Below are 57513 nucleotides of genomic sequence, written 5' to 3'. Positions count from 1 at the left end.
AGGCCTTTGGCTATCTGACGCTGGATCGATTCATTGATGGTCGTGATCTCTGGCTGTTATCCACAGGCACGGGTGTGGCGCCCTTTCTTTCGATCCTGCAGGACTTCGAGGTCTGGGAGAAGTTTGAGCGAATCATCCTGGTCTACAGCGTGCGAGAGTCTCGGGAGCTGGCTTATCAACAGCTGATCGCGGAACTGACACAGCGCGACTACCTCGCGGAATACGCCCACAAGTTCCAGTTTATTCCGGTGGTCACGCGTGAGCCGTATGCCGGCGCCCTCAACGGACGCATCACTACGCTGATCGAAAATGGCGAACTGGAAAAGATGGCCGGTGTGGAGCTGACGCCGGCGCATTCCCGGGTGATGCTCTGCGGCAATCCGCAGATGATCGATGACACCCGGGCCTTGCTCAAGCAACGCGGTATGGCCTTGAGCCTGACCCGGCGACCGGGGCAGGTGGCAGTGGAAAACTACTGGTAAGGAAACGGCGCCCTAAGGCGCCGTTTCAGTCTTCAAGGCTGGTTGTTCCGGGCCTTGAGCAGATCGCGAATCTCGCCCAGCAGTTCTTCTTCCTTGGTCGGCACCGGTGGCAAGGAAGGAGCCACGGCTTCTTCACGCTTCAGGCGATTGATGGCTTTGACACCCATGAAGATCGCAAAGGCGACGATCACGAAGTCCAGAACACTCTGGATGAACTTGCCATACGCCAGCATCACGGCGGGGGCATCGCCCTGGGCAGCCTTGAGGGTGATCGCCAGGTCACTGAAATCCACCCCACCGATCAGCAGGCCGATTGGCGGCATGATCACGTCGCCGACAAATGACGAAACAATCTTGCCGAAGGCCGCGCCGATGATGATACCGACGGCCATGTCGACCACATTGCCTTTGACCGCGAAGGCCTTGAACTCGCTGAGCACGCCCATAGTTATTTCCTTGTTACAGATGAGTTTGGTGTACGCAGTGTAAATCAGCATAACGCGTCCTGCGCGAAACACCTTCTTACAAAGCCCGCTTTTATCGACACACCATTTCGCAATTAGTTTGCAAAGTGCCACTAATCGCGCGCGAAATACGCTGCAACGTGCTGATCTTCAAGAAAAAATGCTCAATCGTCGCGTTACGAACTTTCTATTTATGTTTGGCAAGCTGAGCTTCTAGCCTCTGGCAGGCGCACCTGGATGCGCCTCAAAATAACAGAGGAGTCTGAAATGAATTCCATGCATGGCCTGAGGGCCTTTTCCCTTCGTCATACCTTCGGTTTATTGACTGCCGGCCTACTGACCCTTTCCGCGAGTGCGGCGCCGTTGACCCGGGATAACGGTGCGGCGGTCGGCGACAACCAGAACTCACAAACTGCCGGCGCAACCGGCCCGGTACTGTTGCAGGACGTGCAACTGATCCAGAAGCTGCAACGCTTCGACCGCGAACGCATTCCCGAACGCGTCGTGCATGCTCGTGGCACCGGGGCTCATGGCACGTTCACCGCGACCAATGACCTGAGTGATCTGAGCAAGGCCAAGGTGTTCGCTGTCGGCCAGGTCACGCCGGTGTTCGTGCGTTTCTCCGCGGTGGTGCATGGCAACCATTCACCGGAAACCCTGCGGGACCCACGGGGCTTCGCCACCAAGTTCTACACCGCTGACGGCAACTGGGATCTGGTGGGCAACAACTTCCCGACGTTTTTCATCCGCGATGCGATCAAGTTCCCGGACATGGTGCATGCCTTCAAGCCCGATCCACGTAACAACCTTGACGATGATTCACGCCGCTTCGACTTCTTCTCCCATGTACCGGAAGCCACCCGCACATTGACCGAGTTGTATTCCAACTCGGGAACTCCGGCCAGTTATCGGGAGATGGACGGTAACAGTGTGCACGCTTACAAGTTGGTCAATGCCAAGGGCGATGTGCACTATGTGAAGTTCCATTGGAGAAGTTTGCAGGGCATCAAGAATCTCGATCCGCAACAAGTTGTGCAAGTTCAGGGCCGTGATTACAGTCACATGACTCACGATTTAGTAACAAATATTAACAGCGGCAACTTTCCTAAGTGGGACTTGTACATCCAGGTCTTGAATCCGCAAGATTTGTCCAAGTTTGATTTCGATCCTCTTGATGCAACCAAGATCTGGCCAGGTATTCCAGAGCGAAAAGTTGGACAAATGGTCTTGAACCGCAATCCTTCTAATGTCTTCCAGGAAACCGAACAAGTGGCCATGGCGCCATCGAATGTGGTGCCGGGCATCGAGCCCTCGGAAGACCGTTTACTTCAGGGTCGGATATTTGCCTATGCCGATACGCAAATGTATCGCCTCGGCGCCAATGCCCTGCAATTGCCGATCAATGCTGCCAAAACTGCAGTCAACAATGGCAATCAGGATGGCGCGATGAATGCCGGTGCGAGCACCTCGGGCGTCAACTATCAGCCAAGCCGTCTGCAACCACGTGAAGAGACGCCAGGTGCGCGCTACAGCCAGACCGCGCTGCAGGGCAGCACGCAACAGGTGAAGATCCAGCGTGAGCAGAACTTCAAGCAGGCTGGCGATCTGTATCGCTCGTTCAGCAAGAAGGAACGTCAGGACCTGATCGAGAGCTTCGGCGGTTCGCTGGCGGGTACCGACGACGAGAGCAAGCACATCATGCTGTCCTTCCTTTATAAGGCGGATCCGGAATACGGCGCCGGTGTGACCAAAGTGGCCAAGGGTGACCTGGAGCGGGTCAAGGCCCTGGCCGCCAAACTGGTCGACTGACAGCGACCCTTTCAAGCCCCGGCAATTGTCGGGGATTGACCGACAGCAGCGCCGCGCGTCTGGCCAGCGGAGAAATCCATCCCGCTGCGCCGCGCTGATCGACGATGGCTGCGTTATCATCGCGGTTTTTGTCGGGGGTTCAGATGGCCAAGGCCAAGCGCATGTACGGCTGCACCGAGTGCGGCGCAACCTTTCCCAAATGGGCCGGGCAATGCGGCGAATGCGGCGCCTGGAACACCCTGACCGAAACCATGGTCGAGAGCGGCGCTGCCGCCGCCCCGAGCGGGCGCACCGGCTGGGCCGGGCAGCAAGCCCAGATCAAGACCCTGGCCGAAGTCAGCATCGAAGAGATTCCACGTTTTTCCACAGCCTCCGGCGAGCTCGACCGCGTGCTCGGCGGTGGTCTGGTGGACGGTTCGGTGGTGCTGATCGGCGGCGACCCGGGCATTGGCAAGTCGACGATTCTGCTGCAGACCCTGTGCAACCTCGCCAAGACCATGCCGGCGCTTTACGTTACCGGTGAGGAATCCCAGCAACAGGTCGCCATGCGTGCACGTCGTCTGGGTCTGCCGCAGGATCAACTGCGGGTCATGACCGAAACCTGTATCGAAACCATCATCGCCACCGCCCGCCAGGAAAAACCCAAGGTGATGGTGATCGACTCGATCCAGACGATTTTCACCGAACAATTGCAATCGGCGCCGGGCGGCGTATCCCAGGTGCGCGAAAGTGCGGCGTTGCTGGTGCGTTACGCCAAGCAAAGCGGCACGGCGATTTTCCTGGTCGGCCACGTGACCAAGGAAGGCGCGCTCGCAGGGCCGCGGGTTCTGGAGCACATGGTCGATACCGTGCTGTATTTCGAAGGTGAGTCCGACGGTCGGTTGCGTTTGCTGCGAGCGGTGAAAAACCGTTTCGGCGCGGTCAACGAGCTGGGCGTGTTCGGCATGACTGACAAGGGCCTGAAAGAAGTCTCCAACCCTTCGGCGATTTTTCTCACCCGTGCTCAGGAAGAAGTTCCGGGCAGTGTGGTGATGGCGACGTGGGAAGGTACTCGGCCGATGCTGGTGGAAGTCCAGGCGCTGGTGGATGACAGTCATCTGGCCAACCCGCGTCGGGTCACGCTGGGTCTGGACCAGAATCGTCTGGCGATGCTGTTGGCGGTGTTGCACCGGCATGGCGGCATTCCGACTCACGATCAGGACGTGTTCCTCAACGTGGTCGGCGGGGTGAAGGTGCTGGAAACCGCGTCTGACCTGGCCTTGATGGCCGCCGTCATGTCGAGCCTGCGCAACCGTCCTTTGCCCCATGACTTGCTGGTGTTCGGCGAAGTCGGCCTGTCCGGCGAAGTGCGCCCGGTGCCAAGCGGCCAGGAGCGTTTGAAGGAAGCCGCCAAGCACGGCTTCAAGCGCGCGATTGTGCCCAAGGGCAATGCGCCGAAGGAAGCGCCGCCAGGCTTGCAGATCATTGCGGTGACGCGCCTGGAGCAGGCGCTGGACTCGTTGTTCGAGTGATCAGACGTCTATCAGCGCCCCGAGCTCGCGTTCCAGTTCGGTTTCGTCGGCCAGATTGAGTTCGATCAGGCGACGCAGGCGCTGAATCGACTCCAGACTGATATGCCGACACACGAAACCGAGCTGGCCGTGATCTTCATGCGCCAGTTGCACATCCATCTCGATGTGTACGTCCTCGCTCAAATGAATGTCGACGAAAAAATCCTGCTCGGGATTGCCCAGCCAGGGCTCGGGCCGCTCGATCAACAGCCCCTTGAGCGACAGATCGATCAGCTTCACCGGCCAGATGTACTCGCCCTGGCTCAATTCGGTTCGGGCATCGAAAGCGATACGTTTGAAGCGGCGACGCTCGGACGGGTGCTCGCTCATGGCGCAATCCTCAGGAAGGTCAGCTGACTATAGACCCGACCGGCGGGGTGTTGCCAACGAATGGACTGTCTAGACCAATGTCGGGGTATGGCCTTTGCCGCCAACAGCGCTAAACTCGGGGTGGCTGTCTTTCTTGTCCACCCTGGCTGGAATAATAAAATGAAAAATAATAATAGCCTGCTACGCCACTTACCCTGGCTGCTGCTGGCAATCGTAGGAGCGTGCGCCCTGGGCGTAGTGGCATTGCGCCGAGGCGAGGCGATCAACGCCTTGTGGATTGTGGTCGCCGCCGTGGCCATTTATCTGGTTGCGTACCGTTACTACAGTCTGTTCATCGCTAACAATGTGATGCAACTCGATCCGCGTCGGGCCACCCCCGCCGTGCTCAACAACGACGGTCTGGACTACGTTCCAACCAACAAACACATTCTTTTCGGTCACCACTTCGCAGCCATCGCCGGCGCGGGGCCGCTGGTCGGCCCGGTACTGGCGGCGCAGATGGGCTATCTGCCCGGCACGCTGTGGCTGATCGCCGGCGTGGTGCTGGCGGGCGCGGTGCAGGACTTCATGGTTCTGTTCATGTCGACCCGTCGCAACGGCCGTTCCCTGGGCGACATGGTGCGTGAAGAAATGGGCCGCATCCCCGGCACCATTGCCCTGTTCGGCTGCTTCCTGATCATGATCATCATCCTCGCGGTGCTGGCGCTGATCGTGGTCAAAGCCCTGGCTGAAAGCCCGTGGGGCATCTTCACCGTGATGGCGACCATCCCGATCGCGATGTTCATGGGCATCTACATGCGCTACATCCGTCCGGGCCGCATCGGCGAGATCTCGGTAGTCGGCGTGTTGCTGCTGCTGGGTTCGATCTGGCTCGGTGGGCAGATTGCCGCCGATCCGGTCTGGGCCAAAGCCTTCAGCTTCACCGGTGTGCAAATTACCTGGATGTTGATCGGTTATGGCTTTGTCGCCGCCGTGCTCCCGGTGTGGTTGATCCTTGCACCGCGTGACTACCTCTCCACCTTCCTCAAGATCGGTACCATCGTCGCTCTGGCGATCGGCATCCTGGTGACCATGCCCGAGCTGAAAATGCCGGCGCTGACCCAGTTCGTCGACGGCACCGGTCCGGTGTGGAAGGGCGGTCTGTTCCCGTTCCTGTTCATCACCATTGCCTGCGGTGCGGTATCGGGCTTCCACGCGCTGATCTCTTCCGGGACCACGCCGAAGCTGTTGGATAACGAAACCAACGCCCGCTACATCGGTTACGGCGGCATGCTGATGGAATCGTTCGTGGCCATCATGGCCATGGTCGCTGCCTCGGTAATTGAGCCGGGCGTGTACTTCGCCATGAACAGTCCGGCCGCCGTGGTCGGCGGTGACGTGGTGTCCGTGGCAACCGCAGTCAGCAACTGGGGCTTTGCAATTACCCCGGAAGCCTTGCAAGCCGTGGCGCATGACATCGGCGAAACCACCATCCTGGCCCGTGCCGGTGGTGCGCCGACCCTGGCGGTCGGTATCGCGCAGATCCTGCACAGTGTCCTGCCGGGTGAAAACACCATGGCGTTCTGGTACCACTTCGCGATCCTGTTCGAAGCGCTGTTCATCCTGACCGCTGTGGACGCCGGCACCCGTGCCGGGCGCTTCATGCTGCAGGACCTGCTCGGCTCCTTCGTACCGGCACTGAAACGTACCGAATCCTGGACCGCCAACCTGATCGCCACCGCCGGTTGTGTGGCGATGTGGGGCTGGTTGCTGTATCAGGGCGTGATCGATCCGCTGGGTGGTATCAACACCCTGTGGCCGCTGTTCGGCATCTCCAACCAGATGCTCGCCGGTATCGCGCTGATGCTCGGCACCGTGGTCCTGATCAAGATGAAGCGCCAGCGCTACATCTGGGTCACCCTGTTGCCGGCCACCTGGCTGCTGATCTGCACCACGACTGCTGGCTTCATCAAGCTGTTCGACGCCAACCCGGCGATCGGCTTCCTGTCGCTGGCCAAGAAATACAACGACGCACTGGCCGCGGGTCAGGTGCTCGCTCCGGCCAAGAACGTCGAGCAGATGCAGCACGTGATCTTCAACGCCTACACCAACGCCACATTGACCGCGCTGTTCCTGTTCGTGGTATTCAGCATCCTGTTCTATGCGCTCAAGGTCGGCATCGCCGCCTGGGGCAAAAAAGAGCGTACGGACAAAGAATCGCCATTCCAGGCCCTGCCGGACGCGTAACCAGAGGATTGCAGCATGTTCAATGACCTGAGTCGCCTCGGTAAATACCTCGGTCAGGCCGCGCGCCTGATGGTCGGCATGCCCGACTACGACACCTACGTCGAGCATATGCAGACCAAACACCCGGACAAACCGGTGATGAGCTACGAGATGTTCTTTCGTGAACGTCAGGAAGCCCGTTACGGTGGCAAGGGTGGGCCGAAGTGCTGTTGATCTGACAGCCTTCGGTTGATGCAATCCCCCTGTGGGAGCGGGCTTGCTCGCGAAAGTGGTGTGTCATTGAGCAATGATGTCGACTGACACGACCCCCTCGCGAGCAAGCCCGCTCCCACATTTGTTTTGTGTTGCTCATCAATTTCGTGAAGGGGATCGATGTTGTCTTCTCCAATACCTGTAACGGTACTCAGCGGTTTCCTCGGCGCCGGCAAGACCACTTTGCTGCGCCATCTGTTGAAAGCCGAGCACGGCCTGAAAATCGCCGTGATCGAAAACGAATTCAGCGACGCCGGCATCGACACCCAATTGCTGGGCGACGAGCCGGTGCAAGTCATGACCCTGGCCAACGGCTGCGTCTGCTGCACCATCCACACCGACCTGACCAAGGCTCTGTACCTGCTGCTCGAACGGCTGGACAGCGGCGAAATCGCCTTTGATCGGCTGGTCATCGAATGCACCGGCCTGGCCGACCCGGCCCCGGTGGCGCAGACCTTTTTCATCGACGAAGAGCTGCGCGAACGCTATTTGCTCGACGGCATCATCACCCTTGTGGATGCGGCCCATGCCGAGCTGCACCTGACCCAGACCATCGCCCAGGCGCAGATCGGTTTTGCCGACCGCTTGCTGGTGAGCAAGACCGATCTGGTGGACGAGGCCGCGTTCACGGCGCTCAGCGAGCGCCTGACCCGCATCAACCGCCGTGCGCCGATCCGCGTGGTAGAGCACGGCAACATCGATCTGGCCGAGCTGCTCGATGTGCGCGGTTTCAACCTGAACGCCGATCTCGGCGGCGGGGTGAGTCTGCGACCGGTCAGCAAGGCGCCGTCCATCGACCGGATTTCCAGTCTGGTGCTGCGTACCGACCAGCCGCTGGATATCGATCAGCTCAGCGAATTCATGAATGAACTGCTGGATGCGCACGGCAAGCAGTTGCTGCGTTACAAGGGCGTGTTGAACATTGCCGGTGAAGATCGGCGGCTGGTGTTCCAGGGTGTGCTGAAACTCTACGGCTTCGACTGGGACACCGAGTGGGCCGAGGGCGAGGCTCGGGAAAGCGTGATCGTGTTTATCGCCGACGATTTGCCGGAAGAGAAAATTCGGGCGGGGTTTGCCAGGGTGGCTGCACAGCAAAACTGAATTTGTGGAGGCTCGAAGGGCCTCTTCGCGAGCAAGCCCGCTCCCACAGTAGATCGCATTCTGTCAGGAAGAATGCAGTTCATTGTGGGAGCGGGCTTGCTCGCGAAGGCGTTCTAACCAGCAACACAATATTCAGATTCTGAACCCAGCAACGTCTGCTCAAGATGATCCAGATGCCGATTCATCAGCATGCCGGCTTTTGAAATATCTCCCCGCTCCACCGCCTCGACAATTGCCAAGTGTTCCTCCCACGCGCAACAGCTGTGCGTCTGCTTACTGCATCGCGCAATCGCCAGTGAGGTCAGCGGCACCAGCGTGCCGAGAAAATGCGTCAACGGTGCATTCCGCGCCATTTTCGCCAGCTGCACATGAAACTCCCCGGACAGGCGAATCGCCGCCCCGCGTCGATCTTTATCCACAGCCTGGCGCTCACCTTCGATCAAGGCGCGCAGGCGCTTCAGATCTTCAGCCTGCGCATGCTGACAAGCCAACCGCACCAGCGTGTTCTCGGCCAGTCGCCGGGCGTGCAGTGCCTGACGTGTCTGCTCGGCGTCCGGCGCAGCAACACGCGGCCGATGGTTGGTCCGCAGCACGATGATCTGTTCGTGGGACAGCTGGGTCAGCGCCCGGCGCACGTCGGCGCGGCTGACGCCAAACATCTGCTTGAGACTTTCTTCGGTGAAACGGCTGGCAGCATCGATGCGCTGTTCGAGGATTGCGTCGAACAGGCGCGGATACAGACCGTCCACCGGCGCGTGCAGGCGGGAGAAGGGCAGGGCCGCCGAGGTCGGGCGAGGGTGCGACGGCGTGGCAAGACTGTTCATGGCCGGTCTCCTGTGTAAGGCGTTTCAGTGGCTCAGGTTGTCATCCGGAATATTCAGCTCGATGCCCATCCGCTGGCCTTCACGCAAAATGTGCCGGCGCATTTCAGCACTGGCCTGGGCGCTGTTCTTGCTGCGGATCGCGCGCACCACGGCTTCGTTTTCTTCAAGGCGTTCGGCCAGGTGCTCCGGCGAATTGCGCAGCACTTCGGCGCTTTGCTTGAGAGCGTTGCTGGTCTGTTGCACCACGCTCTGGAAAATCGGGTTCGAGGTCAGGGTGAACAGTTCTTCGTGAAACGCGATATAAGCGCTGACGCCGGCTTCGCTGTCGCCGGCTTCGAGGGCTTCGCGCATGTCCATCAGGGTCAGGCGCAGTTGCCCGACTTCCTTGCTGCTGATTGACTGCGCCACCAGCCCGACGATGAACGGCTCGAGGGTGTAGCGCAGTTGCAGCACGTCTTCGAGACTGGCGCCGGCTACCGCGTTGTCGTGGCTTTGGCTGTCACTGGCCTGTGCGTCGAGCACCACCACGCCTTTGCCTGGCATCGAGCGCACCAGACCGAGGGTTTCCAGCACGATCACCGCTTCACGCAGGCTCGGGCGGCTGATGCCCAGTTGTTCGGCCAGTTCGCGCTGGCCCGGCAGCATCTCGCCGGAGCGCCACTGACCACGGGCCAGCGCCGCCCGAAGTTTTTCTACCACTGAGTTGACGACGGTTGATGAAGTAATCACGGGTTCGCTCCATGTGCCGTGCCTGCATTGGCGCAGGCACGGCGGTCATTCAGAATTCTTTGGCTGCCGCTTGAGCGACGGTTTTTCTCGGCTGAAAGTTATAGCCCTGCTCGCCGTTGAGCACCTTGTTCGCCCGTTGCACATCGATGTCCTTTTCCCAACGGGCGATGGCCACGGTGGCAACGCAGTTGCCGATCAGGTTGGTCAGCGCCCGGCCGATGCCCATGAACCAGTCCACCGCAAGCACCAACACCAGACCGACCACCGGGATCGCCGGGATGGCCGTCAGCGTGGCCGCGAGAATCACCAGCGCCGAACCTGGAATGCCGTGGGCACCTTTGGAGGTAATCAGCGATACCAGCAAAATCGTCAGCAGATCGGTCATGGCCAGCGGTGTACCGGTGGCGTTGGCAATGAACACAATGGCCAGCGTCAGGTAGATCGAAAAACCGTCGAGGTTGAACGAGTAACCGGTGGGAATCACCAGCCCGACGGTCGAGCTGCCGATGCCCAGATGTTCCAGCTTGCGCATGATCTGCGGCAGCACGGCATCGGAGGACGCAGTGCCCATGACGATCAGCAGTTCTTCACGCAGGTACCTGAGCAGCGGCCACATGCGCAGGCCCGAGAGGCGCATCACCAGACCGAGAATCAGCGCGACGAAGGCGATGCAGGTCAGGTAGAACAAGCCGACGAGGCTGCCCAGGTGTTGCAGGGAATCAAGGCCATATTTGCTGGTGGTGAAGGCGATGGCGCCGAACACGCCGATCGGTGCCAGACGCACGATCATGCCCATGATGCGGAAGATCACATGGCTCAGTTCGTTGATCAGCCGCGAGATTCCGGAAGCTGCTTCGCCCACCAGATTCAACGCGCTGCCGAACAGCACCGAGAACAACAGCACTTGCAGGATGTTGTTGTCGGCAAAGGCGCCGAGTACCGAAGTCGGAATCAGGTCCATCAGGAACTGAGTGGTGGTGTGCATGTGCTGGCCGCGTTCGGCGATGTCGCCCATGTCGGCGGCGGACAGTTGCTCCAGATGGATGTTGGCGCCGCTGCCGATCCCGGTGGTGAAGGCGAACACCAGACCGATCACCAGGGCGATGGTGGTCAGCACTTCGAAGTAGATCACCGACTTGAGGCCGATACGCCCGACCTTCTTCAGATCGCCCGCGCCGCTGATGCCGCTGACCACCACGCAGAACACGATCAGGCCGATGAGCATCTTGATCAGTTTGATGAAACCGTCGCCGAGCGGTTTGAGCTGGGCCGAGTATTCAGGAAGGGTCAGCCCGCAGACGATGCCGAGCATCAGTCCGAGAACCACTTGGAGGAAGATTGAACGCGAGCACCATCTGAGCATGGGAGGAATCCTGGTCGGTGTCCTGGCTGCCGTGCGCGAAGCGCATCAGATTCAGGACTTAATTATTGTGGTCTTACCGGTATGTCCAGTGCGGGTGCAGTCTAGGCGCTGTTTTTTACGGATCGCAAGTGAAAAATGACGAATTGGCATGACCGGTCTGACCAGCTGGGCGGCAAGTCCCATTCTTGAGCGATTCAAGCGTTTGAAAAAATCCGGGCGAAAAAAAAACCGGCCAATCACTTGGCCGGTTTTTCATGCTGCGGTTTTACGTCGCAATCAAGCGCCGTACACCGGCAGTTTCTTGCAGATGGCTTTGACTTTCTCACGAACGGCGTCGATCACCGCTTCGTTGTTCAGGTCTGCCAGGATGTCGCAGATCCAGCCGGCCAGCTCTTTGCACTCAGCCTCTTTGAAGCCGCGAGTGGTCACGGCCGGAGTACCGAAGCGCAGGCCGGAGGTAACGAACGGGGAGCGTGGGTCGTTTGGCACGGAGTTCTTGTTCACGGTGATGAACGCTTTGCCCAGAGCGGCGTCGGCGTCTTTACCGGAGATTTCCTGCTTGATCAGCGACAGCAGGAACAGGTGGTTTTCAGTACCGCCGGAAACCACGTCGAAACCGCGCTCGATGAACACGCTGGCCATGGCCTGGGCGTTTTTCACCACTTGTTGCTGGTAAGCCTTGAACTCAGGCTGCAGGGCTTCCTTGAAGCAGATCGCTTTGGCGGCGATCACGTGCTCCAGCGGGCCACCCTGGGCGCCCGGGAATACGGCGGAGTTCAGCTTCTTCTCGATGTCGGCGTTGGCGCGAGCCAGGATCAGGCCACCCCGTGGACCGCGCAGGGTCTTGTGGGTGGTGGTGGTCACCACGTCAGCAAACGGAACCGGGTTCGGGTAGACGCCAGCGGCGACCAAACCGGCCACGTGAGCCATGTCGACGAACAGGTACGCGCCCACCTTGTCAGCGATGGCACGGAAGCGTGGGAAGTCGAGGATCTGCGAGTAGGCAGAGAAACCGGCCACGATCATTTTCGGCTTGTGTTCAACAGCCAGGCGCTCGACTTCGTCGTAGTCGATCAGACCGTTGGCGTCGATGCCGTATTGGATGGCGTTGTACAGCTTGCCGGAGGAGGACACGCTGGCGCCGTGGGTCAGGTGACCGCCGTGAGCCAGGCTCATGCCCAGGATGGTGTCGCCGGCCGACAGCAGGGCCAGGTAGACAGCGGCGTTGGCCTGGGAACCGGCGTGCGGCTGAACGTTGGCGTAGTCGGCGCCGAACAGTTCCTTGGCGCGGTCGATGGCCAGTTGCTCAACAACGTCGACGTACTCGCAACCACCGTAGTAGCGCTTGCCCGGGTAGCCTTCGGCGTACTTGTTGGTCAGTACCGAGCCTTGAGCTTCCATCACCGCTGGGCTGGTGTAGTTCTCCGAAGCGATCAGCTCGATGTGTTCTTCCTGGCGCTGGGCTTCTTGCTCCATGGCGGCAAAAAGATCGGCGTCGTACTTGGCAATAGTCAAATCACGGCTGAACATGGCGGTCCTCAAGGATCGGGGGCAGAAAAGGGGGGCATTCTAACCCAACGGGTTTTGGATGGCATATGAAACGACATCATGTCGCAGACAAGTGGCGTTCATGACCAGATATGTGGCGTCCGTGCCGGCCTTCGCTGACCAGCCGGTTCGCACAATAACCGAGGCCGCCCCGCGATTTTGTGATCGACATCAATCCCTGTGGAAACGAGCTTGCTCGCGAAGATCGCGCCGCCGATCTTCAGTCGAACATGAACAGCGCATCATTGCTGAACTGCGCCTCGAACCGTCCCGCCGGCATCGGCCGCCCGAACAGATAACCCTGAACCTCGTCGCAGCCATGCTCGCGCAGAAAGTCCAGTTGCTCATGGGTTTCCACGCCCTCGGCGATCACCGCCAGATTCAGGCTGTGGGCCATGGCAATGATTGCCCGGGCGATCTGCGCGTCCTGCTCGCCGGACGGCAGGCCATCGACGAAGGTGCGGTCAATCTTCAGCACGTCGATCGGGAATTGCTTGAGATAGTTCAGCGACGAGTAACCGGTGCCGAAGTCGTCGACCGCGATGCTCAGACCGAGGTTCTTCAAGCCGGCAAGTATCTGCATCGCCTCGCTGACTTCGCGCATCAGGATACTTTCGGTCAGCTCCAGTTCCAGGCACGCCGGCGGCAGGCCGGTTTCCTTGAGGATGGTGGCGATCCGCGTGCCGAGCTGGCCGTCGGAGAACTGCCGCGCCGAGATGTTCACCGAGACTTTCGGCACGCGCACGCGGCTCTGGTGCCAGGTCTTGAGCTGGCGACAGGCTTCGCTGATCACCCAGTCGCCGACGTCCACCACCAGCCCGAGTTCTTCGAGCACCGGGATGAAATCCCCCGGCGGCACCAGCCCGCGACGCGGATGACGCCAGCGCAGCAGGGCTTCGGCGCCGGTCAGGCGTTTGCCGTCGCCGCTGAACTGCGGCTGGTAATACAGCACGAATTCGTTCTGCTCCAGGGCGTGGCGCAGATCGCTTTCCAGTTCCAGACGCTCCAGCGCACTGGCGTTCATGTCGGCCTGATAGAACTGGAAGTTGTTCTTGCCGCGTTCCTTGGCGTGGTACATCGCGGTGTCGGCGTTCTTCATCAACTGGCTGAGTTCGTTGCCGTCCTGCGGGCTCAGGGCGATGCCGATACTGGCGGTGACGAAGAACTCGCGTCCCTCAAGTACGAACGGTCGTACCAGACTGCCAAGGATCTGTTCGGCCACGTGGATCGCACGGTTCAGCGCCATTTCACGGCTGGAGCGGTGTTGCAGCAGCAGGGTGAATTCGTCGCCGCCCATTCGCGCCACGGTGTCGTCATCATCGACGCACGCCAGCAAACGCGTGGCCATGTCCTTGAGCATGCGGTCGCCGGCGGCGTGGCCGAGGGAGTCGTTGATCGGTTTGAAACGATCGAGGTCGAGGAACATCAGCACCACCCACGACTTCTGCCGTTCGGCCGATTGCAGCGCGGTGTGCAGGCGATCCTGGAACAGCGTGCGGTTTGGCAGGTGGGTCAGGGCGTCGTAGTAGGCGAGGCGGTGAATCCGCTGCTCGCTGGCCTTGCGCTCGCTGATGTCACTGAAGAAGCACACGTAACTGGCCAGGTCGCCCTCGTCATCGAGCACGGCGGTGATGCCGACCCACGCCGGGTAGTGCTCGCCGTTGCGGCGCTTGAGCCAGACTTCACCTTCCCAGGTGCTGTGCTGATGCAACTGCTTGAGTACGTAGCGCAGGTGCGCGTCCTGCTGTTCGTCGACGGTCAGCATGTTCGGCAACTGGTCGAGCACCTCACCCACCGCGTAACCGCTGACCCGGCTGAACGCCTCGTTGGCCTGGACGATATAACCGGCCGGGTCGGTGATCAGGATTGCCGAGGTCGAGTGCTCGAATACCGTGGCCGCCATCCGCAGGTCTTTCTCGGCGCGGCGTTGCTGGCTGATGTCGCGACCGACCCCGAGTACGCCTTCGAAGGCGCCATGCTCGTCCCACACCAGCACCAGGCGCAGTTCGATCGGGATCTTGCGACCGTCGGCGCGCAGGCAGTCGAACAGGAACAGCTGGGTCTGCACCTGGCTGCGCAAAATTACCAGTTGCTCGGGTTTGCCCAGGGCTTTGCTGACGCGATCCATCAGGTGATAGATGCCGCTCAGTTGCTGCGGGTTGGCGATGGTCGATTGCCAGCCGTTCTGGAAAATCCATTCGGCGTCATAGCCCAGCACTGCCTGCACCGACGGGCTGACGTAGTTCAGCGAGAGCTTGCTGTCGGTGGAGAAGATTACGTCGCTGATGCTTTCGGCGAGCATCCGGTAGCGCTGTTCGCTGTCGCGCAGGGATTCGCTGGCTTCGATCTGCTCGGTGATGTCCTTGGCCACGCCGATGATCCGCGTGACCTGGTCGTGCTTGTCCCGGGCCAGCGCTTGTTCGCGAATGTCGAAGCGCCGCCACTTGCCGTCGCGATGGCGGAAACGCAGCTGGCATTGCAACAACTGGCTGTAACCGGCGTGACGTTGCATCTGCCGCGAGCGATGGTAATAGTCGGCGTCTTCCGGGTGCAGAAGGATTTCCCAGAAGTACTCGCCCATCTGATGCAGTTCGGTGCGGTTGTAGCCCAGGGTCTGGCCGAGGTGGTGGTTGCTGAAAATCATCCGCTGGCTGATCACGTCCTGCACATACAGATGATCCGGCACGGTACGCACCACATCCGACCAGAAACCTTCGCGCTCCAGCAGCGACAGTTCGATCAGCTTGCGGCTGGTGATGTCGTTGATGCTCAGGATCACGGCCTTGTAGTCGTGCTGTTCCTGCGGCAGGCGCAGCACCAGCCACAGGTGCTGGTCGCGGCCATTGATGTCCGGGAGCTTGATTTCCAGTTCCAGCTGCTTTTGCTGCTGGAGCACGGCGTCCAGCACTTGATTGCCGATGGCGCACTGACTGTGCGGCTGACCGTCGATCAACAGTTGCCAGGCGTGGTCGCAGGAATTGACGTTGAGCAGTTGCAGCGCGACCTGGTTGACCTCGGTCACCCGCAGTTCGTGGAGCAATTGCTGGCGCTGTGCCGGCTGGTCGAGCCAGGCCTTGAGCTGGTCGCTGGTCTGGATCTGGGCCCTTTCGAAAACCTGTTTGAGCCCCGAAAGATCCAGCACGCACAACGCCACGCCGGTGCCTTCGAAAATATCCTGATAACGCCGACGCCCCTCATGCACCTGACGCTGACGGCGACGCATGTTGAGCAGGGCGATAAACGGCAGCAGCGACAGCGCCAGGCCCAACAGGCATTTGCCGATGAACGCCGGCAGCAGTTGTTCGAGCACATGCTGGCGGTCGAACAGGCCACGCAGTTGCCAGTCGCTGCTGCTCAGCGGCACGGTCAGCACACTGTTGGCGAGATCGTCCGGGGTCAGGACGCTGGTGCTGCCGACGGGCATCGCTTCGTCGCGGCTGATGATCTGATGGTTGATGCGGTTTTCCACCAGCCACAGAGGACGGATGCCTGTTTCGCCTTGTTTGGTCAGTGCTTTAAAGAAGGTGGGTGTCAGCCGCAGCGCCCAGTAACCGCGAGTGCTGCCACTGGCCTGATGCAGCAGCAGATGCACCACCGAACCGTCTTCGTCGTTGCTGAAGTAATGCGCCTGAGCGCGACTGCGGCGCACCAGATCGCTGAGGTAATCGGCGTCATGGCTGTCGGCGGCGCTGTCGCTGAGGATCTTTCCGGACGGGCTGAGCAGGGCCAGGCTGCGCAGGTCGGGCAGTGATTTCTGAAGTTTGCGCAGGAGTGCCTGCTGTTCGTCGGCCGACTGCGGTTGTTCGACGATCGGTAGCAGGTTGAGGGCGATCTGCGCGTTCAACGCCATGTTCAGGCTGACCTGAGCGGCGAGGTCGGCGGTGTAGTCGATGGTGTACTGACGCTGGTTTTTCTGGGTTTCGCGCAGTTGATCGAGCAGTTGCCAGAACAGCAACGCGAGCAGCAACAGCACCAGCGTCGCCAGCGCGCCTTTCAAGGTTCCGCGCAGGGACGAGCCGGGCGCCGGTTGGGTGCTGCTCACAGAGGCTGGCGGAGTGACGTTGGACAAGCTGTAATCCTGCGGTCTGGCTGGACTGGCGCGACGTGCACTATAAGCCGGACGCCCAAGGGGCGGCTAGCATGCCTTGAGTTGTGGCGAAGTGCCAGCCCCACTCGGCTGGACTGCCTTCCGTCATTCAGGTAGCTTTGCCGGTTACGCGGGAGCGTTCCAGCTCCTAGACTCAGACTTTTTCAGCGCGCACGCATTGATGACCATCAAGTGAACGACGCGCATCGGTCTGGCCGGGCATCGCCTGCGCTCCAATCATTCATCTGTCACTGACCCAAGGTTCTCCATGGCTCAATACGTCTTCACCATGCATCGGCTGGGCAAAGTTGTTCCGCCGAAGCGGGAAATCCTGAAAAACATTTCGCTGTCTTTCTTCCCCGGCGCCAAGATCGGCGTACTCGGCCTCAACGGTTCGGGTAAATCCACGCTGCTGAAAATCATGGCCGGCGTCGACACCGAGTTCGAAGGCGAAGCGCGCCCGATGCCGGAACTGAACATCGGTTACCTGCCGCAAGAACCGCAACTGGATCCGACCAAGACCGTGCGTGAAGTGGTCGAGGAAGCGGTCAGCGTGATCAAGGATGCGCAAGCGCGTCTGGACGAGGTCTACGCCGCCTACGCCGACCCGGACGCCGACTTTGACAAGCTGGCCGCCGAACAGGCCAAGCTCGAAGCGATCCTGCAGGCCAGCGACGGTCACAACCTGGAGCGCCAGCTGGAAGTCGCCGCCGATGCGCTGCGTCTGCCGGCCTGGGACGCCAAGGTCGAACACCTGTCCGGTGGTGAAAAACGTCGTGTGGCCCTGTGCCGTCTGCTGCTGTCCGCCCCGGACATGCTGCTGCTCGACGAACCGACCAACCACCTGGACGCCGACTCCGTTGCCTGGCTCGAACACTTCCTGCACGACTTCCCGGGCACTGTGGTCGCGATCACGCACGACCGTTACTTCCTGGACAACGTTGCCGGCTGGATTCTGGAACTCGACCGCGGCGCGGGCATTCCTTACGAAGGCAACTACTCGGGTTGGCTGGAAGCCAAGTCCGATCGTCTGGCCCAGGAATCCAAGCAGCAATCGGCCCACGAAAAAGCCATGAAGGAAGAACTGGAGTGGGTGCGCAAAGGCGCCAAGGCCCGCCAGTCGAAATCCAAGGCTCGTCTGCAACGCTTCGAAGAAATGCAGTCGCAGGAATTCCAGAAGCGTTCGGAAACCAACGAGATCTACATCCCGGCCGGTCCGCGCCTGGGCGACAAGGTCATCGAATTCAAGAACGTCACCAAGGGCTATGGCGATCGCGTCCTGATCGACAACCTGTCGTTCTCGATGCCCAAAGGCGCCATCGTCGGCGTGATCGGCGGTAACGGTGCCGGTAAGTCGACCCTGTTCCGCATGCTGATGGGCAAGGAAACCCCGGACTCCGGCAGCATCGAGATCGGCGAAACCGTGCAACTGGCCTGCGTGGATCAGAGCCGCGAAGACCTGGACGGCAGCAAGACCGTGTTCCAGCAGATCTCCGACGGTTCCGACCAGATCCGCATCGGCAACTACGAGATCCCGTCGCGTACCTACGTCGGTCGCTTCAACTTCAAGGGCGGCGATCAGCAGAAGTTCGTCAAGGACCTGTCCGGTGGTGAGCGCGGTCGTCTGCACCTGGCGTTGACCCTGAAGGAGGGCGGCAACGTCCTGCTGCTCGACGAACCGTCCAACGACCTCGACGTTGAAACCCTGCGTTCCCTGGAAGAAGCCCTGCTGGACTTCCCGGGCGCCGCCATTGTGATCTCTCACGATCGGTGGTTCCTTGACCGCGTCGCAACTCACATCCTGGCGTACGAAGACGACTCGCAAGCGGTGTTCTTCGAAGGCAACTACACCGAGTACGAAGCCGATCGCAAAAAGCGCCTCGGCGAAGCAGCGGCCCAGCCACACCGGGTACGCCACAAGAAACTGGCCTGATTACGGGTTGGTTGCATGAAAAAGCGGAGCCTTCGGGCTCCGCTTTTTTTTGCCTGCAATGCAGACTGTTTTATAGCGTGTGTACTATTTGTTTTCATAAATGCGACATTTTTGTCTGTTGCTGTGTACATGTCGTTTGTTACAGTCCGGCTCAATCGCTTCCAACGACAACAAATCTGCCGAGACTTTTCCCATGATCGAATCCGTCGAATCCTTCCTCGCCCGTCTGAAAAAACGCGATCCGGATCAACCCGAATTCCACCAGGCCGTCGAAGAAGTCCTGCGCAGCCTGTGGCCGTTTCTCGAAGCCAATCCGCACTATCTGACCTCGGGGATTCTGGAGCGCATCTGCGAGCCGGAGCGGGCGGTGGTGTTCCGGGTGTCGTGGGTCGACGATCAGGGCAAGGTGCAGGTCAATCGCGGTTTCCGCATCCAGATGAACAGCGCCATCGGCCCGTACAAGGGCGGCTTGCGCTTCCATCCTTCGGTGAATATGGGCGTGCTGAAATTCCTCGCCTTCGAACAGACTTTCAAGAACTCCCTGACCTCATTGCCCATGGGCGGCGGCAAGGGTGGCTCGGACTTCGATCCGAAGGGCAAGAGCGACGCCGAAGTCATGCGTTTCTGCCAGGCATTCATGAGCGAGCTGTACCGGCACATCGGTGCCGACGTGGACGTGCCGGCCGGTGATATCGGTGTCGGCGCCCGGGAAATCGGGTTCCTGTTCGGCCAGTACAAGCGCCTGAGCAACCAGTTCACCAGCGTGCTGACCGGCAAGGGCATGACCTACGGCGGCAGTCTGATCCGTCCGGAAGCCACCGGTTTCGGTTGCGTGTACTTCGCCGAGGAAATGCTCAAGCGCCGCGAGCAGAGCGTCGAAGGCAAGCGTGTGGCGATCTCCGGTTCCGGCAACGTCGCGCAATACGCAGCCCGCAAGGTGATGGACCTGGGCGGCAATGTGATTTCCCTGTCCGACTCCGAAGGCACGCTGTATTGCGAGGCGGGCCTGAGCGAAGAACAGTGGCTGGCGTTGCTGGAGCTGAAGAACGTCAAGCGCGGGCGGATCAGCGAATTGGCTTCCGCCTTCGGCCTGGAGTTCCGCGCCGGTCAACTGCCATGGTCGTTGCCGTGCGACATCGCGCTGCCATGCGCGACCCAGAACGAGCTCGACGCGGAATCCGCCCGCACCTTGCTGCGCAACGGCTGCTTCTGTGTGGCCGAAGGCGCGAACATGCCGACCACCCTTGAGGCTGTGGATATCTTTATCGAGGCCGGGATTCTGTTTGCGCCGGGCAAGGCCTCGAATGCCGGCGGCGTGGCGGTCAGTGGGCTGGAGATGTCGCAGAACGCCATGCGCCTGCTGTGGACCGGGGGCGAAGTGGACAGCAAGTTGCACGGGATCATGCAGTCGATCCACCACGCCTGTGTGCACTACGGCGAGGAAAACGGCCGGATCAACTACGTCAAAGGCGCGAACATCGCCGGCTTCGTCAAAGTCGCCGACGCGATGCTCGCCCAAGGCGTGGTTTAAGCAACCGGGTTCAAGAGCGCTCGATGCGGATCACTTCGATCAGTTGATCGCCTGCCGGGCGCTGCCACAGCACTTCGTCGTTGAGCCGTGCGCCAAGCAGCGCACGGCCCAGCGGTGAGGCCCAGTTGATCAGGCCGTTGGCCGCATCGGCCTGGTCTTCACCGACCAATTGCACCCGGTGCTCGGTGTCGTGTTCGTCGGCGTAGGTCACCCAGCTGCCGATCTGCACCTTGTCGGTAGATGTCGGGGCCGGTGCGACCTGAGCGCTGCCGACCCGTTGATTGAAATAACGCAAATCCCGTTCGAGATCGGCCAGCCGCTGTTTGTCAGCCTGTTCGCCCTTGGCCGACTGCTCGGCGTGCAGGCTTTGCAGCTCGGCTACTTTTGCCTGCAATTGGGCAAGCCCTTGCGGCGTGACGTAATTGGGCTGTGTGCTGACCTGCCGTTCGACCGGCTGATCGGCTTGCGCAGCGGCATTGTCTTCGTTGACGAAAGCGCGACTCATGGTGGGCTCCTGTTATAGCCGTTGGGCCATGGTCGCAGGCAAAAGGTTTCGCTGGATGTCTGGATGCGACCTACGGCGAACGATATGCCCGCGCGGCGCCCTGATCCTTCTCCTGCTGCCAGGCGCGCTCGCGTTCGTCCCAGTGCTCGTTGCGATACTGTTCGCGATCCTTGTTTTCCAGCATCGCCTGACACTGACGGAAGCCGTCGCTCCAGCCCTCGGCGTATTGCTTGTCCTTGAGATAGCGCGGCACGTTCTTGCGAAACTCGCCGCTGATCGAACCGGCCGCCTGACGACCGCTGATGCAACCGTCATCGAAACCGTCGGCGAACGCCGGTGGATAACCCTTGGCAATCAGATCTTCGTGGGTGCTCTGACAGCCACCCAGCACCAGCAACACACCCGCAAAAACCGCACACCGCCACATCACACTCTCCCGGGCCGTTAAACGGCTGATAGGGAAAGTCTAGAAGCGGATTCGTCGATGGGGCGTGAAAGAAAGATCAAAACCTCAGTAGTGATACCACTTCACTTCCAGCATCACTTCGGTCTCCGGCGTGGCCAGATGGCTGAACTCACGCTGGGCGCTCAGGCGCAGGCCGAGGTTGCGCGACAGTTCCCACTGCTGATTCAGGCTCAGGCTACGGCGCACTTCACCATTGAAGAAGTAATCGCCTTTGGCCTCCAGGCTGAGATTGCCCAACGGGTTTTTCCACAAAACGCCGGTATTGAAACCGCCTGCGGGGGAAACGAACTCGGCGAAATCATTGTTGTGTTCAACGCGCACGGTGCCGAGGGCAAAACCCAGCACATCGTCACCCAGCGCCCACGTGCCGCCACCGCCACCGTTGACGTGGCTGACCAACGTCTCGTCATCGTGCTTGCCCGGTACGCGTTCAAGACCACCGGTGACTTGCCACGACAGCGGCTGCAACAGCGCGTTGCGCGGCGTCAGTGAGCGGATGGTCGCCAGATCCAGCTGCTGGAATTGCCAGTGATTGCCTTCGTACTGGCGCAGCTTCATCTGCAGGATTTCGATCTGGGCACCGAGGGGGAAACTCTCGGCGTTGTCGTTGAGGTCGTGATAGGCCATGCGCAAGCCGTACTCGCCAAACGCGCGGTCACCCCGAGTGCCGAGACCGGCCTGCCAGGTGCGCGATTCATGGCCGTCCTCGGGCAGGCCCGGTTGAGGAATTTGCAGCTCTGGCGCCGGGTTCTTGTTGATCGCTCGCAGCAATTCGAAACTGCGTTGCGCTCGCTGTGGATCACGCTCCTGGCCGTTGGCGCGGTAGCGCTCCAGCCGATAAGCCGCGTCAACAATCAGCGCCTGGCGATCCCGGGGCAGGGCCTTGAAGGCCGGAGCCTGAAGTTGCTGCTGATCGGCGCTGACCTTCAGCACCCAGTCCTGTTCCTCGCCGCTCAGAGGCTCGGCACGGCTGAGCAATTCGCGCTCGCGGGACGGACGGTATTCGATGTGCTCGACCAGTCCGGCCTCCTTCACTGCTTTGACGGTGTCGGTGGGGATCGCCGTCAACGGGAATTGCTCGGTCAGGCGCAGGCTCGGACGCGCGACCTGCAACAGTTCCAGCAGGCGATAGGAGCAGTTTTCGTCGAAAAAGAAGTAGTCGAACTGGATCTGCTTCAGCTCCCATACATGCTCGACCATGCGCGCGGTTTCGGCTTGCGTCAGATTGAGCCGGTACTCCCACAGGTCGCGGTTTTCCAGGCTGCGGTATTCCGAGAGTTTTTCCTGATAAGGCACGAGTGCGAACAGTCCCGGATAACCACCCATCAGGCCTTTCCAGGCGTAAAGAATGCTGTTGTCCGAGCCTTCGATATAGGCGCCGAAGTTGATCGCGTAGCTGAGCAGCGAAGTCTTGTCGCTTTGTACGTCAGCCTGGTCGATGCGCAGCAGGGTGTGGCCGAACATCGACGACGGGCTGTTGAGGTAGGCCGCCGGGAAAATCATCACCGCGCTGTGGGGTGAGACGTCCTTGAACCATTTCTTGAATTCGGCGCAGTCCGGCGTCGGCAGGTCGGTCAGGTTGAGTTGATCTTTCAACCAGCGGGTGCGTGCCGGGTAAACGCACTGTGCGTGTCGCTCACCGAGACTGGCGGGGGCGTACAGCGCTTGCACGGTGGCGGCGAGCTCATGGTCGGGGTGTTCGTTGCCGTCGGGGGCGAGGAAGAATTTTTTGTCACTGACGTAGCTGCGCCAGCCACCGAGTTTGGCGGTTTCGTAATGACCGAGAGAAATCCAGAAGCGGTCGTTGGCCAGTTGCTGCAAACGTTGAGGGTCGATGTGAGGCGCGGCGGACAGCGGGGCGCAGACACACAGCGCCAGCCAGGCAAGGCGTTTGAGCATAAATGGCAACTTAAGTCGAAAAGAAACAAAGCCCAGGAAGGGCGGGCCGAAAAAATAAAACCCGCTTCCCGAAGGAAGCGGGTGGGTCGAGCTTAAGCCTGAGTCGCGTACTTGGCCAGACGTGGGTCTGCCTTCAGAACGGCCAGGGTGTTGGTATGCACGTCTTCAGCGGTCACGTCAGCCTTGCTGAAGATCTGCTGGAAGTGCTCGTGAGTGACGGCGGCGAAGTGCGCACGGTCTTCCGGCGCCACGCCCAGTACCACGGCATAGGTCGTCAGCGCTTCGCCGTTGCCTTTTGCCATGTCTTCGGACAGCTCATTCATCATGCCATTCATGGCAAACCAGGATTTGCCGCCATAGGTCAGCGAAGCGTTGGTGGAGCAGCCGTTGGTGCCGGACGTCATGCCGAACGTCGCGTTGCCGGAGGTGCCGTTGGTGGTGGATGCCAGGAAGTGTGCCGGGGTGCCACGCTGACCTTCGAACAGCATGTTGCCCCAACCGCAATCCGGGCCGCCTGGAGCTTGCGCCATGGCGTTGATGGATACAGCGGTGAAGAGAGTACCGAGAAGAATCCGTTTCATAGCTTTGTTCTCTTTGTGTGCATACCAATGGACAGGGTTCTGGCCCCCAAGCTCTGTACGAAACAGATCCAGACGAAGCCAGTGGGCCGGTATTAGTTCCAGCCGCGCAGTTTGGAGTTTAGGCACGTTCCGAGGGTTCCGTGAGTTTTTGCACAATATTTGGAATAAACCCCGGTTTCACGGGGCGGCGCCGCGTGCAGGGCGGTTGTCTATGCTTTGTCGTGTGGCGCGCCTTGCCAGTGGGGCTCGGGCAGCGCCAGAATGCCGCTATCTGCCCCGCCTGATTGTTAAGGAAGCCCGATGCCTGATCCTGTTGCTGCCAGCTTGCGTCTAGCGCCCGAAGCGCTGACCCGTCCGTTTTCCGCTGAACAGTTCAGCTTCACTACCACCAATGATCTGGAGCCCTTTCGCGGTGTGCTCGGCCAGGAACGTGCGGTCGAAGCCTTGCAGTTCGGTGTGGCCATGCCACGCCCCGGTTACAACGTATTTGTCATGGGCGAGCCCGGCACCGGCCGTTTCTCGTTCGTCAAACGCTACCTGAAGGCCGAAGGCAAACGCCTGCAGACCCCGGCGGACTGGGTCTACGTCAACAATTTCGATGAGCCGCGCGAACCCCGCGCTTTGGAGCTGCCATCGGGCAGCGCCGCTGCTTTCATCGGCGACATCAACGGCCTCATCGACAACCTGCTGGCGACCTTTCCTGCGGTGTTCGAGCACCCGTCCTACCAGCAGAAGAAAAGCGCCATCGACCGCGCCTTCAACCAGCGCTACGACAAGGCGCTGGATGTCATCGAACGTCTGGCCCTGGAAAAAGACGTCGCCCTGTACCGCGACAGCAGCAACATCGCCTTCACCCCGATGCTTGAAGGCAAGGCGCTGGATGAAGCCGAGTTCGCCCAATTGCCGGAAACCGAACGCGAGCGTTTTCATGATGACATCTCCGGTCTCGAAGAACGCCTGAACGAAGAATTGGCGAGCCTGCCGCAATGGAAGCGCGAGTCGAGCAACCAGCTGCGTCAGCTCAACGAAGAAACCATCACCCTGGCCTTGCAGCCCTTGCTCGCACCGCTGTCGGAAAAGTACGCGGAAAATGCGGCCGTCTGCGGTTACCTGCAAGCGATGCAGGTCTATCTGCTGAAAACCGTGGTCGAGCAACTGGTCGATGACAGCAAGACCGACGCCGTCGCACGCAAGCTGCTGGAAGAGCAATACGCCCCGAGCCTGGTGGTCGGCCATCCGGCCAGCGGCGGTGCGCCGGTGGTCTTCGAGCCGCATCCGACCTACGAAAACCTGTTCGGCCGCATCGAGTACACCACCGATCAGGGCGCGCTCTACACCACCTATCGCCAGTTGCGTCCGGGGGCGTTGCACCGCGCCAACGGTGGTTTCCTGATTCTTGAAGCGGAAAAAATGCTCGGCGAGCCGTTTGTCTGGGATGCGCTCAAGCGCGCCCTGCAATCGCGCAAGCTGAAGATGGAATCGCCGCTGGGCGAGATGGGCCGTTTCGCCACCATGACGCTCAACCCGCAGCACATTCCGTTGCAGGTCAAAGTGATCATCATCGGCGCGCGTCAGCTGTATTACACGCTGCAGGACCTTGATCCGGACTTCCAGGAGATGTTCCGTGTTCTGGTGGACTTCGACGAAGACATCCCGATGGTCGACGAAAGCCTGGAGCAGTTCGCCCAGTTGCTTAAAACCCGCACTTCCGAAGAAGGCATGGCACCGTTGACCGCCGACGCGGTGGCGCGTCTGGCAACTTACAGCGCGCGTTTGGCCGAACACCAGGGGCGCTTGTCGGCACGGATCGGCGATCTGTTCCAACTGGTCAGCGAGGCGGATTTCATCCGGCACCTGGCCAACGATGAAATGACCGACGCCGGCCACATCGAGCGTGCCCTGAAGGCCAAGGCCACCCGCACCGGCCGGGTGTCGGCGCGGATTCTCGACGACATGCTGGCGGGGATCATTCTGATCGACACCGACGGCGCCGCAGTCGGCAAGTGCAACGGCCTGACCGTGCTCGAAGTCGGCGACTCGGCGTTCGGCGTGCCGGCGCGGATTTCCGCCACGGTGTACCCGGGCGGCAGCGGCATCGTCGACATCGAGCGCGAGGTCAATCTCGGTCAGCCGATCCATTCCAAGGGCGTGATGATTCTCACCGGGTATCTGGGCAGCCGTTACGCCCAGGAATTCCCGCTGGCGATTTCCGCGAGCATCGCGCTGGAGCAATCCTACGGCTACGTCGATGGCGACAGTGCGTCGCTGGGCGAGGCGTGCACACTGATTTCGGCGTTGTCGAAAACCCCGCTCAAGCAGTGCTTCGCGATTACCGGTTCGATCAACCAGTTCGGTGAAGTGCAGGCGGTGGGCGGGGTCAACGAGAAGATCGAAGGCTTCTTCCGTCTCTGCGAAGCACGCGGGCTGACGGGCGAGCAGGGCGCGATCATTCCCCAGGCCAACGTTGCCACGCTGATGCTTGATGAAAAGGTGCTGGCGGCGGTGCGTGCCGGGCAGTTCCACGTTTACGCGGTGCGTCAGGCCGACGAAGCGTTGAGCCTGCTGGTGGGCGAGCCGGCCGGTGAGCCGAACGAAGAGGGCGAATTCCCGGAAGGCAGCGTCAACGCGCGGGTGGTGGAGCGTCTGCGAGTGATTGCCGAGATGATCAGCGAAGAGGATCTGAAAGAGGCCGAGAAGGAACTGGCGCAGGAGGCGCTGGCGGAGGCCAAGCCGGCTTAAGTCAGGCGGCAGTCAAAAAAACGGGAGCCTTTGCTCCCGTTTTTGTTTTGTCGCGAACGTCGGCAAAAGTGCCATCAGTCTGGCGTCAATATTCACACAATGACCATTCGGCGCCTTCTGGTTCTGTGCGGCTTGCGCGGCGGACTTTTCTTCTATTCTCTGCTCAAGGACATCGACAGTATCACTGGATCGAAACAGCTCTTCAGCAAGGGCTGAACACCGGCTTTACCGAGGGTCGCCGCCATGTCGCGCAACCTCTGCCTCACCCGTCAGTGCCTGGGTCTCGTGACCCGTATCGAATGCGCCATCAAGCCTTTGGCCGGCGATAACGGCATGTGGACGTTGCTCTTCGCCGCCGGCATGGCCGGTGAACAACCTTCCGCCATCAAGGCCCAGGGCCCGTTCCACGGACCGATCGCCGCCGAGTCGATTCTCGACACCATCGTTGAAAGCCTGACGATGCACGGCTATCAACTGGCCAATGATCCACAGATCTGGTCGTTGCATCTGCAGGCGCAGTTACGGCAGATCAACGGTGGACGCGGACGCAGCATCGGCACTTTCGATCACTAGAGTGCCGATCATCAGCGCCGATCAGGGCGCAGCGCCCTGGGTCTGCGCCTTGTCGAGTTTGACCTCAAAGCCGTATTGCACGGTGGCGAGGTCGGTTCGCTGGTAGGTTTCAACGTGCGTCGGACGGCCGTAGAAATAATGCACGCCGAATAACGCCGGCCCTTCCGTGCTCGCGTCGTGGCTGACCGACAGAATCCGCTTCAGGTAATGACCGCTGTCGTCCTTGACGAAGAATCGCCATTCGTTGGCGGGGAATCGCTTCAAATCCACCACCAACGCGTTGTTCCTGATTTCCAGACCTTTAGGCAGGGCCTTGGCTTCATAAGCCTGTTTGTCCACCGTGGCCAGGAACAACGGCATCGAGCCGACGGCAATCGCCGGGGTTTCCGGGAACAGGTTCAGGTCGTAGGTGATGGTCGCCTGCAGCGGGTCGACCTGATACGCCTCGGGCGGCAGTTCGATCGGCTCGTCGAGTTTGCCATTGTGTTTTTCAGTGAAGAACGTCACCGGGCTTTCGCCGGGGCTGAAGTCGTCGCCGAGCATTTCATCGTTGAAGGTTTTGCGGTGGTCGAATTCGATGCGCGCGGCGCTCGGCTCTTCAACCGACTGACGGATATGAACGCCGCTTTTCAGCTGTTCTTCAGTCAGGGACGCGCCCTTGAGCCAGTCGGGCGCGAGGTCATCGTAGACGGTGATCGGCAGGTCGAGCGGCTGCACGGTTTTTTCCGTGGTGTGCGGATCGAATTCGCGCACGGGCAAATCCAGCGCCTTGCGGGTGACGGTTGCTTCGGAAAAATCCAGCAGGCTGACTTCGAGGGTGTCGATCGGGCCGTTGAAGTACACCTTGTTGTAGTGGCGCGGATGCTGCTGTTCAAAGGCCTGTTGTTCATCGTCCAGCTTTTTTTCCAGCGTCTCGCTCCAGGCTTTTTGCTGTTGCAGGTAGGCCAGCTGCTTTTGATAGAACGCCACCTGCTCGGGGTTTTCATTGATGGCGCCGGCGCGCACCAGAAACTGGCCCGTCGAATCGCGGGCCTGGACGATCAACGGATTGAGCCGGGTATTGGCGACTTCCGGGGCGAGCGGCAGTTGGTTGCTGAACTCGAGTTCGGCGTAGTGTGTGTCCAGTTTCAGCAAGGTCACGCTGAGGTTGCCATCGGAGCGGGTCTGGCCGACGTCCTTTTTATCCAGATTGAAACTGTGCAGGCGTTTCGGGACGATGACTTCCACCTGGCCTTGCAGGCTGACCGGGCGCGGCAGGTTCTTCTTGTCGACATTCAGCCCTTCGATGAACGGGTAAGTGACAGTCAGGTCATCGGGGTTGGTGACGTTGGAGCTGGAAGGACTGAGCTGAATGCCCGGATCGGTTTCCGACCATTCCGGTTGATAGGCAATCACCCGTTTGTTGCTCAGGGTCACCGAGTGCCACTCCACGCCATGGGGGAACAGAAAGCCGCCGGGGATGTTGAGATTGAAGGGGAACACCGGTTGCAGATCGGTGAGGTAATCGGAACTGGAATCCTTGTGCAGCACGAACAGGCCGTTGATGAAGGTATCGACCAGCGTCTGCGGCGTGGGGTAGTGCCTGAGCACGCCGAGGGCGTCTTCGCCGTATTCGGTAATGGACGGTTTGTTGTCGAGCTTCTGTTGCGCGCGTTCGAGCAACAGCAGCGAACCGCCGAGTTCGGTCACGGCGTCCTTGAGTTTGGGGTCGGTGATGGCGTCCAGCGACTGCTCGAACTGCGCGGTCTTTTCCTCGAGGCTGACGGCAGGCTTTTCATCGCCGGGCGAACACCCGCCAAGCAACAGGGCAAAGCAAATTCCGGCAGTCGTTATCGGCAATCGCACATCCATTTCCAGTCGTCCTGTGCACTGTCGCTGGGCTGTCAATGGTTTGGACACTAGCAGAAAAACTTTGACACACACACGCAGGTGGCGGATTTCCGGGCGGTTTCTGGCTGTCATGGGCGGCTGGTATACTCGCCGCCGATTTCAACCCTTCTTGTGTGAGAGTCAATGGAACGCTTTATCGAAAATGCAATGTACGCCACGCGCTGGCTGCTGGCGCCGATCTACATCGGGCTGTCCCTGGGGCTGCTGGCGCTGGCATTGAAATTCTTCCAGGAAGTGTTTCATGTCATTCCCAACGTTTTCTCCATGGCCGAGTCCGAGCTGATTCTGGTGCTGCTGTCGCTGATCGACATGGCGCTGGTCGGTGGCTTGCTGGTGATGGTGATGATTTCCGGCTACGAGAACTTCGTGTCCGAGCTGAATATCGATGAAGGCAAGGAAAAGCTCAGCTGGCTGGGCACCATGGACTCCTCGTCGCTGAAGATGAAAGTGGCGGCGTCGATCGTTGCAATCTCTTCGATCCATCTGCTGCGGATCTTCATGGATGCCAAGAACGTCGATCCCGAGCACCTGATGTGGTACGTGATCATCCACATGACCTTCGTGATCTCGGCGTTTGCCATGGGTTATCTGGACAAGCTCACCAAGCACTGATGAGCTGACGATTGCTGTAACAAAACCGCCCGTCTGTTGCGAAACAGACGGGCGGTGTCGTTTGTGGCTTGTGCTTTGATCCGCCGAGGCATATCCCTGTAGGTCTCAAGGCTCGTCACCGCGTGAGGTGCGTTCATGAACCTGCAAGAGTTGAATGCGTTTGCCGTCGCCAGAAAGGTCGACGAACTGAACCTGATCTCCATGGAAGGCGGGATCTATCTGCTTGAGGCCCGGATGCATGGCGCGGCGTATCCGCTGAGCGATCCGCAGGGGAATATGCTGACGCTGCGTTCGGTCGAGCATGCCCGGGATGTGCTGCATAACTTTCCGGTGCTGCCGTTCAACCTGGTGCATACCTCGGTGCACGATGAAATGTGCGGTCTTGGCGCCAGTGCCGAAGAAAGCCTGAAGGTGCCGCTGGCCTGGCGATCCGCGCTGTAGGCCCTGGGGCCTGATCAATGCCGGAACATCTGTGCTAGTCTGCTCGCCCTTTTGGTTCCGGGCGCGCCGGGACGCGCTGTGTACGCACGGCAGGTCCTGAGGCCGTCCGCACAGCGGAGCAGTGTCATGTCCGAAGTAAATCTGTCCACCGACGAAACCCGCGTCAGCTACGGTATCGGCCGTCAGCTGGGTGACCAGCTGCGCGACAACCCGCCACCGGGTGTCAGCCTGGACGCCATCCTGGCCGGTCTGACCGACGCATTCGCCGGTAAGGAAAGCCGTGTAAGCCAGGAAGCCATGTCCGCCAGCTTCAAGGTGATCCGCGAGATCATGCAAGCCGAAGCCGCTGCCAAAGCTGAAGCCGCCGCCGGCGAAGGCCTGGCATTCCTGGCTGAAAACGCCAAGAAAGAAGGCATCACCACCCTGGCTTCCGGCCTGCAGTTCGAAGTGCTGACTCAAGGTGAAGGCGCCAAGCCATCCCGTGAAGACACCGTGCGTACTCACTACCACGGCACGCTGATCGACGGCACTGTGTTCGACAGCTCCTACGAGCGTGGCCAGCCGGCTGAATTCCCGGTGGGCGGCGTTATCGCTGGCTGGACCGAAGCCCTGCAACTGATGAATGCCGGCAGCAAATGGCGTCTGTACGTGCCGAGCGAACTGGCTTACGGCGCTCAAGGCGTTGGCAGCATCCCGCCGCACAGCGTTCTGGTGTTCGACGTCGAGCTGCTCGACGTTCTGTAATCCCGTTACCCTGCACAAGCGTGGCTTGTGCAGGGTTTCTCCGCCGTTCTCATACTTCGATCTTGTTGTGCAGTTCACTGGTCGGGCGCAAGGCCCGGGCATAGCAGAACAGGAACAGATTGCGCACCAGCTCCTTGAGCACCAATGGCTCGCTGGAACTCAGGCCGCTGACATCCAGATCCCCTTGATCCTGCAGTTCATGCAGGGCTTCTTCTTCCAGTACGGCACAGACTTCACCGGTTTCCCGATGCAGGATCCTGAGGTACGGATGCGGGCGATCCAGCCAGGCGTCGATCAAATAAGTCATGGGTCTCATCTCCATTGAAAGGTTTCAATGAGAATAATTCTTATTCGTCAAATAGCAAGCGCCTATTGGCGGTTTGTGATTTTTTGCGGGTAAAGATTGCGTAAGGTCAAAACGGCTGGCGTTTGGCTATCGCGAGGATTTGCTGGGGATTGCGGGGGAGGGCGAAGCTCCATCCCACGGCGGGCGCGGGATGGAAGACAGCAGACTCAGACTTTTCTGACGAACTCGGATTTGAGTTTCATCGGGCCGATGCCGTCGATCTTGCAGTCGATGTCATGATCGCCATCGCACAGGCGGATGTTCTTGACCTTGGTGCCGACCTTGACCACCAGCGAGGTGCCCTTGACCTTCAGGTCCTTGATCACGGTGATGGTGTCGCCGTCCTGCAGGACGTTACCGACCGAATCTTTCTTCACGGCGTCATCGGACGCCACTTCGGCTTCACCGCCGACAGACCACTCGTGGGCGCACTCCGGGCACACCAGTTGGGTGCCGTCTTCGTAGGTGTATTCGGAATTGCATTTCGGGCAGGGTGGCAACGTGCTCACTAAGGCTCCTTGGAGAGGGATCGCTAAAAGTCGCACATTGTATAGGGTTTTAGCCGCCGATGGCAGGCAACAAAAAACCGCAGGCTCCAACGGAGGCTGCGGTTTTTAGATGACGCGATGCTGATCAGTGCGTGCGGGCGACCGCGAACTCGCTCAGCTCAACCAGCGCATCGCGGTATTCGCTGGCCGGCAGCGCGTCGAGGCACTTGATCGCACGGGCCACGTAATCACGGGCCAGTTGCGCGGTGTATTCCAGCGAACCGGAGGCTTCCACGGCGATGCGGATGCTTTCCAGGTCTTCGATCCCGCCTTTCTGGATCGCCTGGCGTACCAGTGCGGCTTGCTCTGGCGTGCCTTCGCGCATGGTGTAGATCAGCGGCAGGGTCGGCTTGCCTTCGGCCAGATCGTCACCGACGTTCTTGCCCAGGGTTTCGGCGTCGCCCTTGTAGTCGAGCAGGTCGTCGACCAGTTGGAACGCCACGCCCAGGTGATCGCCGAAGGTGCGCAGGGCTTCGCTCTGCTCGGCGGTGGCACCGGCCAGCGCCGCGGCACTGTGGGTCGAAGCCTCGAAGAGCATCGCGGTCTTGCCGCGGATGACTTCCATGTAGGTTTCCTCGGTGGTGCTGGCGTCGCGGACCTTGGACAGTTGCAGCACTTCGCCTTCGGCGATGATGCGCGTGGCCTGGGACAGGATCTTCATCACCGGCATCGAGCCCAGTTCGACCATCATCTCGAACGAACGCGAGTACAGGAAGTCGCCCACCAGTACGCTCGGGGCGTTGCCCCACATGGCGTTGGCGGTGGAGCGGCCACGGCGCATGCCGGACATGTCGACCACGTCGTCATGCAGCAGGGTGGCGGTGTGCAGGAATTCGATGGTGGCGGCCAGCAGGCGCATGTCGTCGCCTTCGCGACCCAGGGCCTTGCCACACAGCAGCACCAATAAAGGACGCAGGCGTTTGCCGCCGGCCGACGTGATGTAATCGCCGATTTTCGATACCAGCGGCACTCGGGAAGTCAGCTGCTTCTTGATGATGCCGTCGACGGCGCTAAAATCGTCCGCCACCGCGCGGTAGAAAGCTTGGGGTTGCATCAGCGACAGGTGCTCCAGAAGGGTTGCGCGGCATGCTAGGACCCACGTCCGGGCCTGTCAAGGCGCGATGGGCGGCCCCTTGCATGACTTCGAAGGCTTGCGTACAATCGCGCACCCTGAACTTCCTGGGCAGCACCTGCCTTACGCAATTGCACTTGGGCCGTTCCAGCCCCATGCAGCCATGCCAGCCAATACCTCTTCTTATAAAGAGCTGGGTGAGCAGGATTATCGGAGAAATACCATGTACGCAGTAATCGTTACCGGCGGTAAGCAATACAAGGTCGCTGAAGGTGAATACCTGAAGATCGAAAAACTGGAAGTCGCCACTGGCGAATCCGTGACTTTTGACCGCGTTCTGTTGGTCGCCAACGGCGACGACGTGAACATCGGCGCACCTGTTGTTGCTGGCGCAACCGTCAAGGCTGAAGTGATCTCCCAAGGTCGTCACGATAAAGTCCGCATCATCAAGTTCCGTCGCCGTAAGCACCACATGAAGCGTATGGGCCACCGCCAGTGGTTCACCGAGATCAAAATCACCGGTATTCAGGCTTAATTACAGCCTAATTCCTCACTAGGAGAATTGAACTCATGGCACACAAAAAAGCTGGTGGTAGTACCCGTAACGGTCGCGACTCAGAAGCCAAACGCCTTGGCGTGAAGATGTATGGCGGCCAGGTCATCAAGGCCGGCAACATCATCGTGCGTCAGCGCGGCACCCAATTCCACGCTGGCTACGGCGTTGGCATGGGTAAGGATCACACCCTCTTCGCGAAAATCGAAGGCGTGATCAAGTTTGAAGTAAAAGGCGCCTTCGGTCGTCGTTACGTGAGCGTTGTCGCAGCCTAACTGCGAGAGTGCTGGAGAAGCCCTGTCTTGCGACGGGGCTTTTTCGTTTGTGGGGTGAGTCTCTTGCAAAGCTGTTTGTATGGGCTGCCGGCGTGCGATGCAGGTCGTGGATTGGGGTCGCTGCGCTCATTTTTGCAAGAGTCTTATGTCTTGATTGTTTTTCGGCTCGTCCGTACGGCGAGAGGCGTTGGTTATGAAGTTTGTTGATGAAGTATCGATCCGCGTAAAGGCTGGCGACGGCGGCAATGGCTGCATGAGTTTCCGTCGGGAAAAATTCATTGAAAACGGCGGCCCGAACGGTGGTGATGGCGGTGACGGCGGTTCCATCTACATGATGGCCGACGAAAACCTGAACACCCTGGTGGACTACCGTTACACCCGGCACTTCGATGCCGAGCGTGGCTCCAACGGCGGCAGCACCGACTGCACCGGCAAGAAGGGTGAAGACCTGATCCTGCGCGTGCCGGTCGGCACCACCGTGATCGACTCCGCCACCCAGGAAGTCATCGGCGACCTGACCAAAGCCGGTCAGAAACTGATGGTGGTGCAGGGCGGCTGGCACGGTCTGGGTAACACCCGTTTCAAATCCAGTACCAACCGTGCGCCGCGCCAGACCACGCCGGGCAAGCCGGGCGAGCAGCGCGACCTGAAACTGGAAATGAAAGTGCTGGCCGACGTCGGTCTGCTCGGTCTGCCGAACGCCGGTAAAAGTACCTTTATCCGCTCGGTGTCGGCTGCCAAGCCGAAAGTTGCCGATTACCCGTTTACCACCCTGGTGCCGAACCTCGGTGTGGTCAGCGTCGATCGCTGGAAAAGCTTCGTCATCGCCGACATTCCGGGTCTGATCGAAGGCGCTTCCGATGGTGCTGGCCTGGGTATTCGTTTCCTCAAGCACCTGGCGCGTACCCGTCTGTTGCTGCACCTCGTCGACATGGCGCCACTGGATGAAAGCAGCGCGCCGGACGCCGCTGAAGTGATCGTCAACGAGCTGATCAAGTTCAGCCCGTCGCTGGCCGAGCGTGATCGCTGGCTGGTGCTGAACAAGTGCGACCAGATCCTCGAAGAAGAGCACGAAGCGCGGGTCAAGGAAATCGTCGATCGTCTGGAGTGGACCGGTCCGGTCTACGTGATCTCGGCCATCGCCAAAGAAGGCACCGAGCGCCTGACGCGCGACATCATGCGTTATCTGGAAGATCGTGCCGATCGCTTGGCCAATGACCCGGCCTACAAGGAAGAGCTGGCCGATCTCGATCAGCGCATCGAAGACGAAGCCCGTGCGCAGTTGCAGGCGCTGGATGACAAGCGTGCCCTGCGTCGCAGCGGCGTGAAGTCGGTCCACGACATCGGCGACGATGACTGGGACGAAGAAGATGTGGATGACGAAGACGGTCCGGAAATCATTTACGTGCGTGACTGATTCGTTGCAGTAAACTTAAGCGCCGCTCAATCGAGCGGCGTTTTAGTATCTGGAAATCGATTGTTGGTCACGAAGAACCACGAATAACGTCACGGGCAGTGCCAGGTCGCGCTGCCCTCAAGCTAAGGTTGAAGATGATGCGGAGCAAGGTGACAGGTGCGCAGCGTTGGGTCGTGAAGATCGGCAGCGCTTTGCTGACGGCGGATGGCAAAGGGCTGGATCGCGCGGCAATGAGTGTCTGGGTCGAGCAGATGGTGGCTTTGCACGAGGCCGGCGTCGAGCTGGTGCTGGTGTCCTCCGGGGCAGTGGCGGCGGGCATGAGTCGCCTCGGCTGGACTGCGCGACCCAGTGCGATGCACGAGCTCCAGGCTGCCGCTGCAATCGGTCAGATGGGCCTGGTGCAAGCCTGGGAATCGAGCTTTGCCGAGCATGGCCGGCACACCGCGCAGATTCTCCTGACCCACGACGACCTGTCCGATCGCAAGCGCTACCTGAATGCCCGCAGCACCTTGCGTGCGTTGGTCGAGCTGAAAGTCATCCCAGTGATCAACGAGAACGACACCGTGGTTACCGACGAAATCCGCTTCGGCGACAACGACACGCTCGCGGCGTTGGTGGCCAACCTGGTCGAGGCCGATCTGCTGGTGATCCTGACGGATCGCGACGGTATGTTCGACGCCGATCCGCGCAATAACCCTGATGCCCAGCTGATTTACGAAGCGCGCGCCGATGATTCGACGCTGGATGCGGTGGCGGGCGGTACCGGTGGTGCGCTGGGGCGTGGCGGCATGCAGACCAAGCTGCGCGCGGCGCGTCTGGCGGCGCGTTCCGGGGCGCACACCATCATTGTCGGCGGGCGTCTGGAGCGCGTGCTCGATCGTCTGAAGGCGGGTGAGCGCATCGGTACGCTGCTGTCGCCTGAGCGCGGCATGCTCGCGGCGCGCAAGCAGTGGCTGGCCGGTCATCTGCAAACCCGTGGCACGCTGGTGCTGGATGATGGTGCGGTTTCCGCTCTGTCTCAGGGCAATAAAAGCCTGCTGCCGGTCGGCGTCAAACTGGTTCAGGGCAGTTTCCGTCGCGGCGAAATGGTGGTGTGCGTGGCGCCGGACGGTCGAGAGATTGCCCGTGGCCTGGCCAACTACAGCGCGCTGGAAGCACAAAAAATCATCGGTCAGTCGTCGGATGCGATTGTCGGTTTGCTGGGTTACATGGCTGAGCCGGAACTGGTTCACCGTGACAACCTGATTCTGGTGTAAGGAAAAACGCGATGCGTATGGCAAAAGGATTGTTGGGCTTGCTGGTGGTGTTGCCATTGCTGGCCTCGGCCGAGGAAATCGGCCAGGTGTCGGCGGTGTTCAAGTTTGTCGGGCCGAACGACCGGATTGTGGTCGAGGCATTCGATGACCCGAAGGTTGAGGGTGTGACCTGCTACCTGTCGCGCGCCAAGACCGGTGGTGTGAAGGGTGGGTTGGGTCTGGCCGAGGATCGTGCCGAGGCGTCCATTGCTTGCCGCCAGGTCGGGCCGATCAACTTCAGGGGCGAGTTGAAGGATGGTGAAGAGGTTTTCAAGGAGCGCACTTCGCTGGTGTTCAAGACCATGCAGGTGGTGCGCTTCCTCGACAAGAAGCGCAATACGCTGGTCTATCTGGTCTACAGTGATCGTCTGATTGAGGGTAGCCCGCAGAATGCGGTGACGGCGATCCCGATTCTGCCGTGGGCGTCAGCTCATTAATTACGCGTAAAAAAAGAGGAGTCGATTGGCAAGCCGATTGGCTCCTCTTTTTTGGGTCTTGATTTCAGCAAATCGCAGGCAATAAAAAACCGACCCTGAGGTCGGTTTTTTAATGACTACGTCGCTTAGGCAGCTTCTTTCAGTGCCTTGACGTGGCCATTCAGACGGCTCTTATGACGAGCAGCCTTGTTCTTGTGGATGATGCCTTTATCGGCCATGCGGTCGATAACTGGCACAGCCAGAACGTATGCAGCTTGAGCTTTTTCAGCGTCTTTTGCGTCGATGGCCTTAACTACATTCTTGATGTAGGTACGAACCATGGAACGCAGGCTGGCGTTGTGGCTGCGACGCTTCTCAGCCTGTTTTGCACGTTTTTTGGCGGAAGGTGAGTTGGCCACCGTCGAGCTCCTCGAAAGACTTTTTAGGAAATAGCAAACAAAATAGGCCGCGAATCATGCCGATGAGTTGAAGTCTTGTCAAGGGCGCTTGAAACGTTCCGCTAAGTGGTAGGCGTGGTGCGACGGGATATTTCTTTCCGGCGTGTGACCTGTAAACTCGCGAGCTTTGGCTCTGTGCTGTTGCGGCGCGGAGTATCGCACAAGTGGGCGCGTTATTCGCCTGCTGTTTATCGACAGGCACACATTCCTTCAATGAATCTGCTCAAATCGTTGGCCGCCGTCAGCTCTATCACGATGCTTTCCCGGATTCTCGGGTTTGTTCGCGACACGCTCATCGCCCGCACCTTCGGCGCCGGAATGGCGACCGACGCCTTCTTCATCGCCTTCAAACTGCCCAACCTGCTGCGCAGGATTTTCGCCGAGGGCGCATTTTCCCAGGCTTTTGTGCCGATCCTGGCCGAATATAAAAGCCAGAAGGGCGAAGAGGCGACGCGCACCTTTATTGCCTACGTTTCCGGTCTGCTGACGCTGGTGCTGGCGCTGGTCACCGCGCTGGGCATGATTGCCGCGCCCTGGGTGATCTGGGCCACGGCGCCGGGTTTCACCGATACCCCGGAAAAATTCCAACTGACTTCCGACCTGCTGCGAGTGACCTTCCCTTATATATTGCTGATCTCCCTGTCTTCCCTGGCAGGTGCGATCCTCAATACCTGGAACCGTTTCTCGGTGCCGGCATTCGTGCCGACCCTGCTCAACGTCAGCATGATCGTGTTTTCGCTGTTCCTGACGCCGTATTTCGATCCGCCGGTCATGGCCCTTGGCTGGGCGGTGCTGGTCGGTGGCCTCGCGCAGCTGCTCTATCAACTGCCGCACCTGAGAAAGATCGGCATGCTGGTGCTGCCGCGTCTGAATCTGCGCGATACCGGTGTCTGGCGGGTCATGAAGCAGATGTTGCCGGCCATCATCGGCGTCTCGGTCAGCCAGATTTCCCTGATCATCAACACTATTTTCGCCTCGTTCCTGGTGGCGGGCTCTGTGTCGTGGATGTATTACGCCGACCGTCTGATGGAGCTGCCGTCCGGTGTGCTCGGTGTGGCGCTGGGCACGATCCTGCTGCCGACATTGGCCAAGACCTATGCGAGCAAGGATCGCCACGAATATTCGCGGATTCTCGACTGGGGCCTGCGGCTGTGCTTCGTGCTGGTACTGCCGTGTGCGCTGGCGCTGGGTATCCTGGCAGAACCGTTAACCGTTTCGCTGTTCCAGTACGGCCAGTTCAGCGGCTTTGACGCGGCCATGACGCAGCGGGCATTGATTGCCTATTCTGTCGGTCTGCTCGGCATTATCGTGATCAAAGTTTTGGCGCCTGGCTTTTATGCGCAACAGAACATCCGGACACCGGTAAAAATCGCAATCTTCACCCTGGTGGTGACGCAGCTGTTCAACCTGGTGTTGATCGGTCCGCTGGCCCACGCCGGTCTGGCGTTGGCGATCAGCGCCGGTGCCTGCCTGAACGCCGGACTGCTGTTCTATCAACTGCGCAAGCAGCAGATGTATCAACCGCAGCCGGGCTGGCTGAAGTTCGGTTTCAAGCTGTTGGTCGCGGTGGCGGTGATGTCGGCGGTGCTGTTGATCGGCATGCATTTCATGCCCGCGTGGGATCAGGGTCACATGCTGGAGCGCTTCCTGCGCCTGGGCGCGTTGGTGATTGCTGGCGTGGTCGCCTATTTCGGCATGTTGCTGCTGCTCGGTTTCCGCCTGCGCGACTTCAATCGCAAGGCGTTGAGCTGAGGTTTCACCCCTGAAAGACGGGCGCGAGCCGGCAGTTTTGTCGGCTCGATCACTTTGGGTTACGGTGTTGCCTGTCGTCGGCCGTCGGGTGTGGTTATAATCGGCCACTTTATGAGCAAGAAGCGCGTTATGCAGCTGGTTCGAGGCCTCCACAATCTGCGCCCCCAGCATCGGGGCTGCGTCGCCACTATTGGCAACTTTGACGGTGTTCACCGTGGTCATCAGGCCATCCTGGCCCGACTGCGTGAGCGTGCGCTCGAGTTGGGCGTACCCAGCTGCGTGGTGATTTTCGAGCCACAGCCACGGGAGTTCTTTGCCCCGGAGACCGCGCCGGCGCGTCTGGCCCGGTTGCGCGACAAGCTGCAACTGCTGGCCGCTGAAGGTGTCGACCGGGTCTTGTGTCTGGCCTTCAACCAGCGCTTGAGCAAGCTCAGCGCCAGCGAGTTCGTCGATACCATCCTGGTCGATGGCCTCGGCGTGCAGCATCTGGAGGTCGGTGATGATTTCCGCTTCGGTTGCGACCGCCTCGGCGATTTCGATTTCCTGTTGCAGGCCGGCCAGGTTCACGGTTTTACCGTCGAAGCCGCGCAAACCGTCGAGCTGGACGGCATTCGTGTCAGCAGCACTCAGGTGCGCAACGCGTTGGCCGCCGCCGATTTTGCTTTGGCTGAGCGTCTGCTCGGCCGCCCGTACCGGATTGCCGGTCGCGTGCTGCATGGCCAGAAACTGGCCCGCCAACTGGGTACGCCCACGGCGAACATTCAACTGAAACGCCGTCGCGTGCCGTTCACCGGGGTTTACCTGGTCGACGTCGACATCGACGGCAAGACCTGGCCCGGCGTCGCCAATATCGGCGTTCGGCCCACGGTCCAAGGTGATGGCAAGGCCCACCTTGAAGTCCATCTTTTAGATTTTGCCGGCGATCTGTATGACCGGCGTTTGACGGTGGTTTTCCACCAGAAGCTGCGTGAAGAGCAGCGTTTCGCCTCCCTGGAGGCATTGAAAACGGCGATCAGCGCGGATGTCGCCGCCGCCCGTGCACTAGCCGCACCTAGCGCCCATCGCTAATGAAGAGCCTTAAATGACCGACTATAAAGCCACGCTAAACCTTCCGGACACCGCCTTCCCAATGAAGGCCGGCCTGCCACAGCGCGAACCGCAGATCCTGCAGCGCTGGGACAGTATTGGCCTGTACGGAAAGTTGCGCGAGATTGGCAAGGATCGTCCGAAGTTCGTCCTGCACGACGGCCCTCCGTACGCCAACGGTACGATTCACATCGGTCACGCACTGAACAAGATTCTCAAGGACATGATCATCCGCTCGAAGACCCTGTCGGGCTTCGACGCGCCGTATGTCCCGGGCTGGGACTGCCACGGCCTGCCGATCGAGCACAAGGTCGAAGTGACCCACGGCAAGAACCTGGGCGCGGACAAGACCCGCGAACTGTGCCGTGCCTACGCCACCGAGCAGATCGAAGGGCAGAAGACCGAGTTCATCCGCCTCGGCGTCCTGGGCGACTTCGCCAATCCGTACAAGACCATGAACTTCAAGAACGAGGCCGGTGAAATCCGCGCCCTCGCCGAAATCGTCAAGGGCGGTTTCGTGTTCAAGGGCTTGAAACCGGTGAACTGGTGCTTCGATTGCGGTTCGGCCCTGGCCGAAGCGGAAGTCGAGTACGAGAACAAGAAGTCCTCGACCATCGACGTAGCGTTCCCGATCGCTGACGAGGCCAAACTGGCCGCCGCATTCGGTCTGCCGTCGCTGGGCAAACCGGCCTCGATCGTGATCTGGACCACCACCCCGTGGACCATCCCGGCCAACCAGGCGCTCAACGTTCATCCGGAATTCACCTACGCCCTGGTCGACATCGGCGACAAGCTGCTGGTGCTGGCTGAAGAACTGGTCGAATCCTGCCTGACCCGTTACGGCGTCGAAGGCACCGTATTGGCCACCGCACCGGGTTCGGCGCTGGAACTGATCAATTTCCGTCACCCGTTCTATGACCGTCTGTCGCCAGTGTATCTGGCCGACTACGTGGAACTGGGCGCCGGCACCGGCGTGGTTCACTCCGCGCCGGCCTACGGCGTGGACGACTTCGTGACCTGCAAGAAATACGGCATGGTCAACGACGACATCCTCAACCCGGTACAAAGCAATGGCGTCTACGTGCCGTCGCTGGAGTTCTTCGGCGGCCAGTTCATCTGGAAGGCCAACCCGGCCATCGTCGAAAAACTGACCGAAGTCGGTGCGCTGCTGCACACCACCGTGATCGAACACAGCTACATGCACTGCTGGCGCCACAAGACCCCGCTGATCTACCGCGCCACCGCGCAGTGGTTCATCGGCATGGACAAAGAGCCGGTCAGCGGCGACACCCTGCGCGTACGCTCGCTCAAAGCCATCGAAGACACCAAGTTCGTCCCGGCCTGGGGCCAGGCGCGCCTGCACTCGATGATCGCCAACCGTCCGGACTGGTGCATCTCCCGTCAGCGCAACTGGGGCGTGCCGATCCCGTTCTTCCTGAACAAGGAAAGCGGCGAGCTGCACCCACGCACCGTCGAGCTGATGGAAGAAGTCGCCAAGCGTGTCGAAGTCGAAGGCATCGAAGCCTGGTTCAAACTCGACGCGGCCGAACTGCTGGGCGATGAAGCGCCGCAGTACGACAAGATCAGCGACACCCTCGATGTCTGGTTCGACTCGGGCACCACCCACTGGCACGTCCTGCGCGGTTCGCACCCGATGGGCCACGAGACCGGTCCGCGTGCCGACCTGTACCTGGAAGGTTCGGACCAGCACCGTGGCTGGTTCCATTCGTCTCTGCTGACCGGTTGCGCCATCGACAACCACGCGCCGTACCGCGAGCTGCTGACCCACGGCTTCACCGTGGACGAGTCCGGCCGCAAGATGTCCAAGTCCCTGGGCAACGTGATCGCGCCGCAGAAAGTCAACGACACCCTGGGCGCCGACATCATGCGTCTGTGGGTCGCGTCGACCGACTACTCCGGCGAAATGGCCGTGTCCGAGCAGATCCTGCAGCGCAGCGCGGACGCCTATCGTCGTATTCGTAACACCGCGCGTTTCCTGCTTTCCAACCTGACCGGTTTCAACCCGGCCACCGACCTGCTGCCGGCCGAAGAGATGCTGGCGCTGGATCGCTGGGCGGTGGATCGCACCCTGCTGCTGCAACGCGAGCTGCAAGAGCACTACGGCGAATACCGTTTCTGGAACGTCTACTCGAAGATCCACAACTTCTGCGTGCAGGAGCTGGGTGGTTTCTACCTGGACATCATCAAGGACCGCCAGTACACCACCGGCGCCGACAGCAAGGCCCGTCGTTCGTGCCAGACCGCGCTGTTCCACATCTCCGAAGCGCTGGTGCGCTGGATCGCGCCGATCCTGGCGTTCACCGCCGACGAGCTGTGGCAATACCTGCCGGGCGAGCGCAACGAATCGGTAATGCTCAACACCTGGTACGAAGGCCTGACCGAGTTGCCGGAAGGCTTCGAGCTGGGTCGCGAGTACTGGGATCGCATCATGGAAGTGAAGGTGGCGGTCAACAAAGAGATGGAAATCCAGCGCGCGGCCAAGGCCGTCGGTGGCAACCTGCAAGCCGAAGTGACGCTGTTTGCCGAAGACGCGCTGACTGCCGACCTGGCCAAACTGAGCAACGAGCTGCGCTTTGTCCTGATCACCTCGACTGCCACTGTTGCGCCGTTCGTGCAGGCTCCGGCCGACGCTGTGGCCACCGAAGTCAGCGGCCTGAAGCTGAAGATCGTCAAATCCGCCTTCCCGAAATGTGCCCGTTGCTGGCACTGCCGCGAAGACGTCGGCGTGAACCCGGAGCATCCGGAAATCTGCGGTCGTTGCGTGGACAACATCGATGGCGCCGGCGAGGTTCGTCACTATGCCTAATGCCGTTGGCCGTTTCGGACGGCTGAGCTGGCTCTGGTTGAGCTTGCTGGTTCTGGTCATCGACCAGGCCAGCAAGTTCTACTTCGAAGGCAAGCTCGAGATGTTCCAGCAGATCGTGATCATCCCTGATTACTTCAGCTGGACCCTGGCCTACAACACCGGCGCTGCCTTCAGCTTCCTCGCGGACAGCTCCGGCTGGCAGCGCTGGCTGTTCGCCCTGATCGCGATTGTGGTCAGTGCGGTGCTGGTGGTCTGGCTCAAGCGCCTGGGCCGCAACGAAACCTGGCTGGCCATCGCGCTGGCGCTGGTGCTGGGCGGCGCATTGGGCAACCTTTATGACCGCATTGCCCTGGGCCATGTGATCGACTTCATTCTGGTGCACTGGCAGAACCGCTGGTACTTCCCGGCGTTCAACTTCGCCGACAGCGCCATCACCGTTGGCGCGGTGATGCTGGCACTGGACATGTTCAAAAGTAAAAAAACCGGAGAAGCCGTTCATGACTGAACAGGTATTGGCTGAGCAACGCATCGGCCAGAACACGGAAGTCACCTTGCACTTTGCATTGCGCCTGGAGAACGGCGACACGGTCGACAGCACTTTCGACAAAGCCCCTGCGACCTTCAAGGTCGGCGACGGCAACCTGCTGCCGGGTTTCGAGGCTGCGCTGTTCGGCTTCAAGGCTGGCGACAAGCGTACCCTGACCGTCGAGCCGGAAAACGCCTTCGGCCAGCCGAACCCGCAAAACGTACAGATCATCCCGCGTTCGCAGTTTGCGGACATGGAACTGTCGCCGGGGCTGCTGGTGATCTTCAACGATGCGGCCAATACTGAGCTGCCGGGTGTGGTGAAAGAGTTCGACGACGCGCAAGTGACCGTTGACTTCAACCACCCGCTGGCTGGCAAGACGCTGACCTTTGACGTGGAAATCTTCTCCGTCAAAGCGCTCTGAGTAACACAGCAGAACCCCTGTGGGAGCGGGCTCGCTCGCGAATGCTGACTGACATTCAACATAAAAGTTGTCTGGCACACCGCTTTCGCGAGCAAGCCCGCTCCCACAGGGATTGCAATGATCCATTTTCTTGCGCGCAAGACACGAGGCACAGCATGCAAATCAAACTCGCCAACCCCCGTGGCTTCTGCGCCGGCGTGGACCGGGCGATCGAAATCGTCAACCGCGCCCTGGAAGTCTTCGGCCCGCCGATCTATGTGCGTCATGAAGTGGTGCACAACAAGTTCGTGGTCGAAGACCTGCGCAATCGTGGCGCGATCTTCGTCGAAGAGCTGGATCAGGTGCCGGACGATGTCATCGTGATCTTCAGTGCCCACGGCGTCTCGCAAGCTGTGCGTAGCGAAGCCGCCGGCCGTGGCCTGAAAGTGTTCGACGCCACCTGCCCGCTGGTGACCAAGGTGCACATCGAAGTCGCGAAATACAGCCGCGACGGCCGTGAATGCATCCTGATCGGCCACGCCGGTCACCCGGAAGTCGAAGGCACCATGGGCCAGTACGACGCCAGCAATGGCGGCGCGATCTACCTCGTCGAAGACGAGAAGGATGTCGCCGAGTTGCAGGTGCGCAACCCCGACAAGCTCGCCTTTGTCACCCAGACCACGTTGTCCATGGATGACACCAGCCGTGTCATCGATGCGCTGCGTACGCGTTTCCCGGCCATTGGCGGGCCGCGCAAGGACGATATCTGCTACGCCACACAAAACCGTCAGGACGCGGTCAAGCAACTGGCCGACGAATGCGACGTGGTGTTGGTGGTAGGCAGTCCGAACAGCTCCAACTCCAACCGCCTGCGTGAGCTGGCCGAGCGCATGGCCACGCCGGCCTACCTGATCGATGGCGCCGAAGACCTGCAGAAGAGCTGGTTCGACGGTGTCGAGCGTATCGGCATCACCGCCGGCGCCTCCGCCCCGGAAGTTCTGGTACGTGGCGTGATCCAGCAGTTGCAGGCCTGGGGCGCCACCGGCGCCGACGAACTGGCCGGGCGTGAGGAGAACATCACGTTCTCGATGCCTAAAGAGCTGCGCGTCCGTTCGATCTGATCGCTTTATCCTTTCGGCACAACGCCTGTTCAGCCTTTTGGCTGGCCAGGCGTACGCGACCGGTCGCCGCCAGCACCACCTGAAGCTGGCTGACCGGTTCACGAGCCGAACATAGATGTATCGTCCCCGCCTGAAACTTGCGGTCCGGCACCAGTGGCTGGCCCAGGCTGCTGAACCGTATGTACCGGCTCACCAGCCAGTTGCCGACAATCGGTATCTTTCCGTCACTCGCCTGCTCGATCAGCAATGGATTACCCGCATCCGCCGCCCCCTTTCCATTGAGATCCAGGATGATCCGCCAGCCCTGACCCCAGTCACCGTTGATGCCATGAATCACCACACTCTGGTTGCGCGTGATGGCCATGCTCCGGGCATTACGAATCCCGTCGAGCAAAGACTGCGCGGCCTGCTGCCGCCGGTTTGATTCGGTGAAGTCCGCCAGCGCCGGACTGACCAGCGACAGAACAATTGCGCCGATCGCCAGTCCCATAAGCAGTTCGACCAGACTGAAACCCTGTTGCGGCATGTGCGCCTCCTCCCTGGATTGTGCACGGCGGCGCAATCCGTGCGCCGCACGCGGTAAATCAACCGGCGCATGCCGGTCGAATGTTCTAGGTTTGTACAGGTATAGCCGACGGCAACGGAGGGCATCGATGGATCATCGTACAAAAGGTTTCACGCTGATCGAGCTGTTGGTGGCGGTCGCGGTGTTTGTGATCCTGATCACGATGGCGGTGCCGGCATTCACCCGTTCGGTGCAGGGCAGCAAGGCCGACACCGAGGTCGGCGACCTGCAACGGGCCCTCAACTACGCCAGGCTCGAGGCGATCAACCGGGGCATCACCACCCGCCTGCGGCCGAGCACCGGCGGCAGTGTCTGGACCGGCGAGTTGTCGGTCTACGACAGTACTGGCACTCCGGCCAATGTATTGCGGGTTGTTCCAGCAATGAGCAGCGGTGCGACTCTGACGCTACCCTCTGGGGTGACCGCGCTGGATTTCAATAATCTGGGCGGGCTGGCGGCGCCGTCCACGGCGGTGGTCATCAGTTACACGCTGGGCACGCAAAGCAGGACGCTGAACGTGTGTCTGAACGGACGAATTCAATTGGGTGGAAGTTGCGGATGAGGGCAGGGAGCAAGCACGCACAGGAGGGCATGACGCTGATCGAAGTGCTGGTCGCGTTGTTGATTCTGACGGTCGGGTTGCTGGGCGCGGCGGCGGTTCAGCTCAATGCGCTGAAGTACACCGACAGCTCGCGGATGACCAGCCAGGCGAGTTTCATCGCCTACGACATGATGGACCGGATCCGCGCCAACTCCGGCGCCGACTACACCGTGACGCCACCGACCACGGGCAATCTGAGTGTCGCCCGGGATCAGGATCTCTACGATTTCAGCACCAACATCGTCAATTTCGGCGGCCCGACCGCCACCGGCAGCATCACCCTCAATCAGCGCGTGTACACCATCACCATCACCTGGAGTGACGCGCGCGCCGCCAATACGGCCGGTGCAACCCGCAGCTTCGTCCTGACCAGTCGCGCCGCGGTCGATCCGGTGACCACACCATGAAGCGCCATAACCTGGGTTTCGGTCTGATCGAAATGCTGGTCGCTCTGGCGCTGGGGCTGATCGTGGTGCTCGGCGTGGTGCAGATCTTCCTGGCGGCGAAGAACACTTACGTCAGTCAGAACAGTGCGGCCGCCATGCAGGAGGACGCGCGGTTTGTGCTGAGCAAGATGATTCAGGAGCTGCGCATGGTGGGCATGTTCGGCTGCCTGGGCACGATTACCGATTCCAGCTCGGCGGGGGATTTCACGGCGGCCCAGATCATGCCTATCAGTTGGGACAACGCCAACCTCAAGCTGACCCTGGTCACCGCTGATGTCGGCAGTGCGGGCGGGACCCCGACCTGGACGGTGGTCTCCGATTGCCGCAACAGCGCCATTGCTTATACCGGCGCACGGGCGGCAGCGACGGGGCAGATCGCGTTCCCGATCCGTCGGCTGGTCTACAGCTTCAGCAACAACCAGATTCTGATGGGCACTGGCAGCGGCAATCCGGCCCAACAGGTGCTTGTGAACAACGTCAGTGCATTTACCGTGACGTTCGGTCTGGCGAGTTCCGCGACCGATGTCGCGGCGTCCACCTACAGCGCCAACCCCGGTGATCCGGCGCGGATTCGCAGCGTGCGCCTGAGCCTGACCCTCACTGACCCGAACAACCGGGTCAGCAATCAAACCTTCAACGTGGTTGCCGCCTTGCGCAACCGCTTGCAGTGAGGGGCGAACGATGAACGTTTCTCTCCATCGGCGGCGGTCCCAGGACGGCATGGTGCTGCTGGTCAGTCTGGTGTTTCTGCTACTTCTGACGGTGATCGGCCTGTCATCGATGCAGAGCGCCAACCTGCAAGAAAAAATGGCCGGCAGCGTGAGTCTGCGCAATCAATCGTTCCAGACGGCCGAGGCGGCGCTGCGCATCGGCGAAAGTGCGGTGCAACTGGACGGCTACGCGCTGGCGGTGTGCGCCAGTCCTACCCAATGCGCGCCGCCGGCGGAGTCCTCGGTGGTCAGCGCGGCCGGGTTCAACTCCACGTCGGGGGTCACCTGGATCGCCGCCGGCAGCGGGTTCTACGGGGTGCAGAATATCGGCACGACCCTGACGGCGGTGAACGTACCGAGCAACACCTCGGCGACGTTGTACCGGGTCACGGCCGTCGGCATCGCCGGCACTTCGCGCAGTGTGGTGGAGAGTGTCTATGCGAAGTACTGAGCGACGCTTCAAATGGTTGTCGCTGCTGCTCGGCATGTTGACCGGGCTCTATCTGGCGGCACCGGCGTATGCTTTCACGCCGTCCGACTCGCCACTGTTGAGCGCGGCCGCCGTGCCACCGAACGTCATGTTGATGATCGACGACTCGGGCAGCATGAACAGCATCATCTATGCAGCAGGGTTCGATCCGACCGTGGATCGCACGCCGGCCCGTCAGTGCAACGCGGTCATCGGCCTGTGTCTGAGCTCGACCGCCATTACCGGCGATACGATCTTTCTGTCGAGCCTGCCGACCTCCGGCTGCTCCGGCGGCGCCTATGCGTTCTACAACAACAGCCTGACACCGCTCTGCCTGAAGCTGCCGGATCCGGTGGGCAGCGGCAATACCCGTTATTCGGCGGATTACATTTCCTACGTGGTGAGTCTGGCGATCAACAACGGCACACGCGACTTCACCACCGGGGCGATTCCCAACGATTACCGGATCAACGTGGCGCGCAACGTCTCCACCGCACTGGTCACCAGCAACCGCAACCTGCGCATGGGCCTGGCCACCTTCAATCCGGCCACCAGCAACAACCCCGGCAACGGCGGTTTCATTGCCCGCTCCGTCAGCGACCTGTCACCGGTCAGCGGCAGCGTGACCCAGGCCCAGGCCGACACCAACTACAACGCACTGATTTCCTCGATCAATGGCCTGAGCGCGGTGGCCAACACGCCGCTGGCCGAGACCTATTACGAAATCACCCGCTACATGCGCGGGATGGCGCCGTACTACAACAGCACGCCGAGCACTTACACCAGCCCGATCCAGTACCGCTGCCAGAAAAACTACGGGGTGGTGATCACTGATGGTTTGCCGACCTATGACCGCACCTTTCCCAGCAACGACCCGCTGGGTGGCAGCCGCTTGCCGAACTGGGACGGCATCAACAATGACGGGAACAACCTCAACGGGGACGGGGAGGGCGATACGCTGTATCTGGACGATATCGCCAAGTTCGCCTTCGACATCGACATGCGTTCCACCGGCACCGATGCAGCGGGCAAGAGCTGGAACGCGGTGGATTTCCCCAGGCAGAACATGAACACCTACACCGTGGGTTTCACCGCTTCCAACGACATGCTCTCGGACGCCGCCGATTACGGACAGGGCCGCTACTACCAGGCGACCGACAGCGCCGGCCTGAATGCCGCATTGTCTTCGGCGTTGAGCGATATCACCTCGAAGGCCGGTTCCGGCGGTAGCGGCGTGGCCAGTGGCACCACGCTGGCGAGCGGCACCAGCTATTTCCAGACCAGTTATGACCCCAAGGACTGGCGCGGCACGATCAAGTCCTTTGGGTTCAACTCGGCCGGGGCAGTCAATACGTCGACCGTGCTGTGGACCACCGACACGGCCATCGTGCCCGGTGCCACTGCGCCGACCTACCAGTCCTGGAATTCCCTGAACAACGCGGTGGTTACGCTGGCCTACGGTAATTTCTCACCGGCCCAGCAGACCGTTCTCAGCCAGGGTTTGCCCACCGGCATCAGCGGCATCGACCTGGTCGAATGGAGCAAGGGCACCAACAAGACCGGGCTCAAAGTGCGCAGCGTGTTGCTCGGAGACATCATCAACTCGCCGCTCGTATTGGCTTCGCCCACGGAAAAAACCGCTTCCGATCTGGCCGGTGACACCACCTACAGCACCTACCTGACCACCAAGGCTTCGAACATGAATGCCAGCCTGGTGGTGAACGCCAACGACGGATTTGTCAGCGTCATCAACTCGGCCAACGGTACCCGACGCTATGCCTACATGCCGTCCAGCGTATTGCCCTCACTGCGCCTGATTGCCGATCCGAACTACGTCAATGGCGTCAGCCACAAGTTTCTGGTGGATGGTCAGATCGGTGTATTCGATGCGCAATTCGGCACGGCCTGGAAAACCCTGGCCATCGGCGGTACGGGTGCCGGCGGCAAGACTTTCTATGGGCTCCAGCTGTTCGACGCCTCGGCGGGCAACGTCATTCGTGCCTTGTGGGAAGTCAGCGCGCCGGCCACTGCCAGCACTTCCAACGCTTTCAATGATCTGGGTTACGCCTATGCCCGTCCGGAAGTGGCACGCTTGGCTGATGGTCGCTGGGCGGCGTTCATTGCCAATGGTTACGGCAGCAACTCCGGGGTGGCGGCGCTGTATGTGCTGGATGTGCGTGACGGCTCGCTGATCAAGAAAATCGTCATCGACAGTACGGAAACCACCAACGGTTTGTCCTCGGTGAAGCTGCGGGTCAATTCGCAGAACGTGGTGCAGGCGGCGTATGGCGGTGACTTGAAGGGGCGGTTGTGGAAGTTCGACCTGAGCGCCACGTCCTCCGACAGCTGGGGCGTAGCTTTTTCCGGCAAGCCGTTGTTCACCACGGCCGGCGGGACGACTCAGCCGATCACCGCGCAGCCGTTACTGGCGGACAACGCTCTGGGCGGCAAACAGATTTTCGTTGGCACCGGCAAGTTCAACGAAACCGCCGACAAGACCAACAAGGATTTGCAGGCGTTCTATTCGGTGTGGGATGCCGATGGCGGGTCGGGCCAGATCACGGTCAGCAGTTTGCAGGCGCAGGCGATTACCGGGGTGTTCTCCGGCAGTACCGGGCAGTTCGTCACCACCAGCCAGAACGACACGACTTATCCGGCGGAGAAGGGCTGGTATCTGCCGCTGGTGTACAACAACGCCTTGACTGGCGAACGGGTGATCAATCAGGCCAGTCTGGTGCTGGGACGCATCGTGTTCACCACGGCCAGTGTCGATACCACCGACCCGTGTTCCAGTTTCGGTACCGGCAAACTGATCGAACTCGATGCGTTCAGCGGTAAGATGCTCAACTACGCGGTGCTCGACACCAATGCCGATGGCGTGGTCGACAGCAACGACACGATTTCCAGCGGCGTGGTGTTCACCGGCGGTATCCCGACCCTGAACGCCATCGTCAACGGTGCATCACGCAAGGTCGTGAACGATTCCAGTGGCGGTATCACCACCCTGGTGGAAAAATCCGGCGGCGGCAGCCGTCGTATCATGTGGCGGCAAATTCAGTAAGCGAGAGTTCGAGGCATGCGCAGATCCAACCGAGGTTTCACCCTGATCGAAATCATGATCGTGATTGCGATCATCGGTATCGTCATCACCATCGGCTATCCGAGCCTCACCGAATACGTGAAGAAGGGCCGTCGTGCCGACGTGGTCAGCACTTTGTCGGAACAGGCACAGATCCTCGAGCGCTTCTATTCGAAGAACAACGTCTACACCGGTGTCACCGGGTTGAGCACCGGCAACGATTTCTACACCATCACGCCGACGCTCACCGATCAGACCTTCCTGCTGACCGCGACCCGCAAGACCGGCACGGCCATGGCCACTGACAAGTGCGGGGATTTCACCCTCACCAACACCGGTGTCAGAAGCATGAACAACGCGACCACCGGGCTGACCACCAAGGATTGCTGGGGCCGCTGAGCCGCATTATTTCGGGCGCCTTCTGCGCCCACTGTCTTTTTTACGGTTGGATCAAACATGACCAGGCAACAGCAAGTGGTGATTGTCGGTGGCGGGGTGATTGGCCTGCTCACTGCGTACAACCTCGCCTCCGAGGTCGGCAGCGTGGTGCTGCTGGATCGTTCGAACGTCGGCCAGGAATCGTCCTGGGCCGGCGGCGGTATCGTCTCTCCGCTGTACCCGTGGCGCTACAGCCCGGCCGTCACCGCGCTGGCGCATTGGTCGCAGGATTTTTATCCACAGCTGGGCGAGCGCCTGTTTGCCGATACCGGGGTCGATCCCGAAGTGCACACCACCGGCCTGTACTGGCTGGATCTGGATGACGAAGCCGAAGCGCTGGCCTGGGCCGCGCGGGAGGACCGTCCGCTACGGGCTGTGGATATCTCGGCGGCGCATGATGCGGTGCCAGTGCTCGGTGGCGGCTTTTCCCGGGCGATCTACATGGCCGATGTGGCCAACGTGCGCAATCCGCGGCTGGTGAAGTCTTTGAAAGCGGCGTTGCAGGCGCTGCCGAACGTGACGATCCATGAGCAGTGTGAAGTCAGCGGGTTTGTCCGTGAAGGCGAACGGGTGGTGGGCGTGCAGACTTCAACCGGTGTGATCGCTGGCGATCAGATCGTGCTGACGGCGGGCGCGTGGAGCGGAGAATTGCTCAAGACCCTGGACCTGTCGCTGCCGGTGGAACCGGTCAAGGGCCAGATGATTCTCTACAAGTGCGCGGCGGATTTCCTGCCGAGCATGGTGCTGGCCAAGGGGCGCTACGCGATTCCGCGCCGTGACGGGCACATTCTGATCGGCAGTACGCTGGAACACGAAGGCTTCGACAAGACCCCGACGGACAACGCACTGGAAAGCCTCAAGGCCTCGGCAGTCGAGTTGCTGCCGGCGCTGGCCGATGCCGAAGTGGTGGGGCACTGGGCCGGGCTGCGACCGGGTTCGCCCGAGGGCATTCCTTACATTGGCCGGGTTCCGGGTTTTGACGGTCTATGGCTGAACTGCGGGCATTACCGCAACGGGCTGGTGCTGGCGCCGGCGTCCTGTCAGTTGTTTGCCGATGTGATGCTGGGGCGCGCGCCGATCATTGATCCGGCGCCGTATGCACCGGCCGGACGGATCTAGTCAGTTTTTTAGCGGTGCCTGATAAATCGCTTTCGCGGGCTTGCCCGCTAAGGGGCCCTCAATCCAGGCCCAGTTTCTTGAGCCTGTAGCGCATCGACCGAAACGACAGGCTCAACCGCTGCGCCGCCGCCGTGCGATTCCAGCGGGTTTCTTCCAGCGCCTGCAAAATCAGTTTGCGTTCGACGCTTTCCAGATAGTCTTCCAAATTGTCGATCTGTGTGAGATCGGCAATGCCGCCTTCAGCGGTGCCATTACCTTCACTCAGGCGTAAATCCTCGGCCTCGATCGTGCGGTTTTCACACAGGGTGTGTGCCCGCTCGAGCACGTTCTCCAGCTCCCGCACGTTGCCCGGGAAGCGGTAGTTTTTCAGTGCCTCGAGGGCATGGGGATGAAGGCGTGCCGCCGGCTGCCCGGTGCCATTGACCAGGCGCTTGAGCACATGGCCGGCCAACGCTTCGATGTCCTCGCGACGTTCGCGCAGGGACGGCACACGCAGTTCGATCACGTTCAACCGGTAATACAGATCCTGACGAAAGCGCTCGGCAGCCACTTCCGCGTCGAGGTCCTTGTGCGTCGCGCAGAGTATGCGCACATCGACCACGGTTTCCTGTTGCCCGCCGACGCTGCGCACGGCTTTTTCCTGGATCGCCCGTAGCAGCTTGACCTGCATCGGCAGCGGCAGATCCGCCACTTCATCGAGAAACAGTGTGCCGCCATGGGCCGCCTGAAACAGTCCTGGTTTATCCTCCACCGCGCCGCTGAAACTGCCTTTGCGGTGGCCGAAGAACTCGCTCTCCATCAACTCTGAAGGAATCGCCCCGCAGTTCACCGGCACGAACGGCTGATTGGCGCGGGGGCCTTGTTCATGAATCAATCGGGCCACCAGCTCCTTGCCACTGCCAGACTCGCCGCTGATGTAGACCGGTGCCTGGCTGCGGGCCAGTTTGTCGATCTGTTTGCGCAGGTTGCGCATCGGCGGTGAATCGCCGAGCAGCCGCCGGTCGATCGAAGTGCAGACATTGCCCGGCGCCGGCATACGCAACGCCGAGCCGACCAGCTCGCGCAGGCGCGTCAGGTCCACCGGTTTGGTCAGGAAGTCGAAAGCCCCGGCCTTGAGGGCGTTGATCGCCGTTTCCAGGCTGCCATAGGCGGTGATCATCGCCACCGGCAGTTGGGGATAACGTTGCTGAATGTGCTGCACCAGTTCCAGGCCGGTGCCGTCGGGCAGGCGCATGTCGGTCAGGCACAGATCGAAGGTCTCGCGGTGCAGCAGCGCTTGGGCTTCTGCGAGATTGCGTGCGCTGAAGGTGTCGAGTTTCATCCGTCCCAGGGTGATTTCCAGGAGTTCGCGGATATCCGGCTCGTCGTCGACGATGAGGATTTTTTGCCGTGGGCTCGTGTTCAACTTTGTTTCCGTCCGTGAGCAAAGGTGATGCGAAAGCAGCCGCCGCCTTGGCGTGATTTGAAGTCTAGGCGCGCTTGATTGCTTTCGCACAGCTCACGGGACAGATAAAGCCCAAGGCCGGTGCCTTGGCTGCTGGTGGTAAAGAACGGTTCGAACAGGTGAGCCTGTTGATCGAGCGGCACGCCGGGGCCGTTGTCTTGCACTTCGAGCACGGCCAGCGTGCTCTCGGGGTCGATGGATAGCGTCAGCCAGACCTCGGCCGGATCGTGCAGCAGGGCGCTGTGGCGCCAGCCGTTGCGTAACAGATTGTCGAGAATCTGCGTGAGCTGGCCGGGATCCATCAACGTGCGGAAATCCCCCGGGCCGATGTGCAGATGAATGTGCTGGCGCTCGCCGGCCTGTTCGCGGCTCTCGCTGACGAACTGCTCCAGCCACGGCTTGAGATCCAGCCGTTGCGGCGCGCTCTGCTGACGGCGGGACAGTTGCAGGACGTTTTCGATGACTCGGTTCATGCGCTGGGAGTGGTCTTGAATGATCTGCGTCAGACGCCGATCCGCGCCGTCGAGTTCCTCGGATTCCTGCAACAGCTGCGCGGCATGACTGATGGCTCCCAGCGGATTGCGGATTTCATGGGCGATACCGGCAGTCAGGCGGCCCAGCGCGGCCAGTTTCAATTGCTGGGCCTGCTGGGCGATCTGGGCGAGGTCTTCGAGAAACACCAGGGTCTGGCGGTTCGGGCTCTGTTCCAGGGCGATGAAGCTCGGCTGCAGCTCCAGGCCATTGCCGGCGATTTTCAGGCTTTGCGGGCGCAGAGTCGGGTTGTTCAGCCACAGTTGCAGGCGTTCGACCAATGCGCTCGAGTGCTCGTCGATCAAGTCGCCTTCAAGGTGCGTTTGGCCCAGCAAGGTCCTCGCGCTGTGATTGGCCAGTTGCACCCGGCGCTGTTCGTCGAGCACCAGAATGCCGGTGCGCATGCGTTGCAGGATCAGCGCGTTGAGGGCTTCGAGCCCCACCACTTCGCTGGCGCGCAGCTCGGCCAGGTTCTCACTGACTTCGAGACGGCGCATCAATCCTTGCACCAGCAATGACGCCGCGAAGCATAGGGCGCCGAGGGTGCCGGCCTGCAGATAGTCGTTGGCGCTCAGGGAATGGCTGAAACTCAGCAGAAAGCTGAGCCCGACGATGCCGAGGGTGGCGATGGCGGCGATCAGCAAGCCGATACGTCGTCGCAGCAAGGTGTTGCTGATGGCCACCGAAACGATCAGCAAGTTGCCAATCGCACTGGCCACACCGCCCGCCGCGTAGAACACGCCGCACAGCAGCAGGATGTCGACCAGTGCCAGGCCGAACAGCTGGGCCGGGCGGCGGATGTTCTCGAGGAACACCACCAGCAGGATGTTCAGCACCAGGTACAACCAGCTGCCATTGCGCAGCCACTCGTCGTTGGCCGAGGTCAGCAGGCGGTTGTCCATGTTGCTGGAGATCAGCAACACCAGGGTGATGCCGACACTTAAACGGTACAGATGATAGAGACGCAGCAGTCGCTGGGCCTGTTTGCTGTCGGCGTTGTCAGCCTCAGCGATCACTGGAACCGGGGCCTTGCTCAAGGTGAGCCTGGCTGCAATACCACTGTTGTTGAAGGTTCAGCGCGCGGTCGCGGGGCAGGTGCACGCCGCAATGGGCGCAGCGCACCATCGGCGCGGCATCCTGTTCGCGAGGCGATCGGGTGGACGAGGCGGGGGCCTTGAATTTGCGCCACAACCACACAGCAGCGGCGATCAAGGCAATCCAGAACAGTAAACGAAGCATGATGGGCGGCTTTTCGGCTAATGATTCGGCAGTTTAGCCAAGGACCCGACAGGCGCACAGCCCAATCACACGCCGCAATAAAAAGGGAGATCCGAAGATCTCCCTTTTTGGCATCACCGCAGTGATCAGTCGAACAGACCGAAGGTCATGTAGCTGAAGATGGAACGGTCGCTGTCGCTCGACTCCGGTTCCGGCTCTTCGATCACGTCGCCGTTTTCGTCTTTCGGCTTGAGCTCGTTCGGGATCGCGTCTTTCGCGTCCTGGAACTGCTTCTGCACGTCCTGGTTGGCGCGGGTCTCTCCCGGCGGCAGCGGCGGACGGGATTCGATCAGACCCAGGGTGGCCTTGCTCAGGAACGAACGGTTGTCGGCTTCGGCAACGCGAGGCACGAACTGACCGTCCTGCAGGCTCGGGTGGTTCGGGTAGTTGAGCTTCAGGGTTTCCAGACTGGTGGCCGCCAGTTCGTCCAGATGCAGGCGCTGGTAGGCTTCGGTCATCACCGCCAGGCCGTCACCGACCGATGGGGTTTCCTGGAAGTTTTCCACTACATAACGACCACGGTTGGCAGCGGCGACATAGGCCTGACGGGTCAGGTAGTAGTCGGCCACGTGGATTTCGTAGGCAGCCAGCAGGTTGCGCAGGTAGATCATGCGCTGCTTGGCGTCCGGCGCGTAGCGGCTGTTCGGGTAGCGACTGGTCAGCTGGGCGAACTCATTGTAGGAGTCGCGGGCGGCACCCGGGTCACGCTTGGTCATGTCCAGCGGCAGGAAGCGCGCCAGCAGGCCGACGTCCTGGTCGAACGAAGTCAGACCTTTCAGGTAGTAGGCGTAATCCACGTTCGGGTGCTGCGGGTGCAGACGAATGAAACGCTCGGCAGCGGATTTTGCAGCTTCCGGCTCGGCGTTCTTGTAGTTGGCATAGATCAGTTCCAGCTGCGCCTGATCGGCATAGCGACCGAACGGATAACGCGACTCCAGAGCCTTCAGCTTGGCTGTGGCGCTGGTGTAGCTGTTGTTGTCCAGGTCCTGTTGAGCCTGCTGGTACAGCTCGGCTTCACTCAGGTTTTCGTCTACGACTTCCTTCGATGAGCAAGCAGCGGTCAATGCGAGGATGGCGATCAGCAGCAGGTGTTTCACTTGCATGGCGGCTTGCGTCCCTATGACGGCCGCTGTCTTGGGCGGGGCCGTCCTGTTATGATGAGCGCCCCGTTGAAAAGCCCCGGGGCAAAAGACGCCGTATTTAACCACAAGCGCGCAGCCGAAACCAAAGGCTGTAGCCGACGCCCAGTCCGAGCATGTCCGATAAAATTGAACTTCGCGCAGAGGTGCCGTCCGAATTGGGCGGCCAACGCCTCGATCAAGTCGCCGCCCAACTCTTCGCCGAGCACTCGCGCTCGCGCCTTTCCGCCTGGATCAAAGAAGGTCGCCTGACTGTGGACGGGGCGGTCATCCGCCCGCGCGACATTGTTCATGGCGGTGCCATCCTTGAGCTCACTGCCGAGCAGGAGGCCCAGGGTGAATGGGTCGCTCAGGACATCGAACTCGACATCGTCTATGAAGACGATGACATTCTGGTGATCAACAAGCCTGCGGGCCTGGTGGTGCACCCGGCTGCCGGTCACGCTGATGGCACCTTGCTCAACGCCTTGCTGCACCACGTGCCGGACATCATCAATGTCCCGCGCGCCGGTATCGTGCATCGTCTGGACAAGGACACCACCGGTCTGATGGTGGTGGCCAAGACCATTCAGGCGCAGACCAAACTGGTCGCGCAGCTGCAAAGCCGCAGCGTCAGCCGGATCTACGAGTGCATTGTGATCGGCGTGGTGACCGCCGGCGGCAAGATCAACGCCCCGATCGGCCGTCACGGCCAGCAGCGCCAGCGCATGGCGGTGATGGAAGGCGGCAAGCCGGCCGTCAGCCACTACCGCGTGCTGGAGCGCTTCCGTTCCCACACCCACGTACGGGTGAAGCTGGAAACCGGTCGTACTCACCAGATCCGCGTGCACATGGCGCACATCAACTTCCCGTTGGTCGGCGACCCGGCGTACGGCGGTCGTTTCCGCATTCCGCCGGCCGCGAGCCAAACCATGGTCGAA

The 57513-nt window shown here is 60.6% G+C and carries 53 protein-coding genes (2 of these 53 only partly in view); 32 read left to right on the top strand and 21 right to left on the bottom strand.

Annotation, left to right across the window (positions count from 1 at the left end):
• Positions 1–482 carry the 3' portion of a ferredoxin--NADP reductase gene (locus L6D74_RS19220; protein WP_064599565.1) on the top strand. 295 nt of this gene lie to the left of the window's left edge, so the window shows 482 of its 777 coding nt (coding positions 296–777); its start codon lies off the left edge, out of view; it ends in the stop codon at positions 480–482.
• Between the two features lie 32 nt (positions 483–514).
• Here L6D74_RS19220 and mscL read toward each other — a convergent pair whose 3' ends face one another.
• Entirely contained in the window at positions 515–928 is a 414-nt protein-coding gene (gene mscL, locus L6D74_RS19215) for a large-conductance mechanosensitive channel protein MscL (protein ID WP_064599563.1), read from the bottom strand.
• 285 nt (positions 929–1213) lie between these two features.
• On the opposite strand from mscL, the gene katB reads away from it, so the two are divergent.
• Both katB and radA read left to right on the top strand, forming a co-directional pair.
• Positions 1214–2755: a catalase KatB gene (gene katB / locus L6D74_RS19210; RefSeq protein WP_373874477.1), complete on the top strand. Its 1542-nt coding sequence runs from the start codon at positions 1214–1216 to the stop codon at positions 2753–2755.
• 143 nt (positions 2756–2898) lie between these two features.
• On the top strand, positions 2899–4266 hold the full coding sequence (gene radA, locus L6D74_RS19205; RefSeq protein WP_064599559.1) for a DNA repair protein RadA: 1368 nt from the start codon (positions 2899–2901) through the stop codon (positions 4264–4266).
• On the opposite strand, the gene L6D74_RS19200 is transcribed toward radA, so the two are convergent.
• Complete coding sequence (locus tag L6D74_RS19200; RefSeq protein WP_064599557.1) at positions 4267–4635, bottom strand: PilZ domain-containing protein; 369 nt, start codon at positions 4633–4635, stop codon at positions 4267–4269.
• A 159-nt stretch (positions 4636–4794) separates the two neighbouring features.
• Between L6D74_RS19200 and L6D74_RS19195 the strand changes: the two genes are divergently transcribed.
• The 3 genes from L6D74_RS19195 (at position 4795) to yjiA (ending at position 8214) form a co-directional block, all read left to right on the top strand.
• Positions 4795–6861 (top strand): carbon starvation CstA family protein, encoded by a 2067-nt coding sequence (locus L6D74_RS19195; RefSeq protein WP_085648726.1) that lies wholly within the window; start codon positions 4795–4797, stop codon positions 6859–6861.
• 15 nt (positions 6862–6876) lie between these two features.
• Positions 6877–7074 (top strand): YbdD/YjiX family protein, encoded by a 198-nt coding sequence (locus L6D74_RS19190; RefSeq protein ID WP_003228401.1) that lies wholly within the window; start codon positions 6877–6879, stop codon positions 7072–7074.
• Between the two features lie 159 nt (positions 7075–7233).
• Positions 7234–8214: a GTPase gene (gene yjiA / locus L6D74_RS19185; protein ID WP_236190063.1), complete on the top strand. Its 981-nt coding sequence runs from the start codon at positions 7234–7236 to the stop codon at positions 8212–8214.
• 113 nt (positions 8215–8327) lie between these two features.
• Here yjiA and L6D74_RS19180 read toward each other — a convergent pair whose 3' ends face one another.
• The 5 genes from L6D74_RS19180 to L6D74_RS19160 form a co-directional block, all read right to left on the bottom strand.
• Entirely contained in the window at positions 8328–9038 is a 711-nt protein-coding gene (locus L6D74_RS19180) for a GntR family transcriptional regulator (protein WP_236190062.1), read from the bottom strand.
• A gap of 24 nt (positions 9039–9062) precedes the next feature.
• Positions 9063–9767, bottom strand: coding sequence for a FadR/GntR family transcriptional regulator (locus L6D74_RS19175; RefSeq protein ID WP_064599554.1), 705 nt, complete (start codon positions 9765–9767; stop codon positions 9063–9065).
• A 49-nt stretch (positions 9768–9816) separates the two neighbouring features.
• A complete protein-coding gene (locus L6D74_RS19170; protein ID WP_085612603.1) occupies positions 9817–11130 on the bottom strand; it encodes a C4-dicarboxylate transporter DctA in 1314 nt (437 codons plus the stop codon).
• 276 nt (positions 11131–11406) lie between these two features.
• On the bottom strand, positions 11407–12660 hold the full coding sequence (gene glyA / locus L6D74_RS19165; protein WP_075948374.1) for a serine hydroxymethyltransferase: 1254 nt from the start codon (positions 12658–12660) through the stop codon (positions 11407–11409).
• A gap of 238 nt (positions 12661–12898) precedes the next feature.
• Positions 12899–16747 carry a bifunctional diguanylate cyclase/phosphodiesterase gene (locus L6D74_RS19160; RefSeq protein ID WP_236190061.1) on the bottom strand — a complete coding sequence of 1283 codons (3849 nt, stop codon included), beginning with the start codon at positions 16745–16747 and terminating at the stop codon, positions 12899–12901.
• Positions 16748–17033: 286 nt separating this feature from the next.
• Here L6D74_RS19160 and ettA point away from each other — a divergent pair, with 286 nt between their 5' ends.
• Together ettA and gdhA are read left to right on the top strand one after the other, a co-directional pair.
• Complete coding sequence (gene ettA / locus L6D74_RS19155) at positions 17034–18698, top strand: energy-dependent translational throttle protein EttA (RefSeq protein ID WP_007950976.1); 1665 nt, start codon at positions 17034–17036, stop codon at positions 18696–18698.
• Positions 18699–18891: 193 nt separating this feature from the next.
• A complete protein-coding gene (gene gdhA, locus L6D74_RS19150) occupies positions 18892–20229 on the top strand; it encodes an NADP-specific glutamate dehydrogenase (RefSeq protein ID WP_236190060.1) in 1338 nt (445 codons plus the stop codon).
• Positions 20230–20239: 10 nt separating this feature from the next.
• Here the strand turns inward: gdhA and L6D74_RS19145 are convergent, their stop codons facing one another.
• The 4 genes from L6D74_RS19145 to L6D74_RS19130 form a co-directional block, all read right to left on the bottom strand.
• On the bottom strand, positions 20240–20734 hold the full coding sequence (locus tag L6D74_RS19145) for a GreA/GreB family elongation factor (RefSeq protein ID WP_064599547.1): 495 nt from the start codon (positions 20732–20734) through the stop codon (positions 20240–20242).
• Positions 20735–20804: 70 nt separating this feature from the next.
• The gene (locus L6D74_RS19140) at positions 20805–21161 is read right to left on the bottom strand and encodes a hypothetical protein (RefSeq protein WP_236190059.1); all 357 of its coding nucleotides are present in this window, start codon (positions 21159–21161) and stop codon (positions 20805–20807) included.
• 84 nt (positions 21162–21245) lie between these two features.
• Complete coding sequence (locus tag L6D74_RS19135; protein ID WP_236190058.1) at positions 21246–23099, bottom strand: Lnb N-terminal periplasmic domain-containing protein; 1854 nt, start codon at positions 23097–23099, stop codon at positions 21246–21248.
• A 92-nt stretch (positions 23100–23191) separates the two neighbouring features.
• Positions 23192–23680 (bottom strand): DUF3015 domain-containing protein, encoded by a 489-nt coding sequence (locus tag L6D74_RS19130; RefSeq protein ID WP_007950971.1) that lies wholly within the window; start codon positions 23678–23680, stop codon positions 23192–23194.
• A 300-nt stretch (positions 23681–23980) separates the two neighbouring features.
• On the opposite strand from L6D74_RS19130, the gene L6D74_RS19125 reads away from it, so the two are divergent.
• Together L6D74_RS19125 and L6D74_RS19120 are read left to right on the top strand one after the other, a co-directional pair.
• A complete protein-coding gene (locus L6D74_RS19125; RefSeq protein ID WP_236190057.1) occupies positions 23981–26419 on the top strand; it encodes a Lon protease family protein in 2439 nt (812 codons plus the stop codon).
• 243 nt (positions 26420–26662) lie between these two features.
• Complete coding sequence (locus L6D74_RS19120) at positions 26663–26992, top strand: PA4575 family protein (RefSeq protein WP_236190056.1); 330 nt, start codon at positions 26663–26665, stop codon at positions 26990–26992.
• Between the two features lie 21 nt (positions 26993–27013).
• On the opposite strand, the gene L6D74_RS19115 is transcribed toward L6D74_RS19120, so the two are convergent.
• The gene (locus L6D74_RS19115) at positions 27014–28843 is read right to left on the bottom strand and encodes a hypothetical protein (RefSeq protein ID WP_103385461.1); all 1830 of its coding nucleotides are present in this window, start codon (positions 28841–28843) and stop codon (positions 27014–27016) included.
• Positions 28844–29005: 162 nt separating this feature from the next.
• Between L6D74_RS19115 and L6D74_RS19110 the strand changes: the two genes are divergently transcribed.
• From L6D74_RS19110 to L6D74_RS19100, 3 genes are all read left to right on the top strand, one after another.
• A complete protein-coding gene (locus tag L6D74_RS19110; protein ID WP_007950967.1) occupies positions 29006–29494 on the top strand; it encodes a TIGR00645 family protein in 489 nt (162 codons plus the stop codon).
• 135 nt (positions 29495–29629) lie between these two features.
• Positions 29630–29935: a DUF6482 family protein gene (locus L6D74_RS19105; protein WP_236190054.1), complete on the top strand. Its 306-nt coding sequence runs from the start codon at positions 29630–29632 to the stop codon at positions 29933–29935.
• A gap of 126 nt (positions 29936–30061) precedes the next feature.
• The gene (locus tag L6D74_RS19100) at positions 30062–30679 is read left to right on the top strand and encodes a BamJ family beta-barrel-assembly machinery protein (RefSeq protein ID WP_007950965.1); all 618 of its coding nucleotides are present in this window, start codon (positions 30062–30064) and stop codon (positions 30677–30679) included.
• A 49-nt stretch (positions 30680–30728) separates the two neighbouring features.
• On the opposite strand, the gene L6D74_RS19095 is transcribed toward L6D74_RS19100, so the two are convergent.
• The 3 genes from L6D74_RS19095 to L6D74_RS19085 form a co-directional block, all read right to left on the bottom strand.
• Entirely contained in the window at positions 30729–30986 is a 258-nt protein-coding gene (locus tag L6D74_RS19095) for a PA4570 family protein (protein WP_007950964.1), read from the bottom strand.
• Positions 30987–31192: 206 nt separating this feature from the next.
• Positions 31193–31534 carry a zinc ribbon domain-containing protein YjdM gene (locus L6D74_RS19090; protein WP_236190052.1) on the bottom strand — a complete coding sequence of 114 codons (342 nt, stop codon included), beginning with the start codon at positions 31532–31534 and terminating at the stop codon, positions 31193–31195.
• Between the two features lie 124 nt (positions 31535–31658).
• Positions 31659–32627 carry a polyprenyl synthetase family protein gene (locus L6D74_RS19085; protein ID WP_007950962.1) on the bottom strand — a complete coding sequence of 323 codons (969 nt, stop codon included), beginning with the start codon at positions 32625–32627 and terminating at the stop codon, positions 31659–31661.
• Positions 32628–32868: 241 nt separating this feature from the next.
• Between L6D74_RS19085 and rplU the strand changes: the two genes are divergently transcribed.
• The 5 genes from rplU to L6D74_RS19060 all read left to right on the top strand — a co-directional run bounded on the left by rplU (position 32869) and on the right by L6D74_RS19060 (position 36622).
• On the top strand, positions 32869–33180 hold the full coding sequence (rplU, locus tag L6D74_RS19080) for a 50S ribosomal protein L21 (protein ID WP_003228361.1): 312 nt from the start codon (positions 32869–32871) through the stop codon (positions 33178–33180).
• 35 nt (positions 33181–33215) lie between these two features.
• On the top strand, positions 33216–33473 hold the full coding sequence (gene rpmA / locus L6D74_RS19075; RefSeq protein WP_003228360.1) for a 50S ribosomal protein L27: 258 nt from the start codon (positions 33216–33218) through the stop codon (positions 33471–33473).
• A gap of 193 nt (positions 33474–33666) precedes the next feature.
• Positions 33667–34890, top strand: a complete 1224-nt coding sequence (cgtA, locus tag L6D74_RS19070) for an Obg family GTPase CgtA (RefSeq protein WP_039771717.1) — start codon at positions 33667–33669, stop codon at positions 34888–34890.
• Positions 34891–35027: 137 nt separating this feature from the next.
• Positions 35028–36146, top strand: a complete 1119-nt coding sequence (proB, locus tag L6D74_RS19065) for a glutamate 5-kinase (protein ID WP_236190050.1) — start codon at positions 35028–35030, stop codon at positions 36144–36146.
• Positions 36147–36157: 11 nt separating this feature from the next.
• Positions 36158–36622: a CreA family protein gene (locus L6D74_RS19060; RefSeq protein WP_236190048.1), complete on the top strand. Its 465-nt coding sequence runs from the start codon at positions 36158–36160 to the stop codon at positions 36620–36622.
• Between the two features lie 125 nt (positions 36623–36747).
• Here L6D74_RS19060 and rpsT read toward each other — a convergent pair whose 3' ends face one another.
• Positions 36748–37020: a 30S ribosomal protein S20 gene (gene rpsT / locus L6D74_RS19055; protein ID WP_003228351.1), complete on the bottom strand. Its 273-nt coding sequence runs from the start codon at positions 37018–37020 to the stop codon at positions 36748–36750.
• Between the two features lie 252 nt (positions 37021–37272).
• Between rpsT and murJ the strand changes: the two genes are divergently transcribed.
• From murJ to ispH, 6 genes are all read left to right on the top strand, one after another.
• Positions 37273–38811: a murein biosynthesis integral membrane protein MurJ gene (gene murJ, locus L6D74_RS19050; protein WP_236190046.1), complete on the top strand. Its 1539-nt coding sequence runs from the start codon at positions 37273–37275 to the stop codon at positions 38809–38811.
• Between the two features lie 129 nt (positions 38812–38940).
• The gene (gene ribF, locus L6D74_RS19045) at positions 38941–39879 is read left to right on the top strand and encodes a bifunctional riboflavin kinase/FAD synthetase (protein ID WP_007959537.1); all 939 of its coding nucleotides are present in this window, start codon (positions 38941–38943) and stop codon (positions 39877–39879) included.
• Positions 39880–39892: 13 nt separating this feature from the next.
• A complete protein-coding gene (ileS, locus tag L6D74_RS19040) occupies positions 39893–42724 on the top strand; it encodes an isoleucine--tRNA ligase (RefSeq protein ID WP_236190044.1) in 2832 nt (943 codons plus the stop codon).
• Positions 42717–43229, top strand: coding sequence for a signal peptidase II (gene lspA / locus L6D74_RS19035; protein WP_064118729.1), 513 nt, complete (start codon positions 42717–42719; stop codon positions 43227–43229). Before ileS ends, lspA begins: the two co-directional genes overlap by 8 nt.
• A gap of 7 nt (positions 43230–43236) precedes the next feature.
• Positions 43237–43674 (top strand): FKBP-type peptidyl-prolyl cis-trans isomerase, encoded by a 438-nt coding sequence (gene fkpB / locus L6D74_RS19030; protein WP_170928297.1) that lies wholly within the window; start codon positions 43237–43239, stop codon positions 43672–43674.
• 155 nt (positions 43675–43829) lie between these two features.
• Positions 43830–44774, top strand: coding sequence for a 4-hydroxy-3-methylbut-2-enyl diphosphate reductase (ispH, locus tag L6D74_RS19025; protein WP_236190043.1), 945 nt, complete (start codon positions 43830–43832; stop codon positions 44772–44774).
• Here the strand turns inward: ispH and L6D74_RS19020 are convergent.
• Complete coding sequence (locus L6D74_RS19020) at positions 44746–45300, bottom strand: GspH/FimT family pseudopilin (RefSeq protein ID WP_236190042.1); 555 nt, start codon at positions 45298–45300, stop codon at positions 44746–44748. The genes ispH and L6D74_RS19020 overlap by 29 nt on opposite strands.
• Positions 45301–45427: 127 nt before the next feature.
• Here L6D74_RS19020 and L6D74_RS19015 point away from each other — a divergent pair, with 127 nt between their 5' ends.
• The 7 genes from L6D74_RS19015 to thiO are packed head-to-tail and all read left to right on the top strand — an operon-like array spanning position 45428 to position 52201.
• Positions 45428–45901 (top strand): GspH/FimT family pseudopilin, encoded by a 474-nt coding sequence (locus L6D74_RS19015; protein WP_236190041.1) that lies wholly within the window; start codon positions 45428–45430, stop codon positions 45899–45901.
• Positions 45898–46347 carry a type IV pilus modification protein PilV gene (gene pilV, locus L6D74_RS19010; RefSeq protein WP_064599519.1) on the top strand — a complete coding sequence of 150 codons (450 nt, stop codon included), beginning with the start codon at positions 45898–45900 and terminating at the stop codon, positions 46345–46347. Before L6D74_RS19015 ends, pilV begins: the two co-directional genes overlap by 4 nt.
• Positions 46344–47057, top strand: coding sequence for a PilW family protein (locus L6D74_RS19005; protein ID WP_236190040.1), 714 nt, complete (start codon positions 46344–46346; stop codon positions 47055–47057). The genes pilV and L6D74_RS19005 overlap by 4 nt, the downstream gene beginning before the upstream one ends.
• Positions 47058–47067: 10 nt before the next feature.
• Positions 47068–47547, top strand: coding sequence for a pilus assembly PilX family protein (locus tag L6D74_RS19000; RefSeq protein ID WP_236190039.1), 480 nt, complete (start codon positions 47068–47070; stop codon positions 47545–47547).
• Entirely contained in the window at positions 47534–50626 is a 3093-nt protein-coding gene (locus L6D74_RS18995; protein WP_236190038.1) for a pilus assembly protein, read from the top strand. Before L6D74_RS19000 ends, L6D74_RS18995 begins: the two co-directional genes overlap by 14 nt.
• 15 nt (positions 50627–50641) lie before the next feature.
• On the top strand, positions 50642–51043 hold the full coding sequence (locus L6D74_RS18990; RefSeq protein ID WP_236190037.1) for a type IV pilin protein: 402 nt from the start codon (positions 50642–50644) through the stop codon (positions 51041–51043).
• 57 nt (positions 51044–51100) lie between these two features.
• Entirely contained in the window at positions 51101–52201 is a 1101-nt protein-coding gene (thiO, locus tag L6D74_RS18985; RefSeq protein WP_085612621.1) for a glycine oxidase ThiO, read from the top strand.
• A 58-nt stretch (positions 52202–52259) separates the two neighbouring features.
• Here thiO and L6D74_RS18980 read toward each other — a convergent pair whose 3' ends face one another.
• The 4 genes from L6D74_RS18980 to L6D74_RS18965 form a co-directional block, all read right to left on the bottom strand.
• A complete protein-coding gene (locus L6D74_RS18980) occupies positions 52260–53606 on the bottom strand; it encodes a sigma-54-dependent transcriptional regulator (RefSeq protein WP_236190035.1) in 1347 nt (448 codons plus the stop codon).
• The gene (locus L6D74_RS18975) at positions 53603–55192 is read right to left on the bottom strand and encodes an ATP-binding protein (RefSeq protein ID WP_236190155.1); all 1590 of its coding nucleotides are present in this window, start codon (positions 55190–55192) and stop codon (positions 53603–53605) included. The genes L6D74_RS18980 and L6D74_RS18975 overlap by 4 nt, the downstream gene beginning before the upstream one ends.
• Complete coding sequence (locus tag L6D74_RS18970) at positions 55182–55415, bottom strand: PP0621 family protein (protein WP_039771683.1); 234 nt, start codon at positions 55413–55415, stop codon at positions 55182–55184. Before L6D74_RS18970 ends, L6D74_RS18975 begins: the two co-directional genes overlap by 11 nt.
• A 125-nt stretch (positions 55416–55540) precedes the next feature.
• Positions 55541–56557 carry an outer membrane protein assembly factor BamD gene (locus L6D74_RS18965; RefSeq protein WP_007959566.1) on the bottom strand — a complete coding sequence of 339 codons (1017 nt, stop codon included), beginning with the start codon at positions 56555–56557 and terminating at the stop codon, positions 55541–55543.
• 152 nt (positions 56558–56709) lie between these two features.
• Between L6D74_RS18965 and rluD the strand changes: the two genes are divergently transcribed.
• Positions 56710–57513: the 5' portion of a 23S rRNA pseudouridine(1911/1915/1917) synthase RluD gene (rluD, locus tag L6D74_RS18960; RefSeq protein ID WP_011335991.1), read on the top strand. It continues 159 nt past the right edge of the window; the window shows 804 of its 963 coding nt (coding positions 1–804); it begins with the start codon at positions 56710–56712; the stop codon falls past the right edge of the window.

The sequence above is a fragment of the Pseudomonas pharyngis genome (assembly GCF_021602345.1).
GTDB lineage: Bacteria > Pseudomonadota > Gammaproteobacteria > Pseudomonadales > Pseudomonadaceae > Aquipseudomonas > Aquipseudomonas pharyngis.
Note: the sequence above shows the minus strand (reverse complement) of the source record. Positions and strands in the feature narration are given on the sequence as shown.

Bases quoted from the DNA above. Each gene is read 5' to 3' on its own strand.
- ispH (WP_236190043.1), top strand. From the start codon at position 43,830: ATGCAAATCAAACTCGCCAACCCCCGTGGCTTCTGCGCCGGCGTGGAC.
- L6D74_RS19095 (WP_007950964.1), bottom strand. From the start codon at position 30,986: ATGACTTATTTGATCGACGCCTGGCTGGATCGCCCGCATCCGTACCTC.
- lspA (WP_064118729.1), top strand. From the start codon at position 42,717: ATGCCTAATGCCGTTGGCCGTTTCGGACGGCTGAGCTGGCTCTGGTTG.
- L6D74_RS19190 (WP_003228401.1), top strand. From the start codon at position 6,877: ATGTTCAATGACCTGAGTCGCCTCGGTAAATACCTCGGTCAGGCCGCG.
- proB (WP_236190050.1), top strand. From the start codon at position 35,028: ATGCGGAGCAAGGTGACAGGTGCGCAGCGTTGGGTCGTGAAGATCGGC.
- L6D74_RS19015 (WP_236190041.1), top strand. From the start codon at position 45,428: ATGGATCATCGTACAAAAGGTTTCACGCTGATCGAGCTGTTGGTGGCG.
- L6D74_RS18970 (WP_039771683.1), bottom strand. From the start codon at position 55,415: ATGCTTCGTTTACTGTTCTGGATTGCCTTGATCGCCGCTGCTGTGTGG.
- L6D74_RS18995 (WP_236190038.1), top strand. From the start codon at position 47,534: ATGCGAAGTACTGAGCGACGCTTCAAATGGTTGTCGCTGCTGCTCGGC.
- pilV (WP_064599519.1), top strand. From the start codon at position 45,898: ATGAGGGCAGGGAGCAAGCACGCACAGGAGGGCATGACGCTGATCGAA.
- L6D74_RS19105 (WP_236190054.1), top strand. From the start codon at position 29,630: ATGAACCTGCAAGAGTTGAATGCGTTTGCCGTCGCCAGAAAGGTCGAC.
- ettA (WP_007950976.1), top strand. From the start codon at position 17,034: ATGGCTCAATACGTCTTCACCATGCATCGGCTGGGCAAAGTTGTTCCG.
- thiO (WP_085612621.1), top strand. From the start codon at position 51,101: ATGACCAGGCAACAGCAAGTGGTGATTGTCGGTGGCGGGGTGATTGGC.
- ileS (WP_236190044.1), top strand. From the start codon at position 39,893: ATGACCGACTATAAAGCCACGCTAAACCTTCCGGACACCGCCTTCCCA.
- L6D74_RS19110 (WP_007950967.1), top strand. From the start codon at position 29,006: ATGGAACGCTTTATCGAAAATGCAATGTACGCCACGCGCTGGCTGCTG.
- L6D74_RS19115 (WP_103385461.1), bottom strand. From the start codon at position 28,843: ATGGATGTGCGATTGCCGATAACGACTGCCGGAATTTGCTTTGCCCTG.
- L6D74_RS19005 (WP_236190040.1), top strand. From the start codon at position 46,344: ATGAAGCGCCATAACCTGGGTTTCGGTCTGATCGAAATGCTGGTCGCT.
- glyA (WP_075948374.1), bottom strand. From the start codon at position 12,660: ATGTTCAGCCGTGATTTGACTATTGCCAAGTACGACGCCGATCTTTTT.
- L6D74_RS19060 (WP_236190048.1), top strand. From the start codon at position 36,158: ATGCGTATGGCAAAAGGATTGTTGGGCTTGCTGGTGGTGTTGCCATTG.
- katB (WP_373874477.1), top strand. From the start codon at position 1,214: ATGAATTCCATGCATGGCCTGAGGGCCTTTTCCCTTCGTCATACCTTC.
- L6D74_RS19130 (WP_007950971.1), bottom strand. From the start codon at position 23,680: ATGAAACGGATTCTTCTCGGTACTCTCTTCACCGCTGTATCCATCAAC.
- L6D74_RS19020 (WP_236190042.1), bottom strand. From the start codon at position 45,300: ATGCCGCAACAGGGTTTCAGTCTGGTCGAACTGCTTATGGGACTGGCG.
- rpmA (WP_003228360.1), top strand. From the start codon at position 33,216: ATGGCACACAAAAAAGCTGGTGGTAGTACCCGTAACGGTCGCGACTCA.
- mscL (WP_064599563.1), bottom strand. From the start codon at position 928: ATGGGCGTGCTCAGCGAGTTCAAGGCCTTCGCGGTCAAAGGCAATGTG.
- L6D74_RS18990 (WP_236190037.1), top strand. From the start codon at position 50,642: ATGCGCAGATCCAACCGAGGTTTCACCCTGATCGAAATCATGATCGTG.
- L6D74_RS19145 (WP_064599547.1), bottom strand. From the start codon at position 20,734: ATGAGTCGCGCTTTCGTCAACGAAGACAATGCCGCTGCGCAAGCCGAT.
- L6D74_RS18965 (WP_007959566.1), bottom strand. From the start codon at position 56,557: ATGCAAGTGAAACACCTGCTGCTGATCGCCATCCTCGCATTGACCGCT.
- L6D74_RS19170 (WP_085612603.1), bottom strand. From the start codon at position 11,130: ATGCTCAGATGGTGCTCGCGTTCAATCTTCCTCCAAGTGGTTCTCGGA.
- L6D74_RS19125 (WP_236190057.1), top strand. From the start codon at position 23,981: ATGCCTGATCCTGTTGCTGCCAGCTTGCGTCTAGCGCCCGAAGCGCTG.
- L6D74_RS19000 (WP_236190039.1), top strand. From the start codon at position 47,068: ATGAACGTTTCTCTCCATCGGCGGCGGTCCCAGGACGGCATGGTGCTG.
- yjiA (WP_236190063.1), top strand. From the start codon at position 7,234: ATGTTGTCTTCTCCAATACCTGTAACGGTACTCAGCGGTTTCCTCGGC.
- L6D74_RS19140 (WP_236190059.1), bottom strand. From the start codon at position 21,161: ATGTGGCGGTGTGCGGTTTTTGCGGGTGTGTTGCTGGTGCTGGGTGGC.
- ribF (WP_007959537.1), top strand. From the start codon at position 38,941: ATGCAGCTGGTTCGAGGCCTCCACAATCTGCGCCCCCAGCATCGGGGC.
- L6D74_RS19120 (WP_236190056.1), top strand. From the start codon at position 26,663: ATGTCGCGCAACCTCTGCCTCACCCGTCAGTGCCTGGGTCTCGTGACC.
- rplU (WP_003228361.1), top strand. From the start codon at position 32,869: ATGTACGCAGTAATCGTTACCGGCGGTAAGCAATACAAGGTCGCTGAA.
- L6D74_RS19100 (WP_007950965.1), top strand. From the start codon at position 30,062: ATGTCCGAAGTAAATCTGTCCACCGACGAAACCCGCGTCAGCTACGGT.
- gdhA (WP_236190060.1), top strand. From the start codon at position 18,892: ATGATCGAATCCGTCGAATCCTTCCTCGCCCGTCTGAAAAAACGCGAT.
- cgtA (WP_039771717.1), top strand. From the start codon at position 33,667: ATGAAGTTTGTTGATGAAGTATCGATCCGCGTAAAGGCTGGCGACGGC.
- L6D74_RS19135 (WP_236190058.1), bottom strand. From the start codon at position 23,099: ATGCTCAAACGCCTTGCCTGGCTGGCGCTGTGTGTCTGCGCCCCGCTG.
- L6D74_RS19180 (WP_236190062.1), bottom strand. From the start codon at position 9,038: ATGAACAGTCTTGCCACGCCGTCGCACCCTCGCCCGACCTCGGCGGCC.
- L6D74_RS19200 (WP_064599557.1), bottom strand. From the start codon at position 4,635: ATGAGCGAGCACCCGTCCGAGCGTCGCCGCTTCAAACGTATCGCTTTC.
- L6D74_RS19085 (WP_007950962.1), bottom strand. From the start codon at position 32,627: ATGCAACCCCAAGCTTTCTACCGCGCGGTGGCGGACGATTTTAGCGCC.
- L6D74_RS19195 (WP_085648726.1), top strand. From the start codon at position 4,795: ATGAAAAATAATAATAGCCTGCTACGCCACTTACCCTGGCTGCTGCTG.
- radA (WP_064599559.1), top strand. From the start codon at position 2,899: ATGGCCAAGGCCAAGCGCATGTACGGCTGCACCGAGTGCGGCGCAACC.
- murJ (WP_236190046.1), top strand. From the start codon at position 37,273: ATGAATCTGCTCAAATCGTTGGCCGCCGTCAGCTCTATCACGATGCTT.